The organism is Microbulbifer sp. MLAF003 (genome assembly GCF_030012965.1).
GTDB lineage: Bacteria > Pseudomonadota > Gammaproteobacteria > Pseudomonadales > Cellvibrionaceae > Microbulbifer > Microbulbifer variabilis.
In genome coordinates this window covers 4,260,172-4,315,000 of record NZ_CP120232.1, presented here as the reverse complement: position 1 = coordinate 4,315,000, position 54,829 = coordinate 4,260,172, and the positions used below count along the sequence as shown (strand labels likewise).

Annotated in this window: 61 protein-coding genes, 5 tRNA genes, 2 rRNA genes and 1 pseudogene (2 of these 69 running past the window's edge); 60 read left to right on the top strand and 9 right to left on the bottom strand. The window is 52.0% G+C overall.

Features of this window, described 5'->3' with window-relative positions; translation table 11 throughout:
* Together P3339_RS20695 and rrf are read left to right on the top strand one after the other, a co-directional pair.
* A 23S ribosomal RNA gene (locus tag P3339_RS20695) occupies positions 1 to 1,211 on the top strand; it begins 1,667 nt to the left of the window's first position.
* Between the two features lie 203 nt (positions 1,212 to 1,414).
* A 5S ribosomal RNA gene (gene rrf, locus P3339_RS20690) occupies positions 1,415 to 1,530 on the top strand.
* Between the two features lie 937 nt (positions 1,531 to 2,467).
* Here the strand turns inward: rrf and P3339_RS20685 are convergent.
* Positions 2,468 to 3,424: a hypothetical protein gene (locus P3339_RS20685; protein WP_282951752.1), complete on the bottom strand. Its 957-nt coding sequence runs from the start codon at positions 3,422 to 3,424 to the stop codon at positions 2,468 to 2,470.
* A gap of 189 nt (positions 3,425 to 3,613) precedes the next feature.
* Between P3339_RS20685 and P3339_RS20680 the strand changes: the two genes are divergently transcribed.
* The 27 genes from P3339_RS20680 (at position 3,614) to tuf (P3339_RS20550) (ending at position 29,743) form a co-directional block, all read left to right on the top strand.
* A complete protein-coding gene (locus tag P3339_RS20680; RefSeq protein WP_282951751.1) occupies positions 3,614 to 3,853 on the top strand; it encodes a hypothetical protein in 240 nt (79 codons plus the stop codon).
* A 41-nt stretch (positions 3,854 to 3,894) separates the two neighbouring features.
* Positions 3,895 to 4,557: an alpha/beta fold hydrolase gene (locus P3339_RS20675; protein WP_282951750.1), complete on the top strand. Its 663-nt coding sequence runs from the start codon at positions 3,895 to 3,897 to the stop codon at positions 4,555 to 4,557.
* On the top strand, positions 4,542 to 4,739 hold the full coding sequence (locus tag P3339_RS20670; protein ID WP_282951749.1) for a hypothetical protein: 198 nt from the start codon (positions 4,542 to 4,544) through the stop codon (positions 4,737 to 4,739). The genes P3339_RS20675 and P3339_RS20670 overlap by 16 nt, the downstream gene beginning before the upstream one ends.
* Positions 4,685 to 5,779 carry an ATP-binding cassette domain-containing protein gene (locus P3339_RS20665; protein WP_282951748.1) on the top strand — a complete coding sequence of 365 codons (1,095 nt, stop codon included), beginning with the start codon at positions 4,685 to 4,687 and terminating at the stop codon, positions 5,777 to 5,779. The genes P3339_RS20670 and P3339_RS20665 overlap by 55 nt, the downstream gene beginning before the upstream one ends.
* Positions 5,776 to 6,969: an ABC transporter permease gene (locus tag P3339_RS20660; protein ID WP_282951747.1), complete on the top strand. Its 1,194-nt coding sequence runs from the start codon at positions 5,776 to 5,778 to the stop codon at positions 6,967 to 6,969. The genes P3339_RS20665 and P3339_RS20660 overlap by 4 nt, the downstream gene beginning before the upstream one ends.
* A gap of 25 nt (positions 6,970 to 6,994) precedes the next feature.
* Complete coding sequence (alr, locus tag P3339_RS20655; RefSeq protein WP_282951746.1) at positions 6,995 to 8,107, top strand: alanine racemase; 1,113 nt, start codon at positions 6,995 to 6,997, stop codon at positions 8,105 to 8,107.
* A gap of 5 nt (positions 8,108 to 8,112) precedes the next feature.
* On the top strand, positions 8,113 to 9,114 hold the full coding sequence (gene birA / locus P3339_RS20650) for a bifunctional biotin--[acetyl-CoA-carboxylase] ligase/biotin operon repressor BirA (RefSeq protein ID WP_245556634.1): 1,002 nt from the start codon (positions 8,113 to 8,115) through the stop codon (positions 9,112 to 9,114).
* On the top strand, positions 9,111 to 9,860 hold the full coding sequence (locus P3339_RS20645) for a type III pantothenate kinase (RefSeq protein ID WP_282951745.1): 750 nt from the start codon (positions 9,111 to 9,113) through the stop codon (positions 9,858 to 9,860). The genes birA and P3339_RS20645 overlap by 4 nt, the downstream gene beginning before the upstream one ends.
* Before the next feature lie 14 nt (positions 9,861 to 9,874).
* The gene (locus tag P3339_RS20640) at positions 9,875 to 10,564 is read left to right on the top strand and encodes an SPOR domain-containing protein (RefSeq protein ID WP_020411100.1); all 690 of its coding nucleotides are present in this window, start codon (positions 9,875 to 9,877) and stop codon (positions 10,562 to 10,564) included.
* A 194-nt stretch (positions 10,565 to 10,758) separates the two neighbouring features.
* Positions 10,759 to 10,834, top strand: a tRNA-Thr gene (locus P3339_RS20635).
* Positions 10,835 to 10,944: 110 nt separating this feature from the next.
* Positions 10,945 to 11,027, top strand: a tRNA-Tyr gene (locus P3339_RS20630).
* A gap of 60 nt (positions 11,028 to 11,087) precedes the next feature.
* Positions 11,088 to 11,161: transfer RNA gene (locus P3339_RS20625), tRNA-Gly, on the top strand.
* Between the two features lie 69 nt (positions 11,162 to 11,230).
* Positions 11,231 to 11,305: transfer RNA gene (locus P3339_RS20620), tRNA-Thr, on the top strand.
* A gap of 129 nt (positions 11,306 to 11,434) precedes the next feature.
* Entirely contained in the window at positions 11,435 to 12,628 is a 1,194-nt protein-coding gene (tuf, locus tag P3339_RS20615) for an elongation factor Tu (protein ID WP_020411101.1), read from the top strand.
* Positions 12,629 to 12,729: 101 nt separating this feature from the next.
* Positions 12,730 to 12,805, top strand: a tRNA-Trp gene (locus P3339_RS20610).
* 117 nt (positions 12,806 to 12,922) lie between these two features.
* A complete protein-coding gene (gene secE / locus P3339_RS20605; protein WP_020411128.1) occupies positions 12,923 to 13,291 on the top strand; it encodes a preprotein translocase subunit SecE in 369 nt (122 codons plus the stop codon).
* A gap of 10 nt (positions 13,292 to 13,301) precedes the next feature.
* Complete coding sequence (nusG, locus tag P3339_RS20600; protein ID WP_026304859.1) at positions 13,302 to 13,835, top strand: transcription termination/antitermination protein NusG; 534 nt, start codon at positions 13,302 to 13,304, stop codon at positions 13,833 to 13,835.
* A gap of 158 nt (positions 13,836 to 13,993) precedes the next feature.
* The gene (rplK, locus tag P3339_RS20595; RefSeq protein ID WP_020411126.1) at positions 13,994 to 14,425 is read left to right on the top strand and encodes a 50S ribosomal protein L11; all 432 of its coding nucleotides are present in this window, start codon (positions 13,994 to 13,996) and stop codon (positions 14,423 to 14,425) included.
* Positions 14,426 to 15,121: a 50S ribosomal protein L1 gene (rplA, locus tag P3339_RS20590; protein ID WP_020411125.1), complete on the top strand. Its 696-nt coding sequence runs from the start codon at positions 14,426 to 14,428 to the stop codon at positions 15,119 to 15,121.
* 279 nt (positions 15,122 to 15,400) lie between these two features.
* The gene (gene rplJ, locus P3339_RS20585) at positions 15,401 to 15,895 is read left to right on the top strand and encodes a 50S ribosomal protein L10 (protein WP_020411124.1); all 495 of its coding nucleotides are present in this window, start codon (positions 15,401 to 15,403) and stop codon (positions 15,893 to 15,895) included.
* Positions 15,896 to 15,972: 77 nt separating this feature from the next.
* Positions 15,973 to 16,341: a 50S ribosomal protein L7/L12 gene (rplL, locus tag P3339_RS20580; RefSeq protein ID WP_020411123.1), complete on the top strand. Its 369-nt coding sequence runs from the start codon at positions 15,973 to 15,975 to the stop codon at positions 16,339 to 16,341.
* Between the two features lie 297 nt (positions 16,342 to 16,638).
* Positions 16,639 to 20,712 carry a DNA-directed RNA polymerase subunit beta gene (gene rpoB / locus P3339_RS20575; RefSeq protein WP_282951744.1) on the top strand — a complete coding sequence of 1,358 codons (4,074 nt, stop codon included), beginning with the start codon at positions 16,639 to 16,641 and terminating at the stop codon, positions 20,710 to 20,712.
* Between the two features lie 131 nt (positions 20,713 to 20,843).
* The gene (rpoC, locus tag P3339_RS20570) at positions 20,844 to 25,073 is read left to right on the top strand and encodes a DNA-directed RNA polymerase subunit beta' (protein WP_020411121.1); all 4,230 of its coding nucleotides are present in this window, start codon (positions 20,844 to 20,846) and stop codon (positions 25,071 to 25,073) included.
* 249 nt (positions 25,074 to 25,322) lie between these two features.
* Positions 25,323 to 25,697 carry a 30S ribosomal protein S12 gene (rpsL, locus tag P3339_RS20565; protein WP_020411120.1) on the top strand — a complete coding sequence of 125 codons (375 nt, stop codon included), beginning with the start codon at positions 25,323 to 25,325 and terminating at the stop codon, positions 25,695 to 25,697.
* A 110-nt stretch (positions 25,698 to 25,807) separates the two neighbouring features.
* Positions 25,808 to 26,278, top strand: a complete 471-nt coding sequence (rpsG, locus tag P3339_RS20560; protein WP_020411119.1) for a 30S ribosomal protein S7 — start codon at positions 25,808 to 25,810, stop codon at positions 26,276 to 26,278.
* 90 nt (positions 26,279 to 26,368) lie between these two features.
* Positions 26,369 to 28,474, top strand: coding sequence for an elongation factor G (gene fusA, locus P3339_RS20555; RefSeq protein ID WP_020411118.1), 2,106 nt, complete (start codon positions 26,369 to 26,371; stop codon positions 28,472 to 28,474).
* Between the two features lie 75 nt (positions 28,475 to 28,549).
* Entirely contained in the window at positions 28,550 to 29,743 is a 1,194-nt protein-coding gene (tuf, locus tag P3339_RS20550) for an elongation factor Tu (protein WP_020411101.1), read from the top strand.
* Positions 29,744 to 29,890: 147 nt separating this feature from the next.
* Here tuf (P3339_RS20550) and P3339_RS20545 read toward each other — a convergent pair.
* Positions 29,891 to 30,366: pseudogene (locus P3339_RS20545) on the bottom strand (aminoacyl-tRNA deacylase).
* Between the two features lie 175 nt (positions 30,367 to 30,541).
* Here P3339_RS20545 and rpsJ point away from each other — a divergent pair.
* From rpsJ to P3339_RS20395, 30 genes are all read left to right on the top strand, one after another.
* On the top strand, positions 30,542 to 30,853 hold the full coding sequence (gene rpsJ, locus P3339_RS20540) for a 30S ribosomal protein S10 (protein WP_010133849.1): 312 nt from the start codon (positions 30,542 to 30,544) through the stop codon (positions 30,851 to 30,853).
* 110 nt (positions 30,854 to 30,963) lie between these two features.
* Positions 30,964 to 31,599, top strand: a complete 636-nt coding sequence (gene rplC / locus P3339_RS20535) for a 50S ribosomal protein L3 (protein ID WP_020411384.1) — start codon at positions 30,964 to 30,966, stop codon at positions 31,597 to 31,599.
* 18 nt (positions 31,600 to 31,617) lie between these two features.
* Entirely contained in the window at positions 31,618 to 32,232 is a 615-nt protein-coding gene (gene rplD, locus P3339_RS20530) for a 50S ribosomal protein L4 (protein WP_020411385.1), read from the top strand.
* Complete coding sequence (rplW, locus tag P3339_RS20525) at positions 32,229 to 32,525, top strand: 50S ribosomal protein L23 (RefSeq protein WP_020411386.1); 297 nt, start codon at positions 32,229 to 32,231, stop codon at positions 32,523 to 32,525. Before rplD ends, rplW begins: the two co-directional genes overlap by 4 nt.
* Before the next feature lie 14 nt (positions 32,526 to 32,539).
* On the top strand, positions 32,540 to 33,364 hold the full coding sequence (gene rplB, locus P3339_RS20520) for a 50S ribosomal protein L2 (RefSeq protein ID WP_020411387.1): 825 nt from the start codon (positions 32,540 to 32,542) through the stop codon (positions 33,362 to 33,364).
* Between the two features lie 37 nt (positions 33,365 to 33,401).
* Positions 33,402 to 33,680 carry a 30S ribosomal protein S19 gene (gene rpsS, locus P3339_RS20515; protein ID WP_020411388.1) on the top strand — a complete coding sequence of 93 codons (279 nt, stop codon included), beginning with the start codon at positions 33,402 to 33,404 and terminating at the stop codon, positions 33,678 to 33,680.
* A 15-nt stretch (positions 33,681 to 33,695) separates the two neighbouring features.
* Positions 33,696 to 34,028 carry a 50S ribosomal protein L22 gene (gene rplV, locus P3339_RS20510; protein ID WP_020411389.1) on the top strand — a complete coding sequence of 111 codons (333 nt, stop codon included), beginning with the start codon at positions 33,696 to 33,698 and terminating at the stop codon, positions 34,026 to 34,028.
* Between the two features lie 19 nt (positions 34,029 to 34,047).
* Positions 34,048 to 34,728 carry a 30S ribosomal protein S3 gene (gene rpsC, locus P3339_RS20505; RefSeq protein ID WP_020411390.1) on the top strand — a complete coding sequence of 227 codons (681 nt, stop codon included), beginning with the start codon at positions 34,048 to 34,050 and terminating at the stop codon, positions 34,726 to 34,728.
* Positions 34,729 to 34,739: 11 nt separating this feature from the next.
* Positions 34,740 to 35,153: a 50S ribosomal protein L16 gene (rplP, locus tag P3339_RS20500; RefSeq protein WP_020411391.1), complete on the top strand. Its 414-nt coding sequence runs from the start codon at positions 34,740 to 34,742 to the stop codon at positions 35,151 to 35,153.
* Entirely contained in the window at positions 35,153 to 35,344 is a 192-nt protein-coding gene (rpmC, locus tag P3339_RS20495) for a 50S ribosomal protein L29 (protein WP_020411392.1), read from the top strand. The genes rplP and rpmC overlap by 1 nt, the downstream gene beginning before the upstream one ends.
* Positions 35,345 to 35,346: 2 nt before the next feature.
* Entirely contained in the window at positions 35,347 to 35,610 is a 264-nt protein-coding gene (rpsQ, locus tag P3339_RS20490; protein ID WP_020411393.1) for a 30S ribosomal protein S17, read from the top strand.
* 46 nt (positions 35,611 to 35,656) lie between these two features.
* Positions 35,657 to 36,025: a 50S ribosomal protein L14 gene (gene rplN, locus P3339_RS20485; RefSeq protein ID WP_020411394.1), complete on the top strand. Its 369-nt coding sequence runs from the start codon at positions 35,657 to 35,659 to the stop codon at positions 36,023 to 36,025.
* 20 nt (positions 36,026 to 36,045) lie between these two features.
* Positions 36,046 to 36,357: a 50S ribosomal protein L24 gene (gene rplX, locus P3339_RS20480; protein ID WP_020411395.1), complete on the top strand. Its 312-nt coding sequence runs from the start codon at positions 36,046 to 36,048 to the stop codon at positions 36,355 to 36,357.
* Between the two features lie 31 nt (positions 36,358 to 36,388).
* Complete coding sequence (rplE, locus tag P3339_RS20475) at positions 36,389 to 36,928, top strand: 50S ribosomal protein L5 (RefSeq protein ID WP_020411396.1); 540 nt, start codon at positions 36,389 to 36,391, stop codon at positions 36,926 to 36,928.
* A 9-nt stretch (positions 36,929 to 36,937) separates the two neighbouring features.
* The gene (gene rpsN / locus P3339_RS20470; protein ID WP_020411397.1) at positions 36,938 to 37,243 is read left to right on the top strand and encodes a 30S ribosomal protein S14; all 306 of its coding nucleotides are present in this window, start codon (positions 36,938 to 36,940) and stop codon (positions 37,241 to 37,243) included.
* Between the two features lie 40 nt (positions 37,244 to 37,283).
* Positions 37,284 to 37,676: a 30S ribosomal protein S8 gene (gene rpsH, locus P3339_RS20465; protein WP_020411398.1), complete on the top strand. Its 393-nt coding sequence runs from the start codon at positions 37,284 to 37,286 to the stop codon at positions 37,674 to 37,676.
* Positions 37,677 to 37,689: 13 nt separating this feature from the next.
* The gene (rplF, locus tag P3339_RS20460) at positions 37,690 to 38,223 is read left to right on the top strand and encodes a 50S ribosomal protein L6 (RefSeq protein WP_020411399.1); all 534 of its coding nucleotides are present in this window, start codon (positions 37,690 to 37,692) and stop codon (positions 38,221 to 38,223) included.
* A gap of 13 nt (positions 38,224 to 38,236) precedes the next feature.
* The gene (gene rplR, locus P3339_RS20455; RefSeq protein ID WP_282951742.1) at positions 38,237 to 38,587 is read left to right on the top strand and encodes a 50S ribosomal protein L18; all 351 of its coding nucleotides are present in this window, start codon (positions 38,237 to 38,239) and stop codon (positions 38,585 to 38,587) included.
* Between the two features lie 10 nt (positions 38,588 to 38,597).
* Positions 38,598 to 39,104 carry a 30S ribosomal protein S5 gene (rpsE, locus tag P3339_RS20450; protein ID WP_020411401.1) on the top strand — a complete coding sequence of 169 codons (507 nt, stop codon included), beginning with the start codon at positions 38,598 to 38,600 and terminating at the stop codon, positions 39,102 to 39,104.
* A 38-nt stretch (positions 39,105 to 39,142) separates the two neighbouring features.
* Positions 39,143 to 39,328 (top strand): 50S ribosomal protein L30, encoded by a 186-nt coding sequence (gene rpmD / locus P3339_RS20445; RefSeq protein ID WP_020411402.1) that lies wholly within the window; start codon positions 39,143 to 39,145, stop codon positions 39,326 to 39,328.
* A 1-nt stretch (position 39,329) separates the two neighbouring features.
* The gene (gene rplO, locus P3339_RS20440; protein WP_020411403.1) at positions 39,330 to 39,764 is read left to right on the top strand and encodes a 50S ribosomal protein L15; all 435 of its coding nucleotides are present in this window, start codon (positions 39,330 to 39,332) and stop codon (positions 39,762 to 39,764) included.
* A gap of 11 nt (positions 39,765 to 39,775) precedes the next feature.
* Positions 39,776 to 41,122, top strand: coding sequence for a preprotein translocase subunit SecY (gene secY / locus P3339_RS20435; RefSeq protein ID WP_020411404.1), 1,347 nt, complete (start codon positions 39,776 to 39,778; stop codon positions 41,120 to 41,122).
* Between the two features lie 41 nt (positions 41,123 to 41,163).
* The gene (rpmJ, locus tag P3339_RS20430) at positions 41,164 to 41,280 is read left to right on the top strand and encodes a 50S ribosomal protein L36 (protein WP_010133825.1); all 117 of its coding nucleotides are present in this window, start codon (positions 41,164 to 41,166) and stop codon (positions 41,278 to 41,280) included.
* A gap of 341 nt (positions 41,281 to 41,621) precedes the next feature.
* Positions 41,622 to 41,978, top strand: coding sequence for a 30S ribosomal protein S13 (gene rpsM / locus P3339_RS20425; RefSeq protein ID WP_020411405.1), 357 nt, complete (start codon positions 41,622 to 41,624; stop codon positions 41,976 to 41,978).
* Positions 41,979 to 42,065: 87 nt separating this feature from the next.
* A complete protein-coding gene (rpsK, locus tag P3339_RS20420) occupies positions 42,066 to 42,455 on the top strand; it encodes a 30S ribosomal protein S11 (RefSeq protein ID WP_020411406.1) in 390 nt (129 codons plus the stop codon).
* 15 nt (positions 42,456 to 42,470) lie between these two features.
* Positions 42,471 to 43,091: a 30S ribosomal protein S4 gene (rpsD, locus tag P3339_RS20415; RefSeq protein ID WP_020411407.1), complete on the top strand. Its 621-nt coding sequence runs from the start codon at positions 42,471 to 42,473 to the stop codon at positions 43,089 to 43,091.
* A gap of 44 nt (positions 43,092 to 43,135) precedes the next feature.
* Positions 43,136 to 44,233, top strand: a complete 1,098-nt coding sequence (locus P3339_RS20410) for a DNA-directed RNA polymerase subunit alpha (protein ID WP_502867310.1) — start codon at positions 43,136 to 43,138, stop codon at positions 44,231 to 44,233.
* A 29-nt stretch (positions 44,234 to 44,262) separates the two neighbouring features.
* Complete coding sequence (rplQ, locus tag P3339_RS20405) at positions 44,263 to 44,649, top strand: 50S ribosomal protein L17 (RefSeq protein WP_020411409.1); 387 nt, start codon at positions 44,263 to 44,265, stop codon at positions 44,647 to 44,649.
* A gap of 74 nt (positions 44,650 to 44,723) precedes the next feature.
* Entirely contained in the window at positions 44,724 to 44,978 is a 255-nt protein-coding gene (locus P3339_RS20400) for a YeaC family protein (RefSeq protein ID WP_020411410.1), read from the top strand.
* A 165-nt stretch (positions 44,979 to 45,143) separates the two neighbouring features.
* Positions 45,144 to 45,779: a hypothetical protein gene (locus tag P3339_RS20395; protein ID WP_020411411.1), complete on the top strand. Its 636-nt coding sequence runs from the start codon at positions 45,144 to 45,146 to the stop codon at positions 45,777 to 45,779.
* A gap of 57 nt (positions 45,780 to 45,836) precedes the next feature.
* Here P3339_RS20395 and P3339_RS20390 read toward each other — a convergent pair whose 3' ends face one another.
* The 7 genes from P3339_RS20390 to uvrA all read right to left on the bottom strand — a co-directional run bounded on the left by P3339_RS20390 (position 45,837) and on the right by uvrA (position 54,227).
* Complete coding sequence (locus P3339_RS20390; RefSeq protein WP_020411412.1) at positions 45,837 to 47,291, bottom strand: pectin acetylesterase-family hydrolase; 1,455 nt, start codon at positions 47,289 to 47,291, stop codon at positions 45,837 to 45,839.
* 408 nt (positions 47,292 to 47,699) lie between these two features.
* On the bottom strand, positions 47,700 to 48,677 hold the full coding sequence (locus P3339_RS20385; protein ID WP_282951741.1) for a 5-oxoprolinase subunit C family protein: 978 nt from the start codon (positions 48,675 to 48,677) through the stop codon (positions 47,700 to 47,702).
* Positions 48,674 to 49,438 carry a 5-oxoprolinase subunit PxpB gene (gene pxpB / locus P3339_RS20380; RefSeq protein WP_282951740.1) on the bottom strand — a complete coding sequence of 255 codons (765 nt, stop codon included), beginning with the start codon at positions 49,436 to 49,438 and terminating at the stop codon, positions 48,674 to 48,676. Before pxpB ends, P3339_RS20385 begins: the two co-directional genes overlap by 4 nt.
* Entirely contained in the window at positions 49,435 to 50,184 is a 750-nt protein-coding gene (gene pxpA, locus P3339_RS20375; protein ID WP_020411415.1) for a 5-oxoprolinase subunit PxpA, read from the bottom strand. Before pxpA ends, pxpB begins: the two co-directional genes overlap by 4 nt.
* 331 nt (positions 50,185 to 50,515) lie before the next feature.
* Positions 50,516 to 50,848, bottom strand: coding sequence for a hypothetical protein (locus P3339_RS20370; RefSeq protein ID WP_282951739.1), 333 nt, complete (start codon positions 50,846 to 50,848; stop codon positions 50,516 to 50,518).
* Between the two features lie 141 nt (positions 50,849 to 50,989).
* Entirely contained in the window at positions 50,990 to 51,274 is a 285-nt protein-coding gene (locus P3339_RS20365; RefSeq protein WP_282951738.1) for a hypothetical protein, read from the bottom strand.
* Positions 51,275 to 51,401: 127 nt separating this feature from the next.
* Entirely contained in the window at positions 51,402 to 54,227 is a 2,826-nt protein-coding gene (uvrA, locus tag P3339_RS20360; RefSeq protein WP_282951737.1) for an excinuclease ABC subunit UvrA, read from the bottom strand.
* 159 nt (positions 54,228 to 54,386) lie between these two features.
* Between uvrA and P3339_RS20355 the strand changes: the two genes are divergently transcribed.
* Positions 54,387 to 54,829, top strand: partial view of a mannose-1-phosphate guanylyltransferase/mannose-6-phosphate isomerase gene (locus tag P3339_RS20355; protein WP_353056942.1) — the 5' end (the start) only. It continues 964 nt past the right edge of the window; only the first 443 of its 1,407 coding nucleotides appear in the window; it begins with the start codon at positions 54,387 to 54,389; its stop codon lies beyond the right edge, outside the window.

The following is a 54,829-nucleotide window of genomic DNA, read 5'->3' as shown; positions in this document are numbered from 1 at the left end:
TTCGGGAGAAGGTACGCCGGTTTTGGTGATGGGACTTGCTCCCTAAGCTGAGGCCGGTCGAAGTGACCAGGTGGCTGCGACTGTTTATTAAAAACATAGCACTCTGCAAACACGTAAGTGGACGTATAGGGTGTGACGCCTGCCCGGTGCCGGAAGGTTAATTGATGGGGTTAGCTTCGGCGAAGCTCTTGATCGAAGCCCCGGTAAACGGCGGCCGTAACTATAACGGTCCTAAGGTAGCGAAATTCCTTGTCGGGTAAGTTCCGACCTGCACGAATGGCGTAACGATGGCCACGCTGTCTCCACCAGAGACTCAGTGAAATTGAAATCGCTGTTAAGATGCAGTGTACCCGCGGCTAGACGGAAAGACCCCGTGAACCTTTACTACAGCTTTGCACTGAACTTTGAGCCTATTTGTGTAGGATAGGTGGGAGGCTTTGAAGCAGCGACGCTAGTTGTTGTGGAGCCGTCCTTGAAATACCACCCTGGTATGTTTGAGGTTCTAACTCTGGTCCGTTATCCGGATCGAGGACAGTGTATGGTGGGTAGTTTGACTGGGGCGGTCTCCTCCCAAAGAGTAACGGAGGAGTACGAAGGTGCACTCAGCATGGTCGGAAATCATGCAATGAGCATAATGGTATAAGTGCGCTTGACTGCGAGACAGACATGTCGAGCAGGTACGAAAGTAGGTCATAGTGATCCGGCGATTCTGTATGGAAGGGTCGTCGCTCAACGGATAAAAGGTACTCCGGGGATAACAGGCTGATACCGCCCAAGAGTTCACATCGACGGCGGTGTTTGGCACCTCGATGTCGGCTCATCACATCCTGGGGCTGAAGCCGGTCCCAAGGGTATGGCTGTTCGCCATTTAAAGTGGTACGCGAGCTGGGTTTAGAACGTCGTGAGACAGTTCGGTCCCTATCTGCCGTGGGCGTTGGAGATTTGAGAAGAGTTGCTCCTAGTACGAGAGGACCGGAGTGAACGAACCTCTGGTGTTCCGGTTGTCACGCCAGTGGCATTGCCGGGTAGCTATGTTCGGACGGGATAACCGCTGAAAGCATCTAAGCGGGAAGCCTCCTTCAAGATAAGATCTCCCTGGGAACTTGATTCCCCTAAAGGGCCGTGGAAGACTACCACGTTGATAGGCTGGGTGTGGAAGCGTTGTGAGGCGTTGAGCTAACCAGTACTAATTGCCCGTGCGGCTTGACCATACAACAGAGATGGTTACTAACGACTAGCTAAGCTAGCGGATTGTGAGTTAGAGACATACGATCGCTTGCGGTGTATTACTACAGATTGTTTTACCGACTTATTTGGGGTTATCGCCGGTCAACAACATGACCGAGGCAAACAGCGATAACGCGGCAGGCCAAGCACATTGCTTATAAGACCAGCGCCAACCCAAGCCAGTTTGCCTGACGACAATAGAGTTGTGGAACCACCTGATCCCTTGCCGAACTCAGAAGTGAAACGCAACATCGCCGATGGTAGTGTGGGGCTTCCCCATGTGAGAGTAGGTCATCGTCAGGCTTCTAATCCGAAAGGGCCACCCAATGGGTGGCCCTTTTTTTATGTGTGAAAAAAATATCCGTGAAGAGCCGTAAAGAAGAAAAGCAAAAACTTGGAAGTTAAAAATAAAAAAAGGCAAAGATGAAACGAAGAAAAATTAAAAAAGAAAAGCTAAAAATAAAAACTAAGAAAATAATGTGACAAAGAAACCCTGAAAAGTAATGAATAACCCAGTCAGGTTTTTGCCCTCAAAATCCAGTTGAAAAATTTAATCAGGAAAAACCCCGGTAAAAAGTCGAACACGTTTACGCGACTGTAAATAAAGAGTTCTCCTCGCGACTTTCTCTCCTGGAAAAAATTGAGCGCCCAGCTATTTTTTACTGCAATCTTCCCTGGAAGGGCATTCCCAAATAATTTACCGCAGTACTACTAGTAGTCTTCCCGGAAAAAATCTTCCCAATAAAGAAATTATCTCCGCTGTAAAAAAGGGCCTGACAGGGATAAAAGTGACACAAAAATACCAATGAAAAAGCCGGTGATTTTTTGTGCGCTCGCGCAATGTCACACAACTGTAAGGCTGGCAGCGGATATACCACAGTTATACACAAGTCTATCCAGCCATTCTGTTAATAACGGCCGACCTGTGGAAATCACCCTAGAATCAGTGGTGTTTTTTTACCCATTAAAAGGCCCCTATGGAAACAGAGGCCTGAAAGTGGATATCCCGGAGTTATGCACAGGTCTATCCATGGATTCTGTTAGTAACCGTCTCTTCATCCGCTTGTCATCAGTTATAAACAACTACCTGTTTAGACAGAGATGTCAGTTTTATTAAAGGTGGCACGGAAGTCTTTGTGATCGAAAGTTTGGGTTGGGTGGAATAAGAGGGAAATAAAAAAGCCCCTCTGAGTGGGGCTTTTTTATTTAGGTTGTGCTGAAGTATGCAGAAGATAGTTTGCTATGGTTCATAGGCATTTTCTGGGACCAGATCGTAATTCATTTCTTTTAGGCTCAGCTCATCAAGAGGAACCAGCTGTGCGGGAAGAGAAAAGCTACGTAGTGGCTTACCCTGGGCCCAGTCCAGGATAGTAATTGTTTCTGTTTCTTCTTGGAGCTGGTGTAGTAGGCCCTTTAGTGCGATCGCATTAGCTGAAGATAAGAAGTGATACTCATGCTCTCCCTCCAGCTGAACGAAACGGGACTCCTTGTCAGCTTCTTCAATACGAAGCCATGCTGTGCCTTTATCCACATCCTCTTCACCGAGAACCATAGGCCCAAGTGGGTCTTCATAGATCGAGGTTAAGTTGTTAACTATTGGAGGGCGTAATGTGCCAACCCAAACCCAACCAGAGAGACTTATACGACTTAACTGCCATTCACACAGCCAGACTGTCTGATCATCATCGATGCGAAACTCACGATACTCTCGCTGCCCAAGATAGCTGTCAAAACTAACTTCCTCGTTGGGGTTATCCCGACGGAAGCTGTGTAGCTGCTGGGTCATCTCATAATTGACTTCCCAGTGTTTTCTTAAACGCCACTGCATAGGGTATTGACCCCACTCGACGATATATTCTTCCCGCTCGCGGATAGTTTCTACAACCCGCCAGAAGGCGCCATCAATCAAAATGCAGGTATCGCCAATTTTACAGCCTGGAGCGATGATGCTGCATTCCGGTGACGCCTCTGAAGCGCTGACAATATGTTCAGCGCGCCCTTCGATTACATCGTACCAGGGGAATCCATGGCGCAAGGGCGGAGGGAATGCGAGTGGTGGTCGACCACCGAGTAGGCGACGAAAAAGTACCGACTTCTCAATTTCCAGGTCAGAGAGAGTATAACCTTCCTGTTGGGTGATCTGGCCCCAGGCAAAGGCGGCTCGGATTAGGTGTTTTTCACGGTCTGAAAAGCTCATGGGTGCAGTCATGGGCAAACTAAAACGGAAACCTTACCACTGTGGGGAGGAGGGTGCTAATGCAATTCATTGACATGGGATGGTAAAGGACAGGTTTACTTGAGCTTAGATACACTGGGGTACTCGACAAATAGATTAGGAGAAGCTGTCGTGGTATGGATGCGGAGGTTATATTTCGGTTGTTTAGTAATGGGGTTTTTTATCGCCCATGGTGCTATGGCAGCCGAAGGAGATGGTGGGGCTGACGATTGCTATCTTGATGGATGGCAATACTCATTGCAGTGTTCTCGGATTACAGTTGGGAAAGGGGACACACAAGTTAAACTGGCCGTAATGGTTTCTCCCGCGCTGGATGAAAGCGGAGAAGAGCCTCTCTATCTACTCGCGGGGGGCCTGGACAGGCGGCGAGTGATCTTGCAATCCTGCTGAACAAGTTTCGTAAAATAAACCAAACGCGTGCAATCGTATTGGTGGATCGCCGCGGTGCAGGATTATCCCGCCCATTTAGCTGCGGTATTGATCGCAATACGCCAAACGAATTGGAGGTGATCTCAAAATCACTGGCAGATTGCTACCTGCAACAAACAACATTTGCCAATTCACTCAGTAGCCGCCAGACCATTGAAGACCTTGAACTGGTGCGGAAACATTTCGGCCACGAGAAGATTTCCCTGTGGGGTGGTTCCTGGGGAACACGGACAGCTTTACTTTATCAGCAGTGGTATCCGGACAGTTTAACTGCCTTGGTACTAGATGCGGTAGCACCTATAGATACAAAGGTGTTTTTAGGGGCTTCGGCTGCTGAGCATGCCTTGCAAACTTTAGTGAGAGACTGTCAATCCGATTTAGCCTGCTCCCGGTTTGGTGATTGGCAGGGAGTATTGGAACAATTGCTGATTAACTGGGATGACTCCGCTGCGAAAAAATTTCCGGACCCAGTTACGGGGAGAGTATCCGAGCAACCCATGTCACTTTGGGCCTTGCAAAGCATGATCCGGGCGGCTTTGTACTCTCCCGAAGCGTCGGCGCAACTGCCATTTGCAATCACTGAAGCAGGCTCAGGTAATTACTTGCCATTGGCCGGTATAGCGGGATTTTTTCAGATACAACAACGGGAATGTCCCTGGGCCTGACTTTCTCTGTTGCCTGCTCAGAGGAGTTACATCGAATCAGCGAGGAAGAAGTTGCTGCGGATATTGCTGGTGCTTTTATTGGCAGGGCTTTTCTTGAGTTTTTTCTCGTGGTTGTGATGTATGGCCTGTGCCTAAAAGGCCTTATAGCAAACCTGAACCCCGTCACCATCCAGTATTGTTAATATCGGGTGAAGCGGATCCGATCACGCCGCCAATCTATGCACAAAAGGATCTTGATTATCTCTCCAATAAGCAGCACCTGATAGTAATGGGGGGAGGGCATATTAATTCCATTCGAGGTTGTATTCCTGATTTGATTGATAAATTTCTTACTTCACCTGAAGTGAAGCTGGATCAAGCTTGTGTGAAGGATATTCACAGACCGCCGTTCATGATTGGAGCTTATGGGCCAGAGTTGGATCGGAGAGGCGGTTCTGATTCAAAAGGAATGGAACAGGGGGGAGCGGCAGTGATTAGAGTTAATTCGGTTAGTAAGCAGTTTTCGGGAACCCCTGTACTGAAGAACCTGAACTTTTCTATTGCTGATGGGCAGATAACAGCCTTACTGGGTGCCAATGGTGCGGGCAAAACGACATGTCTTCGCATTATTACCGGTTTACTAAAAGCAGATAGTGGGCATGCTTATGTTGGTGGCCTCGAGGTTTCAAAGTATCCGAAGGAAATACGTCGGCAGTTAGGCGTGGTTGGAGACCGGGAAGGACTTTATGAACGTCTTACCGTAGCGGAGTATTTGTCCTTTTTCGCCAGTGCCCAAGGGTTGGCTGGAGATAAATTAGAATTTGCATTGCAATCTGTGCGAGAAGAGTTAGAGCTATCCAGCCTTTGGAATCGCCGAACAAAAGGGTTTTCTCAAGGGGAGAGAATGAAGGTGTCTCTCGCTCGGGCGCTAGTACATCGGCCCTCCCATCTGATTTTGGATGAGCCCACCCGTGGTTTAGATGTGCTTGCTGCCAGGTTACTGCGTAGAACTCTTTTAAACTTGAGGTCAGAGGGAACAGCAATTTTATTTTCGAGCCATATTATGGCTGAGGTTGTAGAGCTATCCGATACTGTTTTGATCATGGCAAATGGCACTATTGTCGATAGTGGAACCCCAGGCGAACTCAATACACGTTCAGGTAGTAACAACCTTGAGGATAGTTTCGTGAAGCTTGCTTATGGTCAAAGGGCAGGGAAGAGTCAGCAGGGAGAGGTAGCATGAGTATTGTCGATAATGTTTTATCACAGCAATTCCAAGCACTGGTTCTAAAGGAGCTTCTTGAAGTTTGGCGTGATCGGCGGGCTTTAATGATTGCATTGGGTTTTACCCTTTTATTTCCAGCAATAATGATTGGAAGTGGTGCCCTATCTTTTAAGGTAGTGTCCGAAACCAATTTAAATATTGCCATTGTAGGTAGTGACTATGCCCCTTTATTAGAGAATCAATTACATGGAACTGGTTTCCGGATTGATCAGTTGAGGGAGGGGATTCCACGTGAACTTCTTGAGGATAAATATGATGCTGTCCTACAAATAGGCAAAGAATTTGAGACAGACTATCGCAATCTCCTGTCTCCCAAAGTCTATTTGTATGTTGATGGTTCAAGTAAATCTGGTGGGCGGGGTATTCAGCTTATACAGGAGCGCCTGGGTACCCTACAGAAAACAATTATGCAGCAGCGTTTATCAGCACGTGGTATTGCGCCTCAGGTTCTTACTCCCTGGCAGTTACAAATAAGGGACGTTAGCACTCCGTCCAGCCGGGGGTTAGCTATTTTAGGAATTATGGTGCCAGTGCTATTGATTATGGCGTTGATGGTATGCAGCGCAGCTCCATCTATCGACACCTCTGCGGGAGAGCGGGAGCGCATGAGTATCGAAACCTTATTGCAGCAACCCTTGAATGGTTGGCAGATTATTGTGGCGAAAGTGCTCGCCGTAACCAGTATCGGTTGGTTTGGGTCACTTCTTTCGCTCGCAGTTTTAACGCTATCATTTACTCTTTTACCACTGGCAGAAATTGGAGTGCAGTTTTCTGCAGGAATAACCGAGTTGGTGGCTATGAGTTTTTTGTTATTGCCACTGGCATTGCTGGTTGCTGTTCTCCAGATTCTTTTAGCCCTGCGCTCCCAGTCCTTTAAAGATGCACAAATCCAGCTGAGCATTTTGCAGGGATTACCTGTCGCATTGCTGATGATAGTAAATCTATCTGACATTAAATTGGACTCACCCGCTTGGCAACTGACCCCCTTAATCGGGCAGCAACAATGGCTCAGCCTGTTAATGGCAGGTGAGGCGATACCTGTACCCTTGGCTCTTGCTGGCTCCTTGGTCACCCTATCTTTGGTTGGGCTGTGTATATTAGTAGGTGCACGTGCTTTGAGTCGTGAGAGCCTGCTTGGGGCTACCTAGCTGATGAATTGAGAGTTGTATTGGCATGAATGACTTCCGCGAGGGGCTGCTGAGTATTAATTTGCAGTCAATTGCTGATAACTATCTAGATCTGACCGAGAAGTTGGCTGGTGGCGCCCGCTGTGGCGCTGTGGTCAAGGCGGATGCCTATGGCCTAGGTATGACCCAGGTAGCGCCGACCCTCTACCGGCAAGGCTGCCGGGACTTCTTTGTTGCAACCCAAGCGGAAGGGGAGCGTCTTCGTAGAGAGCTGGGGGACGAGGTCCGCATCGTTATTCTAACCGGGGTGCGAAATGGGGCAGAATTAGAGTGTGCCCACGCAGGGTTGATGCCAACACTGTTTACCCTGGAGCAATTGCGCAATTGGGTCGAAATATGTGCTCGCGCGGAATTAGTGGCTCCCTGTGCGGTAAAAGTAGATTCGGGTATGACGCGCCTGGGTCTCAGCGAGGAGGAGTTTGAACTACTACTGGGGGACCGGCAATTACTTGACTCCGCGGATATACGCATCCTTCTCAGCCATCTGGCTTGTGCGGATGAGCCGCTCCATCCACAAAATAGCTTTCAATTGCGCAGTTTTAAAGAAGCTGGTGAGAGGCTGCGTTCACTGTGTCCCGAGGTGCAGCTGAGCCTCGCTAATTCCTCAGGCATTTTCCTCGGTGAGGATTATCACTTTGATATTGCCCGCCCCGGATCTGCTCTCTACGGGATTAACCCGGTTCCCGGTACTCCCAATCCAATGAGGCCCACAGTAGCACTCAGTCTACCGATAGTGCAAAAGCGTTTTGTCAGTCGCGAACAGTCTGTTGGTTATGGAGCGACCCAACAGGCTGCAGCAGGAAGCTGGCTGGCAGTGGCTCGGGGTGGCTATGCAGACGGTATAATCCGGGCTCAGGGTGGCCGGGGTCGCGGCTGGGCCTGCGGTCGCCATCTACCGATAATCGGTCGTATATCTATGGATTCCACGACTTTCGATATCTCTGCGTTATCCGACCAAGACCGGGAATCTCTGCAGTCCATAGATGTTCTCAATAAAGAGCTAACGGTGGATGAGGTGGCAGAATACGCTGGCACTATTGGTTATGAGGTGTTGACCAGCCTCGGACATCGTTATTTTCGTCGCTATATAAAAAGTTGATCGCCTTGCAAGACACTATCGCAAAAAGCTCACTGGAACAGTTACGCCCGGTATTGGAATTACTGGCTGATGGTAATCTGCATTCTGGGGAATCTCTCGGTGCAGCCCTTGGAGTAAGCCGCGCTGCAGTGTGGAAGCAATTAAAGAAACTTGAGCATTACGGATTGGCGCTCGAATCGGTTAAAGGGAGGGGTTACCGTTTGCCTGGAGGGTTGGAGTTGCTCTCTTCGGACAAGATTTACGAGGGGCTTGGGGATAATTCCAATGCTCTTTTACGCGAGCTGATTTTATTTGACGAGGTGGGCTCGACGAATACGCAGCTCTTAACTCGCATGGAGCAGGGTAGTGGGCATGCTATTGCCATGCTTGCAGAAAGACAGAGTGCTGGTCGAGGGCGTCGCGGTCGAGGCTGGATCAGCCCTTATGGGGTTGGGGTGAGTTTGTCTGTCGGCTGGGAGTTCAGCGGCGGAGTGCAAAGCCTGGAGGGACTGAGCCTCGCGGTAGGGGTGGCGTTGGCGCGGGCATTAGAACGTTTTTCGGTACCGGATATCCGCTTGAAATGGCCCAATGATATCTGGTGCCGTGGCCGGAAGCTTGCAGGGGTTTTGCTTGAGCTCAAGGGGGATCTGACCGATCGCTGTGCTGTGGTTATCGGCATAGGGCTGAATAGTGGCCTGCGCATTGAAACCGCCACTGAAATTGATCAGCCTTGGGCGGATTTGCAGCAGATTTGCCCGGGGATACCGCGTAACCATTTAGTGGCTGCGATATTGGATGAGCTGTTACCGTTATTGCACGAATATCCACAAAGAGGATTTAGTGCTTACCGGGATGCCTGGACCAAGCTGGATCAATTTGCCGGTCAGCCGGTCACACTGCAGGCCGGTTCTCAGGTTTGGGCCGGTATCGCCGCCGGGGTAGATGACAAAGGTGCCTTAATTTTAGATATGGATGGAGAGCTGAAACACTTTCATGGAGGGGAAATCTCTTTGCGGGGGCAGGTTTGATTCTGGAACTGGATATTGGTAATACCCGTGGCAAATGGCGCCTGTTAAACGAAGGGCAGGTAGATATGCGCGGGCATTTTGGTACCTCCGACTTGCGTGAAGGTCGTATGCCGGACGGCTGGGATAAGCTGGGCCTGGAGTTGCAGCCCAAGCGGGTTCGCGTGGTAAATGTTGCGGGCCCCGTAGTCGCTGAGTCGTTGTCAGAGCATGTAAGATCCTTGTTTTCTCTGGATGTGGAGTTCTCACAGGTACTCGAAGAATGTGCCGGAGTTACCTGTGGCTATGACAACCACCAGGTATTAGGTACTGATCGATGGCTGGCGATGCTTGCCGCATATGGCCGGGACCAGAGTGCAGCACTAATTGTGGACTGTGGCAGCGCGGTTACCCTAGATTTGATAGACAATAACGGAGGTCACCTTGGTGGGTATATCGTACCCGGTATAGGTTTAATGCAGCGCTCTCTGCGGCTGGATACTCATGCGGCCAGGAGTGCGCAGGCGTTTACATTGACGACATCGTTAAGTGCTGGGCGCAATACCGATGAGGCCATTAATCGCGGACTATTTCTAATGGTGCTTGGGGCAATCGATCGGGCACTTGATCAACTGCGAAATTATACTGGTGGGGAGCCGTTACTGTGGCTTACCGGTGGAGATGGGGCGCTACTGTCCTCTCTCTATCAAAGTGAGCATCACTTGGTGCCGGAGTTGGTACTGGATGGCTTGGCGTTGAGTAATCCCTAAATATAAAGACTGTTATGCGTTGGATCGCTCTCTTCTTACTGATACTTAATCTGGGGGTGTTTGCCTGGTTTATGGCGGCATCCCCAGCTAATGATGGCACCGTCAGTGTTGTCAGCCCAGGTCGGGGCACTGAAATCCAGGAAATTGTCTTGGTTAGTGAAATATCGCCAGAACAGCTGCCCCCAGTGGAAGAGGAGACGGCCCCGTTAGCCACTGAGGTCTCTGGAGAGCAATTGTGTACCTTGATCGGGCCTTTTCCCGAAGAATATCTGGGGAAGGATATAGTGGAGCGTCTCTCCGCCCTCCAGGTTTCTGCCAGTCTTCGCGAAATTCAAATGCAAGGGCAGATGCGTTACTGGGTTTTTTTACCGCCGCTGAACTCTCGTAGAGAGGCATTCAACCGTTTGCGTGAACTGCAGGCCCAGGGTATCGATAGCTATGTAATCCCCAAGGGTGCTCTTGCCGACGGTATATCATTTGGTATTTTCAGTGAACGCGAACGCGCAGAAGGTCTTGCTGAAGAACTGGCGGAAAAGGGAATTGGGGCGCAGTTCCGTGAAGAGCCTCAGACTCATATGGAGCGTTGGATTATATTGGCGCCTGGGCAGGCTGAACGTTTGGCTGGAGAATTCTGGCAACATCTGCAGGAAGAGCACCCCAAGCTGGATCGGCGCAGAAATCTTTGTTCAGAAGTGGCGAGCTGAAAGGCTCTCGACTATAGGTCTTAATCCTCACGGCTTGATATTTAGCGGCTGAATTTTTCTCTATGAGGCAAATGGCGACACAAAAAATTCCGATTTATCTGTAAAAAGGGTGTTGCTTGTCAGGATAACTTCCCCTAGAATCCCGCCTCCATTGACGAGGCTGACCAATCAACTTCGCCAATGAATGGGATAGTGCTGGCGTAGCTCAGTTGGTAGAGCAGCTGACTTGTAATCAGCCGGTCGGGGGTTCGACTCCTCTCGCCAGCTCCATTTTATCCCAGCATTGTTCAACATTAAATTTCGCAGGTAAGTCTGTGAAATTTAAAGAAAAAAATGTTGACAGTGCAGCGGAAGGTGTAGAGAATGCACCCCGCATTGAGGCAGGGGTTCCCGAGTGGCCAAAGGGATCAGACTGTAAATCTGACGCGAAAGCTTCGGTGGTTCGAATCCACCCCCTGCACCATTTTTTACACCGTAAGGTGTTGCCAGCGAAACGGATTGTTTCGTTTGGAGGCTCCCGCAAGCGGGCATAGTTCAATGGTAGAACCTCAGCCTTCCAAGCTGATGATGCGGGTTCGATTCCCGCTGCCCGCTCCAGTTATGGGTTCAGCTGGAATATCCTCCGGATTGGCAAGCCTTGTGGTCGCCTGGTTTGGCGAGATATTTGCTCATGTAGCTCAGGGGTAGAGCACACCCTTGGTAAGGGTGAGGTCGGCGGTTCAAATCCGCCCATGAGCTCCATTTTTAATAGCCGCGAGGGTGAGAGCTCTTGCGGTTGTTTGTGTCCGGGGTCGGGGTTTTCCGGGTCGGATGCGCATGTTCTGGACATGGGTGGGATCGTTAACGGTTCACCTATATTAGGAGGCTGCAATGGCAAAAGAAAAGTTTGAACGTTCCAAGCCCCACGTGAACGTGGGCACCATCGGTCACGTTGACCACGGTAAAACCACCCTGACCGCTGCTCTGACCCGCGTATGTGCGGAAGTATGGGGCGGTGACGCTGTAGCTTTCGACGGTATCGACAATGCACCGGAAGAGCGTGAGCGCGGTATCACCATCGCTACCTCTCACGTTGAGTACGAGTCCCCGACTCGCCACTACGCGCACGTAGACTGCCCGGGACACGCCGACTACGTTAAGAACATGATCACCGGTGCTGCTCAGATGGACGGCGCTATCCTGGTATGTTCCGCAGCTGACGGCCCCATGCCGCAGACTCGTGAGCACATCCTGCTCTCCCGTCAGGTAGGTGTACCTTACATCGTTGTGTTCCTGAACAAAGCGGACATGGTAGACGACGAAGAGCTGCTCGAGCTGGTAGAGATGGAAGTTCGCGAACTTCTGGATCAGTACGAGTTCCCGGGTGACGACACTCCGATCATCGTTGGTTCTGCTCTGATGGCCCTGAACGGCGAAGACGACAACGAAATGGGTACCACCGCTGTTAAGAAGCTGGTTGAAACCCTGGACGAGTACATTCCTGAGCCGGAGCGCGCTGTAGACCTGCCGTTCCTGATGCCGATCGAAGACGTATTCTCTATCTCCGGCCGTGGTACCGTGGTAACCGGTCGTGTAGAGCGCGGTGTAATCCACACTGGCGACGAGATCGAGATCGTTGGTATCAAAGAGACCACCACTACCACCTGTACTGGTGTTGAGATGTTCCGCAAGCTGCTCGACGAAGGTCGTGCAGGTGAGAACATCGGCGCGCTGCTGCGCGGCACCAAGCGTGACGAAGTGGAGCGTGGTCAGGTACTGGCTAAGCCTGGTTCTATCACTCCGCACACCAAGTTCGAAGCGGAAGTGTACGTACTGTCCAAGGACGAAGGTGGTCGTCACACCCCGTTCTTTAAAGGCTACCGTCCTCAGTTCTACTTCCGTACTACCGACGTAACTGGTGCGGTAGAGCTGCCGGAAGGTACTGAAATGGTAATGCCGGGCGACAACATTCAAATGGTTGTTACCCTGATCGCTCCGATCGCCATGGAAGACGGCCTGCGCTTCGCTATTCGCGAAGGTGGTCGTACCGTAGGTGCGGGCGTTGTTGCTAAGATCATCGAGTAATCTTTGATCTTCGTGCCGCCGAGGTTCCTTGGCGGTGCACCAGATGAGAGGGCAGGCTATAGTCCTCTCCATCTTCGAGTGTTAAAGCACTCGTGATGTACAGGCCAGTAGTTCAATTGGTAGAGCACCGGTCTCCAAAACCGGCTGTTGGGGGTTCGAGTCCCTCCTGGCCTGCCATTTTCAATCACTCCGCTTAGGATAAGCTTAGGGGTGTCGCGAAACCCTGCTTATGAGTGGGGCTTTTGTGTTTTTGAGCACTAGGGGCTTATCTGTAGTGCGCTAAGGGCTTCATATATGAATGCTAAAGCAGAAGCGAAAACCTTTCGTCTTGACGGCCTAAAGTGGCTGCTGATAGTGCTGTTGGTTGGCGGTGCTGTCGCGGGCAACTCTTATTATGCCGAATTCCCCTTGATCTACCGCGTGTTGGCAGTTACTGCCATCTGCTTGGTCGCTCTGGTTGTGGCAGTAAATACCGCCAAAGGCAATGCTCTCTGGCAACTGTTGCGCGAGGCGCAAACCGAGGTCAGGCGCGTGGTTTGGCCGACCCGCCAAGAGGCAACCCAGACCACAGTGATTGTGGTGGTTTTTGTATTGATTATGGCGTTAATTCTCTGGGCGCTGGACTCCGCATTAGGTTGGGCGGCATCCAAACTCATCGGCTAAAGGTTGATACATGTCAAAGCATTGGTATGTGGTCCAGGCTTACTCGGGATATGAGAAGCGTGTTGCCAGCTCCCTAAAAGAGCGAATTGAGCTGCACGAAATGGATCACCTGTTTGGTGAAGTGCTGGTTCCCACCGAAGAAGTGGTGGAGATGCGAGCAGGACAGAAGCGTAAAAGTGAGCGTAAGTTCTTCCCCGGCTATGTTCTGGTGGAAATGGAACTGAATGATGATACCTGGCACCTGGTAAAAGAAACTCCACGTGTGCTCGGTTTTATCGGTGGTAAGGCGGATAGGCCGGCGCCTATTACCGATCGAGAGGCGCAGGCTATCCTGAATCGCATTGATGATTCTGTCGATAAGCCGAAGCCCAAAACACTGTTTGAGCCTGGCGAAATGGTTCGGGTTATCGACGGTCCGTTTAATGATTTCAATGGTGTGGTTGAAGAAGTTAACTACGAGAAGAGCCGCTTGCGCGTAGCAGTGTTGATTTTCGGACGCTCCACCCCGGTTGAGCTGGAATTTAGCCAGGTAGAAAAGACCTGATTCCAGTATATTTTTTTGCCCTCTTTCGCCGCGAGGTGGAAGGGGGTTTTCGCGTCCCCGAAAAATAAGTTTTATTTTTGGGGTTTTGGGGAGCCGGTTCCTTTGATCATAGTGGTTAGTTGGAATGGGCGTTACCACCCATCTAGAGGAGAGCTGTAATGGCTAAGAAAGTAGAAGCTTATATCAAGCTGCAAGTTAAGGCCGGTCAGGCCAATCCAAGTCCACCCGTAGGTCCTGCACTGGGTCAGCACGGCGTGAACATCATGGAATTCTGTAAGGCGTTCAATGCCCAGACCCAGAGCCTCGAGCCAGGTCTGCCAGTGCCGGTTGTGATCTCTGTTTACAGTGATCGCTCCTTCACCTTCATTATGAAATCTCCGCCTGCCGCGGTACTGCTGCGCAAGGCTGCCAAGATCAAGAGCGGTTCCGGTCGTCCTAATACCGACAAGGTGGGCAAGGTTACCCGTGCTCAGCTGGAAGAGATCGTGGAAATGAAGAAAGCCGACCTGACTGCATCCGATATGGACGCGGCCGTGCGCACCATCGCCGGTTCCGCACGCAGTGCCGGTATCGAAGTGGAGGGTCTCTAAGTGGCTAAATTGAGCAAGCGTCAGCGCGCTATCGCTGAGAAAGTGGAAGCTGGCAAGGCTTATGGCATTGAAGAAGCTGTTGCCCTGCTGAAAGAGCTGTCCAACGTTAAGTTTGCAGAGACTGTAGACGCCTCTGTAAACCTGGGCATCGACCCGCGTAAATCCGACCAGGCTGTTCGTGGTGCGACCACTCTGCCGCACGGTACCGGTAAAGAAGTTCGCGTAGCTGTTTTCACCCAGGGTGCAAATGCTGACGCCGCTAAGGAAGCGGGCGCTGACCTGATCGGTATGGATGAGCTGGCTGCCGATGTTAAAGCCGGCAAGATGGACTTCGACGTAGTAATCGCTTCTCCGGATGCGATGCGCGTAGTTGGCCAGCTGGGTCAAATCCTCGGCCCGCGTGGCCTGATGCCGAACCCGAAGACTGGCACTGTAACTCCAGACGTTGCCACTGCTGTTAAGAATGCCAAAGCTGGTCAGGTGCGTTTCCGCGCTGACAAAGGCGGCATCATCCACGGCGGTATCGGCAAGGTAGCTTTCGATGCAAATGCACTGAAAGAAAACCTGGAAGCCCTGGTTGCCGACCTGAAGAAAGCCAAGCCGGCTTCCGCTAAGGGCGTGTACCTGAAGAAGATCACCTTGAGCACCACTATGGGCCCGGGCCTGGTTATCGACCAGTCTTCTCTGACCATCTAATTATGGCAGTGCAGCCCTCTGGGGCTGTATGCCGAAATGAACTTTGGGGTCCACTTGATGCTTCGGCAGAAATGTGGGCCGTCAAAGACCGTAGGTGCCCGGTGCGTTGAGGTTTAACGTGTCTGGCTTAATCCAAACCTCGGCCAGGTTGGTCGCTAAGAGGTTTGAGCCTACGCAGACGGTGTCGCCCAAACCAGTATTTTTTGCTGGATTTGAGCTTTATGCACCGGAACGGATCGGACGGTTAAGTCCGATTTTTTCAAATCCAGGAGTGACACTATGGCTATTGGACTCGAAGACAAGAAAGCGATTGTCGCAGATGTCCAGCAAGCTGCTGAGGGTGCTCTGTCTGCGGTAGTTGCGGATTCCCGCGGCGTAACCGTGAATGACATGACTGCCCTGCGCAAAGAGGCTCGCGAGAACGGCGTTTGGTTAAAAGTCGTCCGCAATACTCTGGCGCGTCGCGCTCTGGCAGGAACCGATTACGAATGTCTGACCGACAAATTCGTAGGTCCCAGCATCATTGCATTTTCCAACGAACACCCGGGTGCCGGTGCGCGCATCCTGAGCCAGTTCGCCAAGGGCAATGACAAGCTGGAACTGAAAGGTGCTGCCTTCGAAGGCGCGATCACCGACGTCGCACTGTTGGCAAGCCTGCCGACATACGACGAGGCGATCGCCAAGCTGATGAGCGTGTTGAAAGAAGCATCTGCTGGCAAGCTGGTTCGCACTATTGCGGCCGTTCGCGACCAAAAAGAGCAGGAAGCTGCATAATTTTTTCGCAAGAGCGAATCGCAGCTTCAAAACGAAATACGAGCAGCTACTGCTCAAACCAATTCAGGTAATGACTCATGTCTCTGACTAAAGAAGATATCATCAACGCTGTTGCTGAAATGTCCGTTAAGGACGTTGTTGAGCTGATCGAAGCGATGGAAGAGAAGTTCGGTGTAACTGCTGCTGCAGCAGTTGTAGCCGGTCCGGCTGGCGGCGAGGCTGCTGCTGAAGAGAAGGACTCTTTCGACGTGATCCTGACCTCTGCAGGCGACAAGAAAGTGAACGTGATTAAAGCTGTTCGCGGCATCACTGGCCTGGGCCTGAAAGAAGCCAAGGCATTGGTTGACGGCGCTCCGAGCCCGCTGAAAGAAGGCGCAACCAAAGACGAAGCTGAAGCCGCTAAGAAAGAGCTGGAAGAAGCTGGCGCAACTGTAGAACTGAAGTAATTCAGTTGTTGCGATTCCCGCTAGCAGTCGCGTAAAGCGGCAGGTAGCGGTAAGGCTGGTGGACTTTGTCCGCCGGCCTTTTTGCCGTTTGCGGTACTGAGGTTTTTAGTGGTGCCGGCGGAAGGAAAAACCGTGGCAAACCTCATTTAACCATAGCGCAGCCATGCTGCCTAAAAGCAAGCGGAGAGGTTTCTGATCAGTACAGCCCAAACTGTGTTGCTCAGAGGCTTCTCGCCCGGAGGAACTCCCGAATGGAGTTCCACGAAGTCTTGTCACTGATCAAGCTGGGGAATTTGAATGGCTTACTCATATACTGAGAAAAAACGTATCCGCAAGGATTTTGGCAAACTGCCTAAGGTCATGGATGTGCCCTTCCTGCTTGCGATACAGCTGGATTCATATCGCAATTTTACACAGGCCGACAAGCGCCCAGATGACCGCCTGGATGTTGGCCTGCAGGCGGCGTTTAAATCTGTATTTCCAATTGTCAGCTATTCCGGCAATGCCGCCCTGGAGTACGTGAGCTATACGCTGGGTAAGCCGGCTTTTGATGTAAAAGAGTGCACCCTGCGCGGTGTCACTTACGCGTGCCCACTGCGCGTGCGAGTACGCCTGATTATTTACGATAAAGAGTCTGCGAATAAGTCCATCAAGGACATCAAAGAGCAGGAAGTGTACATGGGCGAAATCCCGCTCATGACCGACAACGGTACTTTTGTAATCAATGGTACTGAGCGGGTAATCGTATCCCAGTTACACCGTTCCCCGGGTGTATTTTTCGATCACGACAAAGGCAAGACTCACTCCTCCGGTAAGCTGTTGTACGCCGCACGAGTTATCCCTTACCGTGGATCCTGGTTGGATTTCGAGTTCGACCCGAAAGATCTGGTATTCGTACGTATCGACCGTCGCCGCAAACTGCCAGCGACGATTCTGTTGCGTGCACTGGGTTATAGCTCCCAGGAAATGCTGGAGATGTTCTTCGAGACCAGCAGGTTTGAGCTGCACGAGGATCACGTCAGCCTGGAACTGATCCCTTCTCGCTTGCGTGGTGACGTTGCCTCCTTTGATATCAAAGATGACCAGGGCAAGGTGATTGTGGAAGAGGGGCGTCGTATCACTCCGCGCCACATTCGCCAGCTGGAAAAGGCCGGTGTTGAGAAACTGGAAGCACCCCTGGAGTACCTGTTTGGCCGCACCTTGGCCCACGATATTGTCGATGAATCCACTGGCGAAATTGCGGTCGAGTGTAATACCGAGATCACTGCAGAAGTGATCGCGCAGTTGCGTGTGCTGAATATCAAGCAGTTCGATACTCTGTACACCAATGATCTGGACCGGGGACCGTTTATCTCCGATACCTTGCGTGCAGAGCCCTCCCGCACTCAGCTGGAAGCGCTGGTGGAGATCTACCGCATGATGCGCCCGGGCGAGCCACCTACCAAGGAATCTGCGGAGTCCCTGTTCGAGAACCTGTTCTTTACCGACGAGCGCTATGACCTGTCTGCGGTTGGCCGCATGAAGTTCAACCGCCGCCTGGGCCGTGAAGATGAAACAGGCCAGGGCACTCTGAGCAAAGAAGATATCGTTGATGTGCTGAAAATGTTGATCGATATCCGCAACGGCCAGGGTATGGTGGACGATATTGACCACCTGGGTAACCGTCGCGTGCGTTCCGTAGGTGAGATGGCTGAAAACCAGTTCCGCGTTGGCCTGGTGCGTGTTGAGCGCGCGGTCAAAGAGCGCCTGTCCATGGCAGAGTCTGAAGGCCTGATGCCGCAAGACCTGATCAACGCCAAGCCGGTAGCAGCTGCCGTTAAAGAGTTCTTCGGTTCCTCACAGCTGTCTCAGTTTATGGACCAGAACAACCCGCTGTCGGAAGTTACCCACAAGCGCCGTGTTTCCGCACTGGGCCCGGGCGGCCTGACGCGCGAGCGCGCCGGCTTTGAGGTACGAGACGTACACCCTACGCACTACGGCCGCGTATGTCCTATTGAAACACCGGAAGGACCGAACATCGGTCTGATTAACTCCCTGGCGACTTACGCCCGTGCCAACCACTATGGCTTCCTTGAGAGTGCCTACCGCAAAGTGGTTGATGGCAAGGTTACCGACGAAATCGAGTACCTGTCTGCGATTAACGAGGCCAACTACGTAATTGCCCAGGCGTCTGCTGCTGTTGATGATGAAGGCAATTTCACCGATGACCTGGTGAGCGTGCGTCACCAAAATGAATTCGCCCTGAAAGCGCCGGGTGAAATTCAGTATATGGATGTATCCGCTAAGCAGGTGGTTTCTGTAGCTGCGGCAATGATTCCTTTCCTTGAGCACGATGACGCCAACCGTGCATTGATGGGATCGAACATGCAACGCCAGGCGGTTCCAACCCTGCGTGCTGAAAAGCCGTTGGTGGGTACCGGTATGGAACGCACTGTGGCGCGTGACTCCGGTGTGTGTGTGGTAGCCAAGCGCGGCGGTGTGATTGAACGTGTAGATTCCAGCCGCGTTGTAGTGCGAGTGGCTGATGCTGAGGTTGAAGCCGGTGATGCAGGTGTGGATATCTACAACCTGACCAAGTACATCCGCTCCAACCAGAATACCTGTATTAACCAACGCCCGATCGTAAGCACCGGTGATCGCGTTGAGCGCGGTGACATTCTTGCCGATGGCCCGTCTGTTGATCTGGGTGAGCTGGCACTGGGCCAGAATATGCGCATCGCATTTATGCCCTGGAATGGTTACAACTTTGAGGACTCCATCCTTATCAGTGAGCGTGTTGTACAGGAAGACCGCTTCACCACCATCCATATTCAGGAGCTGACCTGTATTGCCCGTGATACCAAGTTGGGTAGTGAGGAAATCACCGCGGATATTCCTAACGTGGGTGAGTCTGCGCTGAATAAACTGGATGAATCCGGCATCGTGTATATCGGTGCGGAAGTGGGCCCCGGCGATATTCTGGTGGGCAAGGTAACTCCGAAAGGTGAAGCACAGCTGACTCCGGAAGAGAAGCTGCTGCGCGCAATCTTCGGTGAGAAAGCCTCCGACGTTAAGGACACCTCCCTGCGTGCGCCTAGCGGCACCCGCGGTACCGTGATCGATGTACAGGTGTTTACCCGCGACGGTCTGCAAAAAGACCAGCGTTCCATCGATATCGAGAAAGCCCAGTTGGATGAGGTTCGCAAGGACCTGAACGAAGAATACCGCATCGTTGAAGCCGCTACTTTTGAGCGCTTGCAGAACGCATTGCAAGGCCAGAAAGCCGCTGGTGGTAAAGGTATCAGCAAAGGTCAGGAACTGACTGCTGAAGTGCTGGGTGCGCTGCCACGCGAAGACTGGTTCAAGCTGCGTATGGAAGAAGAAGGCTTGAATGATCAGCTGGAAAAGGCGGAAGCTCAGTTGAAAGAGCGCCGTAAGCTGCTGGACGAAGCCTTCGAAGACAAGAAGAAGAAACTGGAGTCCGGCGATGACCTGGCTCCAGGCGTATTGAAAATCGTTAAGGTCTACCTGGCGATCAAGCGCCGCATCCAGCCGGGCGACAAGATGGCCGGTCGCCATGGTAACAAGGGTGTGATCTCCGTAATCAAGCCCGTTGAGGATATGCCGTACGACCAAAACGGTGAGCCGGTAGACATCGTTCTGAATCCACTGGGGGTTCCCTCGCGGATGAACGTCGGGCAGGTTCTGGAAATGCACTTGGGCATGGCTGCTAAAGGCCTCGGCGTCAAAGTCGACAAGATGATTAAGGAGCAGCAGGAAATTGCCAAGGTACGCGGTTTCCTGGAAGAGGTTTACAACTCCACCGGTGGTCGCCGTGAGGAGCTGGAAACCCTGTCCGATGAGGAAGTCATGGGAATGGCGCACAACCTGCGTCGCGGTGTGCCTATGGCAACTCCCGTATTCGACGGTGCCGATGAGAGCGAAATCAAGCAATTGCTCCGTCTTGCGGATATCCCAGATTCCGGACAGATTACTCTGCACGACGGCCGTACAGGCGATGCCTTTGAACGTCCTGTGACTGTGGGCTACATGTACATGCTCAAGCTGAACCACCTGGTGGACGACAAGATGCACGCGCGTTCCACTGGTTCCTACAGCCTGGTTACCCAGCAGCCACTCGGCGGTAAGGCCCAGTTCGGTGGTCAGCGTTTCGGGGAGATGGAGGTCTGGGCACTGGAAGCTTACGGTGCGGCTTACACCCTGCAGGAAATGCTCACAGTTAAATCCGATGACGTGGAAGGTCGTACCAAGATGTACAAAAACATCGTGGACTCTGACCACCGTATGGAGCCCGGCATGCCGGAATCCTTCAACGTACTGGTTAAGGAAATCCGCTCTCTCGGTATGAACTTCGAGCTCGAGCACGAGTAAGACCGATTTGTGCAGCAGCCTGTTAGCAGGCGAATTGAGACAAGTGCCGGCGCCCCTGAATGCAGTAGGGCACCGGCCCACCCGGCACAGCTTGTCTGCCGGGTTGACTATCCCCTAGTGGAGGAAAGGCCTTGAAAGATTTATTAAATCTGGTGAAGTCCCAGGAGCACCTGGAAGAGTTTGATGCGATCCGCATCGGTCTGGCCTCGCCGGACATGATTCGCTCCTGGTCCTACGGCGAAGTGAAGAAGCCGGAGACCATTAACTATCGTACCTTCAAGCCAGAGCGCGAAGGTTTGTTCTGTGCCAAGATCTTTGGTCCAGTGAAGGATTACGAGTGCTTGTGCGGTAAGTACAAGCGCATGAAGCATCGCGGCATTATCTGTGAGAAGTGTGGCGTTGAAGTTACCAAGGCCAAAGTGCGCCGTGAGCGTATGGGCCACATTGAGCTGGCTAGCCCGGTTGCGCATATCTGGTTCCTGAAATCCCTGCCGTCCCGTATCGGCCTGCTGCTGGATATGACCCTGCGTGATATCGAGCGTGTGCTGTATTTTGAATCCTACGTGGTAACCGAGCCCGGCATGACCACCCTGGAGCGCGGCCAGCTGCTAAATGACGAGCAGTACTTCGAGGCGATGGAAGAATTCGCCGATGAGTTCGAAGCAAAGATGGGTGCCGAAGCGATCCAGGAGTTGATGAGTGACATCGAATTGCCTGCTGAGATTCAGCGTCTGCGTGAAGAGATCCCGGCTACCAACTCCGAGACCAAGATCAAGAAACTGTCCAAGCGCCTGAAGCTGCTGGAAGCTTTCTACAAGTCCGGCAATAACCCCGAGTGGATGGTAATGCAGGCACTGCCTGTTCTGCCGCCGGATCTGCGCCCACTGGTACCGTTGGATGGTGGCCGCTTTGCGACCTCCGATCTGAACGACCTCTACCGCCGTGTGATTAACCGTAACAACCGCCTGAAGCGCCTGCTCGAGTTGAATGCGCCAGATATTATCGTGCGCAACGAAAAGCGTATGCTGCAGGAATCTGTGGATGCGCTGTTGGATAATGGTCGTCGCGGCCGTGCCATCACTGGCTCTAACAAGCGCCCGCTGAAGTCCCTGGCGGACATGATTAAAGGTAAGCAAGGTCGTTTCCGTCAGAACCTGCTGGGTAAGCGTGTTGACTATTCCGGTCGTTCCGTAATTGTGGTCGGTCCGACCCTGCGCCTGCATCAGTGTGGCCTGCCCAAGAAAATGGCGTTGGAGCTGTTCAAACCGTTTATTTTCGGCAAGCTCGAAGCCCGAGGCCTGGCCACCACCATCAAAGCTGCCAAGAAAATGGTAGAGCGCGAGGAAGCGGTCGTTTGGGATATTCTCGACGAAGTTATCCGCGAGCACCCGGTACTGCTTAACCGTGCCCCGACTCTTCACCGTCTGGGTATCCAGGCGTTTGAGCCGGTACTGATTGAAGGTAAAGCAATCCAGCTGCACCCGCTGGTTTGTGCCGCCTATAACGCCGACTTCGACGGCGACCAGATGGCAGTACACGTACCGCTGACTATTGAAGCGCAGCTGGAATCCCGCGCGCTGATGATGTCCACCAACAATATCCTGTCGCCCGCAAACGGTGAACCGATCATCGTACCTTCCCAGGACGTGGTGCTGGGTCTGTATTGGATGACCCGTGAGCGTGTAAATGATAGAGGCGAGGGCATGTTCTTCTCCGATATCAAGGAAGTGAGCCGCGCCTTCTACGCCAAGCAGGTTGGCTTGCAGGCGAAAGTCAAGGTGCGCATCCGCGAGAAGATTCTTGGTGAGGATGGGGAGAAGCACGAGAGTATCTCTGTACAGGACACCACTGTCGGCCGTGCGCTGCTTTGGAACATCGTACCGGAAGGCCTACCGTTCGAGCTGGTTAACCAGCCGATGAAAAAGAAATCCATTTCTCGTGTGCTTAACGAGTGCTACCGCAAGGTGGGCCTGAAGGCGACAGTTATTTTCGCTGACCAGCTGATGTACACCGGTTTCGATTTCTCTACAAAGTCCGGTTCCTCCATTGGTGTGAATGACTTTGAAATCCCAGCTGCCAAGGCCGACCTGATCGGCGCTGCTGAAGCTGAAGTAAAAGAGATTGAAAGCCAGTTTGCTTCTGGTCTGGTAACCCAGGGTGAGAAGTACAACAAGGTTATCGATGTTTGGTCCCGTACCAACGATAAGGTAACCCAGGCAATGATGGCGGGGATCAAGAAAGAGAAGGTGATCGATCGCGAGGGTAAAGAAGCCGAGCAGGATTCCTTCAACTCTGTATACATGTACGCCGACTCAGGCGCACGGGGTTCTGAGGCGCAGATTCGCCAGCTCGCTGGTATGCGTGGTCTGATGGCTCGTCCAGATGGTTCCATTATTGAGAACGCCATTACCGCGAACTTCCGTGAAGGTCTGACTGTACAGCAGTACTTCATCTCGACCCACGGTGCTCGTAAAGGTCTGGCGGATACCGCACTGAAAACCGCTAACTCCGGTTACCTGACTCGCCGCCTGGTGGATGTTGCTCAAGACGTGGTAATCACTGAAGTGGATTGTGGCACCGATGATGGTCTGACAATGGCGCCGGTAATTGAGGGTGGTGACGTAATCGAGTCTCTCGGTGACCGTATCCTCGGCCGTGTTGTAGCCCGTGATGTCCTCAAGCCTGGTAGCGATGAAATTGCCGTTCCCGCTGGCACTATGATCGACGAGAAGTGGGTAGAGCGCATCGAAGCCATGGGTATCGATGAGGTTCTGGTTCGCTCCCCGATCAGCTGTACCACCGCCCACGGTATTTGTGCCCAGTGTTACGGTCGTGACCTGGCCCGTGGCCACCGCGCCAACCCAGGTGAGTCTGTGGGTGTTGTTGCCGCACAGTCTATCGGTGAGCCGGGCACTCAGCTGACCATGCGTACCTTCCACATTGGTGGTGCTGCGAGCCGTGCTTCTGCAGCGGACAGTATTCAGGTGAAGCTGGGCGGTACCGTACGCCTGCACAATGTGAAGACAGTGAAAACCGAAGCTGGCACTCTGGTAGCGGTTTCCCGCTCCGGTGAGTTGGCTATTGCTGATGGTGCTGGCCGCGAGCGTGAGCGCTATAAGCTGCCTTACGGCGCTGTGATCAGCGTTTACGAAGGTGCTGAGGTAGACGGTGGCCAGATCGTGGCCAAGTGGGATCCGCACACCCACCCGATCATCACCGAGGTTGCCGGTTGGGTGAAGCTGTCCGGTATGGAAGACGGTCTCTCTATTCGCAAGCAGACCGATGATATTACCGGTCTGTCCTCTATTGAGGTAATCGATCCGGCCGAGCGTCCGGCAGCGGGTAAAGACCTGCGTCCTGCAGTAACCCTGGTTGATGAAAATGGCGAAGAGCTGACTCTGGCTAACAGTAATGCGCCGGCGCACTACGCATTGCCGCCGCGCGCCATCCTCAGTCTGGCTGAAGGCAAACAAGTGAACGTGGGTGACGTTATCGCGCGTATTCCGCAGGAATCCGGTGGTACCAAGGATATCACCGGTGGTCTGCCGCGCGTTGCCGACCTGTTCGAGGCCCGTAAGCCGAAAGAGCCGTCTATCCTGGCGGAAATCTCCGGTACTGTTTCCTTCGGTAAAGAGACCAAGGGCAAGGTTCGTCTGCAGATTACTCCGCGCGACGGCAAGCCTCTGGCCAACGGTAAGGATCACTATGAGGTTCTGATTCCGAAGCACCGTCAGCTGACTGTGTTCGAGGGTGAAACCGTAGAAAAGGGTGAGGTTATCTCTGATGGCCCGTCAAACCCGCATGACATCCTGCGCCTGAAAGGTGTGGAAGAGCTGGCACGCTACATCACCAATGAGATCCAGGAAGTTTACCGTCTCCAGGGTGTAGGCATTAACGATAAGCACATCGAGACGATTGTGCGTCAGATGCTGCGTAAAGTGGAGATCACCGAGATGGGTGACTCCGGCTTTATTAAGGGCGATCAGGTTGAATACCAACGCGTGATAGAAGAGAACGAACAGCTGCGTGCCGAAAACAAGCAGCCTGCGCAATTCGAGCGTCTGTTGCTGGGTATCACTAAAGCCTCTTTGGCCACCGAGTCCTTCCTGTCGGCGGCTTCGTTCCAGGAGACTACTCGCGTTCTAACTGAAGCGGCGGTAACCGGCAAGGAAGACAGCCTGCGCGGTCTGAAAGAGAACGTAGTAGTGGGTCGCCTGATTCCGGCAGGTACTGGTCTGGCCTACCACAGCGAGCGCAAGCGCAAGCGCAGCCTGCAGTTGGAAGAGAGCTTCAGTGAAGGTCCTTCCGCAGCAGAGGTGGAAGCGGCCTTGACCGAGGCCTTGAAGTCCTCTGGCGAATAAGGTGTATTCCCACTCTGCCTTGCCGGCGGAGTGGGGTATATCCAGGCATTTCGGTGCCGAGTGAGATTGGCGACTGTCTGTGATGTAAGCACTTACTTCCGTCGCCGATTGACTAGGCGGGTTGTCGCTTATAGAATGCGGCCCCCGCTGATGTGGGGTGTTTCGTCCGGCCTTCGAGTCGGCGCTACACACAGACGACAGGCCCTCACTGTAAGAGGTGGGGGCATTTTATTTTTGGAGTGATTTTTAATGGCAACGATCAACCAGTTGGTTCGTAAGCCGAGAAAACGCAAAGTCGAAAAAAGCGACGTTCCCGCTCTGCAGGCCAGCCCGCAGCGTCGTGGAGTTTGCACTCGCGTGTACACCACTACACCGAAGAAGCCGAACTCCGCACTGCGCAAAGTTTGCCGTGTGCGTCTCACCAACGGTTTCGAAGTAACTTCGTACATCGGTGGTGAAGGCCACAACCTGCAGGAGCACAGCGTGGTACTGATTCGCGGCGGTCGTGTAAAAGACCTGCCGGGTGTGCGTTACCACACTGTACGCGGTGCACTTGACTGTGCCGGCGTAAACGACCGCAAGCAGGGCCGTTCTAAGTACGGCGCCAAGCGTCCTAAAGGTTAATCTCCTTTAACGATTTGCGTTTCGGTTTCCAACCGGAGTAAGGCTGAGCTCGCCGGATTGTAAGGTTTTACGGCGGCGTCTCAGAATAACCCTGAAGAGAGGCAATACCCATGCCGAGAAGACGAGTAGTCGCCAAGCGCGAAGTACTACCCGATCCCAAGTTCGGGAACGTCACCCTGGCCAAGTTCATGAACCATGTCATGATCAGCGGCAAGAAGTCAGTAGCAGAGCGTATCGTATACGGTGCCCTGGAGACTGTTTCTGAAAAAATGAACAAAGACCCTATCGAAGTATTTGAGGAGTCTTTGGAAAACATCGCGCCTATGGTGGAAGTTAAATCCCGCCGTGTTGGTGGTGCGACCTATCAGGTGCCTGTAGAAGTGCGCCCCTCGCGCCGTATGGCTCTGGCAATGCGTTGGTTGGTGGAGTTCTCCCGCAAGCGCGGCGAGAAGTCCATGGCTCAGCGCCTGGCCAATGAAATGATCGATGCAGCTCAGAACAAGGGCGGTGCGGTCAAGAAGCGTGAAGATGTACACCGCATGGCGGAAGCCAACAAGGCGTTCTCTCACTACCGCTTCTAAGTCTGATGATTACCAACATCGGAAATTAATACCGAAAGGCAGCACGGAAATTTCCAGGCTGCCTTTTGCCGTTATATCGAGGATACAACTGTGGCACGTAAAACGCCTATCGCACGTTACCGCAACATCGGTATCTGTGCCCACGTAGACGCCGGTAAAACCACCACTACTGAGCGCGTACTTTTCTACACTGGTCTGTCCCACAAAATTGGTGAGGTGCACGAAGGCGCCGCAACCATGGACTGGATGGAGCAGGAGCAGGAGCGTGGTATTACCATCACTTCCGCTGCAACCACCTGTTTCTGGGCCGGCATGCAGCAGCAGTTCGACCAGCACCGCGTAAACATCATCGACACCCCGGGACACGTTGACTTCACCATTGAAGTAGAGCGCTCCCTGCGCGTACTCGACGGCGCGGTTGTTGTTCTGTGTGGTTCCTCTGGTGTTCAGCCTCAAACTGAAACCGTTTGGCGCCAGGCGAACAAATACGAAGTACCGCGCATGGTATTCGTCAACAAGATGGACCGCGCCGGTGCGAACTTCCGCAACGTTGTGAGCCAGCTGAAAGACCGTCTGAACGCAAACGCTGTACCGCTGCAAATGACCATCGGTGCTGAGGACGAGTTCAAGGGTGTTGTTGACCTGGTGAAGATGAAAGCCATCATCTGGAACGAAGCAGACCAGGGCATGACCTTTGAATACGCTGACATCCCCGCTGAGCTGCAGGACGAGTGCGACGAAATGCGCGAGTACCTGGTAGAAGCGGCGGCTGAAGCCAGCGAAGAGCTGATGGAGAAATACCTGGAAGAGGGTGAGCTGACCGAAGACGAGATCAAGGCAGCTATCCGCCAGCGTACTCTGGCCAACGAAATCGTTCCGGTTCTGGGCGGCTCCGCCTTCAAGAACAAGGGCGTACAAGCTGTACTGGACGCAGTTATCGAATACCTGCCGGCGCCGACTGAAGTTAAGGCGATCGAAGGTACTCTGGAAGACGGCGAAACCGTTGAGACCCGCGAAGCGGATGACGAGGCTCCGTTCGCCGCTCTGGCGTTCAAAATTGCTACCGATCCCTTCGTTGGCACCCTGACTTTCTTCCGTGTCTACTCCGGTAAGCTGGAGAGCGGTACTGCGGTATACAACTCCGTAAAAATGAAGAAAGAGCGCGTTGGCCGTATGGTGCAGATGCACTCCAACGACCGTCAGGAAATTAAAGAAGTATTGGCTGGCGACATCGCAGCTGCGATCGGTCTGAAGGATGTAACCACTGGTGACACCCTGTGTGCCGAGAGCAACAAGATTGTTCTGGAGCGTATGGAGTTCCCAGAGCCGGTAATTTCTGTTGCGGTTGAGCCCAAGTCCAAGCCGGACCAGGAAAAAATGGGTATTGCCCTCGGCAAGCTGGCCCAGGAAGACCCGTCTTTCCGTGTGAAGACCGACGAGGAAACCGGTCAGACCATCATCTCTGGTATGGGTGAGCTGCACCTGGACATCATCGTCGACCGTATGCGTCGCGAGTTCAACGTTGAAGCGAACATCGGTAAGCCTCAGGTTGCCTACCGTGAAGCGATCCGTAACACCTCTGAGATCGAAGGCAAGTTCGTTCGTCAGTCCGGTGGTCGTGGTCAGTTCGGTCACGTATGGGTGAAATTTGAGCCCGCTGAAGACGAGTCCCAGGAAGGTCTGGAATTTGTTAACGAAATCGTGGGCGGTGTTGTACCTAAGGAATACATCCCGGCGGTATCAAAAGGTATCGAAGAGCAGATGCAAAACGGTGTTCTGGCTGGCTACCCGCTGCTGGGCCTGAAGGCAACTCTGTACGACGGTTCCTACCACGATGTGGACTCCAGTGAAATGGCGTTTAAAATCGCCGGCTCCATGGCGACCAAGAAGCTGTCCTCTGTGGGCGGTGCAGTACTGCTTGAGCCGATGATGAAGGTGGAAGTGGTAACTCCGGAAGAGAACATGGGTGACGTGGTTGGTGATCTCAACCGTCGTCGTGGCCTCATCCAGGGTATGGAAGACAACCCCGCTGGTAAGGTTGTCAACGCGGAAGTACCTCTGGCAGAGATGTTCGGTTACGCAACCGACCTGCGTTCTGCTACTCAGGGCCGTGCTACCTACACCATGGAGTTCCTGAAGTACGCCGAAGCGCCGAAAAATGTTGCCGATGAGATCATCGCAAAGAACAAGGCCTAATTAACTTCTGCTCAAAAGGGTCTCAGTGAATGGCTGAGGCTTCTTTGGCAAACTTTTAGCTAGAGGACATCTAAGATGGCAAAAGAAAAGTTTGAACGTTCCAAGCCCCACGTGAACGTGGGCACCATCGGTCACGTTGACCACGGTAAAACCACCCTGACCGCTGCTCTGACCCGCGTATGTGCGGAAGTATGGGGCGGTGACGCTGTAGCTTTCGACGGTATCGACAATGCACCGGAAGAGCGTGAGCGCGGTATCACTATCGCTACCTCTCACGTTGAGTACGAGTCCCCGACTCGCCACTACGCGCACGTAGACTGCCCGGGACACGCCGACTACGTTAAGAACATGATCACCGGTGCTGCTCAGATGGACGGCGCTATCCTGGTATGTTCCGCAGCTGACGGCCCCATGCCGCAGACTCGTGAGCACATCCTGCTCTCCCGTCAGGTAGGTGTACCTTACATCGTTGTGTTCCTGAACAAAGCGGACATGGTAGACGACGAAGAGCTGCTCGAGCTGGTAGAGATGGAAGTTCGCGAACTTCTGGACCAGTACGAGTTCCCGGGTGACGACACTCCGATCATCGTTGGTTCTGCTCTGATGGCCCTGAACGGCGAAGACGACAACGAAATGGGTACCACCGCTGTTAAGAAGCTGGTTGAAACCCTGGACGAGTACATTCCTGAGCCGGAGCGCGCTGTAGACCTGCCGTTCCTGATGCCGATCGAAGACGTATTCTCTATCTCCGGCCGTGGTACCGTGGTAACCGGTCGTGTAGAGCGCGGTGTAATCCACACTGGCGACGAGATCGAGATCGTTGGTATCAAAGAGACCACCACTACCACCTGTACTGGTGTTGAGATGTTCCGCAAGCTGCTCGACGAAGGTCGTGCAGGTGAGAACATCGGCGCGCTGCTGCGCGGCACCAAGCGTGACGAAGTGGAGCGTGGTCAGGTACTGGCTAAGCCAGGTTCTATCACTCCGCACACCAAGTTCGAAGCGGAAGTGTACGTACTGTCCAAGGACGAAGGTGGTCGTCACACCCCGTTCTTTAAAGGCTACCGTCCTCAGTTCTACTTCCGTACTACCGACGTAACTGGTGCGGTAGAGCTGCCGGAAGGTACTGAAATGGTAATGCCGGGCGACAACATTCAAATGGTTGTTACCCTGATCGCTCCGATCGCCATGGAAGACGGCCTGCGCTTCGCTATTCGCGAAGGTGGTCGTACCGTAGGTGCGGGCGTTGTTGCTAAGATCATCGAGTAATCGTTACTCGTGATCTGAAAAAGCCGCGGCGGAAACGCTGCGGCTTTTTTTATGCCCGAAATAGAGATTTGGAGTTAAGGGTTGGCGACATAATTGAAAGCACCCTTAATTACGGTTGGCCAGCGGCCTGGTTGGTCGGGTGGTAATTTACGGCCAATCCTTGCTCAGGTCGGCTGTGTGGCTGCTGATAAAGAGCTTGGTGAATTGTGGTCCGTCCATTTCCACAAGTTCTTCGTGGTCACCGGCCTCGAAATAAATGGTCTCCTGGTGGCTGAGGCTGCTGTCCAGCAGGGTGGTGATGCCATAAGCCTGGCCAATTGGGGGAGGGCGCCCAATTCACAATCCGGGAAGATTGAACCGAGTTCATTCTCCGCAACCATTTCCAGGCCGTTACGACCGGTTTCCATATGTACGGCACGCATATCCAGGCTGCTACTGGCGGGTATCACCACCATTACATAGCCGTCATTGTCCTGCAGCATAATCGCCTTGGCTACCTGGTCCTCTCTGACATGGGCTGCGTGTGCGCTTTCGCGGCTGGTTCGTGTGTGTGGGTGTTGAACCAGGTGGTAGTCGACCGACTGGTCATTGAGGTATTGACTCAATTTTGCGGCAATAGTCATTTCTGTACCCTCGTTCCACTTTAGGTACTTCATTGTAGTTTGCGCAGATTGAAATTTGCGCAGGCTGTACAGTTGACAGCCTCCCGCGCTCCCCGTAGAATTCGCGCTCCTTTTCGCCCGCCCTCGGGGCTGCGGAAGAGGACGTTCTTTAGTTCATAAGTTGGAGTTTGATTCCATGCAGGGTCAACGTATCCGTATTCGCCTGAAGGCCTTCGATCACAAGCTGATCGACGCGTCCACTCAGGAGATCGTAGAGACGGCTAAGCGCACTGGCGCACAAGTTCGCGGTCCTATCCCGCTGCCGACTCGCAAAGAGAAGTACACCGTACTGATTTCTCCGCACGTTAATAAAGACGCTCGCGACCAGTACGAAATCCGTACTCACAAGCGTTTGCTGGACATCGTTGAGCCTACCGAGAAAACCGTCGACGCGCTGATGAAGCTCGATCTGGCGGCCGGTGTTGAGGTCCAAATTAGTCTCGGCTAACACTTTTACTAACTACCGAATCCCGGGCGAAAAAGGTCCGGGTAGTGTAACGCTCTGAAACTGGGCGGCCGCAGTGGGTTAAAGCCCCGTGCACTGAGAGGTTAATAAAGATGACTATAGGTATTGTCGGCCGCAAGAGCGGCATGACTCGCATCTTCACTGAAGATGGCGTATCCATTCCGGTAACCGTTGTTGAGGTTGCTCCGAATCGCGTCACCCAGGTGAAAACTCAGGAAACTGATGGCTATACCGCTGTTCAAGTAGCAGTGGGTAACCGCAAAGCTTCCCGTGTCTCCAAGCCCGAAGCGGGCCACTTCGCCAAAGCCAATGTAGAGGCTGGCACTAATCTTTTCGAACTGCGCACTGATGGTTCTGAAGAGACTTTCGAAATCGGTTCTGAAATCACTGTCTCCAGCTTCGAAGCTGGCCAGATGATCGACGTAACCGGCACTTCCAAAGGTAAAGGCTTCCAGGGCGGCGTTAAGCGTTGGAATTTCCGCACCCAGGACGCAACCCACGGTAACTCCCTGTCTCACCGCGCACCCGGTTCTATCGGTCAATGTCAGACTCCTGGCCGCGTATGGAAAGGCAAGAAGATGGCTGGCCATATGGGTGCTGAGCGCGTAACCGTGCAAAACCTGGAAGTGGTTCGTGTCGATGCCGAACGCAACCTGCTGTTGGTTAAAGGCGCTGTTCCCGGTGCACCCGGTGGCAATGTTATCGTTCGTCCGGCAGTTAAAGCCTAAGTCTGAGGGGAAATAGATATGGAACTGAATATCGCTACTCCCGAAGGCGCTAAAGGCACAGTAGCTGTCTCTGAAGTGACTTTCGGGCGTGAGTTCAACCAAGATCTGGTGCACCAGGCAGTAGTGGCCTATATGGCCGGCGCTCGCCAGGGTACCAAGGCGCAGAAGAATCGTTCCGACGTTTCTGGTGGTGGCAAGAAGCCATGGCGCCAAAAAGGTACTGGCCGTGCACGTGCCGGTACTATCCGCAGCCCGCTGTGGCGTTCCGGTGGCGTAACTTTCGCCGCTGATCCGCGCGATCACAGCGTTAAGCTGAACAAGAAAATGTACCGCGCTGCACTGCGTTGCATTCTGTCTGAGCTGGCTCGTCAGGAGCGCCTGGTAGTGGTTGAATCCTTCGACGTGGATGCACCCAAGACCAAGCAGCTGGTAAGCAAACTGGCTCAATTTGACCTGTCCGACGCGCTGATCGTGACTGAAGAGGTTAGCGAAAACCTCTACCTGGCCGCTCGCAACTTGCACAAGATCGACGTCCGCGATGTACAGGCGATCGATCCCGTAAGCCTGATTCGCTTTGATAAGGTCGTGGTTACCGTTTCTGCGCTCAAGAAAATTGAAGAGGTGCTGGGATGAACCAAGAGCGACTCTACAAAGTACTGCTGGGCCCGGTAATTTCCGAAAAAGCTGCTGTGCTGGCCGATAGTGCCAACCAGGTGGTTTTCAAGGTTTCCACCGATGCTGAGAAAGCAGAAATCAAGGCTGCGGTAGAGAAACTGTTTAACGTTTCCGTTGAGCAGGTTCGCACCGTGAACGTAAAAGGTAAAACCAAGCGCACTCGCCACGGCATGGGCCGTCGCAGCGACTGGAAAAAAGCCTACGTTCGCCTGGCTGAAGGCAGCGACATCAACTTTGAAGCTGCTGAGTAAAGGGGACTGTTACAATGGCAATTGTAAAAACAAAACCGACCTCCGCCGGCCGTCGTCACCTGGTTAAGGTTGTTAACCCCGACCTGCACAAAGGTGCTCCTTACGCTCCTCTGCTGGAGAGTAAAAGCAAAAGCGGTGGCCGTAACAACAATGGTCGTATTACCACTCGCCACATCGGCGGTGGTCACAAGCAGCACTACCGCGTTATCGACTTCAAGCGCAACAAAGACGGTATTCCGGCTAAAGTTGAGCGCCTGGAGTACGATCCCAATCGCAGCGCGCACATCGCTCTGGTGTGTTATGCAGATGGTGAGCGTCGTTACATCATTGCACCGAAAGGCCTGAAGGCTGGTGCCACCATTCAGTCCGGCGATGCCGCACCGATTGCTGTGGGTAACACTCTGCCTCTGCGCAACGTTCCGGTAGGTTCTGTAATTCACGGCATTGAGCTGAAGCCTGGTAAAGGCGCTCAGTTAGCCCGCTCTGCAGGTGCCTCTGTGCAGCTGGTAGCTCGTGAAGGCCAGTACGCGACTATTCGTCTGCGTTCCGGCGAAATGCGTAAGGTTCTCGCTGAGTGCCGCGCAACCCTGGGTGAAGTGAGCAACTCCGAGCACAGCCTGCGCAAGCTGGGTAAAGCCGGTGCTGCACGCTGGCGTGGTGTTCGTCCTACCGTTCGCGGTGTGGCGATGAACCCGGTAGATCACCCGCACGGTGGTGGTGAAGGTCGTACCTCCGGTGGCCGTCACCCTGTTACTCCGTGGGGCGTTCCGACCAAGGGTAAGAAAACGCGCAAGAACAAGCGCACCGATAAGATGATAGTACGTCGTCGCGGCAAGTAAGCCGCGCGATGTCTGAGCAGCTAGAGAGGAATCGACAGTGCCACGCTCATTAAAGAAAGGTCCCTTTATTGATCTGCATTTGATCAAGAAGGTGGAGGCGGCGATTGAAGCAAACGATCGTCGACCGATTAAAACCTGGTCCCGCCGTTCCATGATTATGCCGGAAATGGTTGGACTGACGATTGCCGTACACAACGGTCGTCAACACGTGCCCGTTTTGGTTAACGAAGAAATGGTTGGCCACAAACTGGGCGAGTTCGCTGCTACCCGCACTTACCGCGGTCATGCTGCGGACAAGAAAGCGAAGAAGCGCTAAGCCGAGGTTAAAAAGATGGAAGTAGCAGCAAAATTACGCGGCGCACGTCTATCGGCGCAAAAGGCGCGACTGGTAGCTGATCAGGTTCGCGGCAAAGGCGTTGAAGAAGCCCTGGATATTCTTGCATTTAGCAATAAAAAGGGTGCGGCGATTGTCAAGAAAGTACTGGAATCGGCCATTGCCAACGCTGAGCACAACGAAGGTGCTGACGTTGACGAGCTGAAAGTTTCCACAATTTTTGTGGACGAAGGTATGACCATGAAGCGCATTAAACCGCGTGCGAAAGGTCGTGCAGATCGCATTCTTAAGCGTACTTGTCACATCACTGTGAAAGTGGCCGAGAAATAAGAGAGCAGGCGAGAAAACCATGGGACAAAAAGTACATCCTACCGGCATTCGTCTGGGTATCGTTAAAAAGCATACCTCTGTTTGGTATGCCGGCAGCGACGAGTACGCAGACAAGCTGTACACGGATCTGAAAGTTCGCGAATACATTCGCAAAAAACTGGCCCACGCTTCCGTGAGCCGTATCGAGATCGAACGTCCGGCAAACACTGCACGTGTGACTATTCACACTGCACGCCCCGGTATCGTAATCGGTAAAAAAGGTGAAGACGTAGAACGTCTGCGCAACGAAGTAAGCGCGCAGATGGGCGTACCTGTGCACATCGATATCGAAGAAGTGCGCAAGCCTGATATGGACGCGGCTCTGGTTGGCCAGAACGTTGCCCAGCAGCTGGAACGCCGTGTTATGTTCCGTCGCGCTATGAAGCGTGCGGTACAGAACGCTATGCGTCAGGGTGCCGAAGGTATCAAGATTCAGGTGAGTGGTCGTCTCGGTGGTGCGGAAATCGCACGTACCGAATGGTACCGCGAAGGTCGTGTGCCCCTGCACACCCTGCGCGCTAACATCGACTACGCCACTGCTGAAGCGATGACAACCTACGGCATCATCGGTATCAAGGTGTGGATCTTTAAAGGCGAAGTTATCGGTGACGAAGTTCCCGATGAGAAGCCGGCTAAGACCCGCAAGAAAGCTGCTAAATAAGGGGTACGCAGATGCTGCAACCAAAGCGTACAAAATTCCGCAAGGTACAGAAGGGTCGCAACCGCGGTCTTTCTCAGCGCGGCTCTAAAGTGAGCTTTGGCGAGTTTGGTCTTAAGGCTATCGGTCGCGGTCGCATTACTGCGCGCCAGATCGAAGCAGCTCGTCGCGCAATGACTCGTCACGTTAAGCGTGGCGGTAAAATCTGGATTCGCGTGTTTCCGGACAAGCCAATTACCAACAAGCCCCTCGAAGTTCGTATGGGTAAAGGTAAAGGTGGCGTTGAATACTGGGTGGCTCAGATCCAGCCGGGCAAAGTTCTCTATGAAATGGAGGGCGTGTCCGAAGAGCTGGCTCGTGAGGCTTTCGCACTTGCTGCGGCCAAGCTGCCTGTAAAGACAACTTTCGTTAAGCGTTCGGTGATGTAATGAAGACTGCAGATCTACGCGAAAAGTCAGTTGAAGAGCTGAACCAGGAACTGCTGAACCAGCTCGAAGCTCAATTTAAGCTTCGTATGCAAAAATCCACCGGTCAGCTGGCACAGACTCATCTGCTGAAGCAGACTCGTCGCGACATTGCTCGCATTAAGACTGTGTTGACCGAGAAGGCAGGTAACTAATCATGGCTGAAGCAAAACTGAAGCGTACTCTGACCGGTAAGGTCGTGAGTGACAAGATGGATAAAACCATCACCGTTTTGATCGAGCGCCGTGTTAAGCACCCGATCTACGGCAAAATTGTGAGCAAGTCCACAAAGCTTAAGGCTCATGACGAGAACAATGATTGCAGCATCGGTGATGTTGTAACCATCGAGGAATCTCGTCCGCTGTCCAAGAGCAAATCCTGGGCCTTGCAGAAAATTGTAGAGCGTGCGGCGAAGGTATAACCCCTAGCGCATTGACTGCCGAATTGAAAGGTTTCGGAGAGAGACAATGATTCAAGCGGAATCCTACTTAGAAGTAGCTGACAACAGTGGGGCTCGCCGCGTCATGTGCATCAAGGTGCTGGGCGGCTCCCATCGTCGTTATGCCGGCGTGGGCGACATTATTAAGGTAACCGTTAAGGAAGCCATTCCCCGCGGTAAAGTAAAGAAAGGTCAGGTAATGAACGCTGTTGTGGTTCGCACCAAAAAAGGTGTACGCCGTAACGACGGATCCCTGATTAAGTTTGACGATAACGCAGCGGTACTGCTGAACCAGCAATTGGCGCCGGTTGGCACCCGTATTTTTGGTCCGGTAACTCGCGAACTGCGCGGTGAGAAGTTCATGAAGATCATCTCGCTCGCCCCCGAAGTTATCTAAGCCTCGAGCGGAGAAGAGTTATGCGCAAGATCAAGCGTGACGATGAAGTGATCGTTATCGCCGGTCGCGACAAAGGCAAGCGTGGTTCAGTACGTAAAGTACTGAACGACGGTCGCCTGATTGTTTCCGGCATACAGATGATCAAGAAACACCAAAAGCCAAATCCCCAGCTGGGCGTTGCTGGCGGCATCGTTGAAAAAGAAGCTGCGATCCAAGCTTCCAACGTAGCCATCTTCAACCCCAACACCCAGAAGGCTGACCGGGTGGGCTTTAAAGTACTGGAAGACGGCACTAAGATTCGCGTCTTCAAATCCAGCGGCGAAGCCATCTAAGGCTCTTGACGCAAAAGCAGGTTGGTAGATCATGGCAAAGCTTAAAGAGCTCTACACTAAGGACCTCGTGGCCAAGCTAAAAGAAGAGCTTGGTCTCGAGAATGTGATGGCAGTGCCGCGCATCACCAAGATCACCATCAACATGGGTGTTGGTGAAGCGATTGGTGATAAAAAGGTGCTGGAGCACGCTGTTAATGATATGACAGCAATTACTGGTCAAAAGCCCATCGTTACTAAAGCGCGCAAATCTATTGCGGGCTTTAAGATTCGTGACGGTTGGCCGATCGGCTGCAAGGTAACTCTGCGCGGTGAGCGCATGTATGAGTTCCTGGAGCGTTTGGTTGACATCGCGATTCCGCGTATCCGTGACTTCCGTGGCATTAGCCCGAAGCAGTTTGACGGCCGCGGTAACTTCTCTATGGGCGTGACCGAGCAAATCATCTTCCCGGAAATTGACTACGACAAAGTAGACAAGCTCCGCGGTCTGGATATTTGTATTACCACTACAGCTGCAAACGACGATCAAGGTCGCGCGCTGCTGAAAGCGTTCAACTTCCCTTTCAAGGGTTAAGAGGATTCCATGGCGAAGAAATCCATGATTGCGCGCGAAAACAAGCGCGCTCGAACCGCAGCTAAGTACGCCGAAAAGCGTCAAGAGCTGAAGGCGATCATCGCCAGTTCCACTGCTTCCGAAGAGGAGCAGTGGGAGGCTCAACTCAAGCTGCAGAAAATGCCGCGCGATGCAAGCCCGGTACGTCAGCAACGCCGCTGTCGTATTACTGGTCGCCCCCACGCTGTATACCGCAAGTTCGGCCTGTGCCGTAACAAGCTTCGTGAAGCTGCGATGCGTGGTGATGTTCCTGGCCTCGTGAAGTCCAGCTGGTAATTACCAGCTGGTTTAAGGCAGATTTGAGGAGTCTCATAAGATGAGTATGCAAGATCCGTTGGCAGATATGCTGACTCGCATCCGCAATGCCCTGGCGCGCGGAAAGGCGGAAGTCACCCTGCCATCATCAAAATTGAAAGTGGCTGTAGCCAAAGTCCTGAAAGACGAAGGTTACGTTACTGACTTGAATGTAAGCGAGGGCGCTAAGCCTGAACTGACTATCGCTCTGAAATACTTCCAGGGCAAGCCGGTTATCGCTGAACTGGACCGCGTTTCCCGTCCGGGTCTGCGCTCTTACACTGGTAAGAAAACTCTGCCTACCGTACGTGGTGGTCTGGGTATCGCGATCGTTTCCACCTCTAAAGGTGTAATGACCGATCGCGCTGCTCGCCAGGCCGGTATCGGTGGCGAAGTGCTCTGCACCGTATTCTAAGCGGGGGGTCATAATGTCTCGAGTAGCAAATAGTCCGGTAGTTATCCCCGCAGGTGTTACCGTTGACCTGAAAGGTCAGAACATCGCTGTTAAGGGCGGTAGCGGTAACTTGGATATGGTTATTCACGGTGAAGTAGAAGTGAGCCAGGCAGACAGCCAGCTGACTTTTGCCGCGCGCAATAGCTCCAAGCAAGCCAGGGCCTTGGCGGGTACTACCCGTGCACTGGTTAATAACATGGTGATAGGCGTAAGCGCTGGCTTCGAGAAGAAGCTGCAGTTGCTGGGTGTTGGTTATCGTGCGAAAGCCGCCGGTAAAACGGTTAACCTGACCCTGGGCTTCTCCCATCCGATCGATTATCAGTTGCCGGAAGGTGTGACTGCGGAAACTCCCTCCCAGACTGAAATCGTACTGAAGAGCAGCAATAAGCAGCTGCTGGGCCAAGTGGCCGCTGAGATCCGTGCGTTCCGTCCGCCGGAGCCCTACAAAGGTAAGGGTGTCCGTTATGCCGATGAGCGCGTGTATCGCAAAGAGGCCAAGAAGAAGTAAATAGGGCATAGATATGAACGTTAAGAAAGCATCTCGCTTGCGTCGTGCACGTCGTGCCCGCGCCAAGATCAGTGAGCTGGGCGCCGTTCGCCTTACCGTGAACCGCACTCCACGTCACATTTACGCACAGATCCTGTCTGCCGAAGGCAATACGGTATTGGCTTCCGCCTCTACCCTGGACAAGGACCTGCGCGCTGGTAAAACCGGTAACGTCAACGCTGCTACCGCGGTTGGCAAGCTGATCGCTGAGCGTGCAAAAGCCGCCGGCGTTGAAGCAGTTGCCTTTGATCGCAGTGGCTTTAAGTACCACGGCCGTGTTAAGGCTCTGGCTGACGCTGCCCGCGAAGCCGGTCTGAAATTCTAAGGGTTGAGTTATGGCTAGAGAGAAAGACAAAAGCAACGACGAAGGCCTGCAGGAGAAGCTGGTCCAGGTCAACCGCGTTGCCAAGACTGTTAAAGGTGGTCGTATCTTCGCCTTTACCGCACTGACTGTCGTTGGTGACGGCAATGGCCGTGTCGGTTTCGGTCGCGGTAAGGCGCGTGAAGTGCCTGTAGCGATTCAGAAGGCGATGGAAGCTGCGCGCCGCAACATGGTCCAGGTAGAACTGAATGGCGATACCATCCAGTACGCTACCAATGGTCGCCATGGTGGTTCCAAGGTTTACATGCAGCCCGCTTCCCAGGGTACCGGTGTAATTGCCGGTGGTGCTATGCGCTCCGTACTGGAAATGGCTGGTGTACACAACGTATTGGCCAAGTGCTACGGTTCCACCAATCCGGTGAACGTAGTGCGCGCAACCTTCAAAGCTCTGGAGCAAATGCAGAGCCCTGAAGATGTTGCTGCCAAGCGCGGTAAATCAGTCGAAGAGATTCTGGGCTAATCACAGTCCAGATTTAAGGTTATTGGTGGGTTAAGACCATGGCTAAGAAGACCATTAAAGTCACCCAGACCAAAAGTATCAACGGACGCCTGAAAAGCCATCAGGCGTGCGTTGCGGGTCTGGGCCTGCGCCGCATCGGCCACACAGTGGAAGTGGAAGATACTCCTTCCGTGCGCGGCATGATCAACAAAGTAAACTACCTGGTTAAGGTTGAGGGGGAATAACATGCGTTTGAATGACTTATCTCCCGCACAAGGCCACAAGCACAGCGCAAAGCGCGTTGGTCGCGGAATAGGTAGTGGGTTGGGTAAGACCGGTGGCCGTGGCCACAAAGGTCAAAAAGCACGTTCCGGCGGTAGTGTTCGTCCAGGCTTCGAAGGCGGTCAGATGCCTTTGCAGAAGCGTCTGCCTAAGTACGGTTTCACCGCTCGTGTTTCTCGCTTCACCGCGGAAGTACGTCTGGCTGAGCTGGCCAAGGTAGAAAGTGACGTAATCGATTTGGCAGCGCTGAAGAATGCCGATATTATCGGCAGCCATATTAAACGCGCCAAAGTGTTCCTCTCAGGTGAACTGACTAAAGCAGTTACCGTAAAGGGTCTGGGAGTGACCAAAGGTGCAAAGGCGGCTATCGAAGCTGCTGGCGGTAAAATAGAAGACTAATCGAGGCGCCAATGGCACGACCAGGATCCGGTGGAAATCCCCTGGGCAACAGCAAGGGATTGGGCGAGCTTTGGGCTCGCCTTCGTTTTCTGTTTCTAGCGATTCTTGTTTATCGACTGGGGACGCATATTCCGGTGCCCGGTATTGATCCGGAAAAGCTGTCAAACCTGTTTAACCAGAACCAGGGGACCATCCTTGGCCTGTTTAACATGTTCTCTGGCGGCGCCCTGGAAAGGATGAGTATTCTGGCGCTGGGCATCATGCCCTACATCTCCGCGTCCATCATCATGCAGTTGATGAGCGCGGTGACTCCCTCTCTGGAAGCGTTGAAGAAGGAAGGGGAGGCCGGAAGGCGCAAGATCAACCAATATACTCGCTACCTCACGGTAGTGCTGGCCCTGATTCAGGGTATTGGTATGACTTTCGGGCTTGCTGGACAGAATCTGGCTTACTCATCTGAGCCTGCGTTTGGTTTTTACTTTGTGGCGGTAACGTCACTGGTGACCGGTGCCGTATTTATGATGTGGCTCGGTGAGCAGATCACCGAGCGCGGTGTTGGCAATGGCATTTCCATGCTGATTTTCGCCGGTATCGTCGCCGGTTTGCCCGGTGCCATCGGTCAGGCGTTTGAACAGGCACGGCAGGGTGAGCTGCATATCCTTATGCTGCTGATCATCGGCGTAATTGCTCTTGCGGTGGTGTTCTTTGTGGTAGTGATGGAGCGCGGTCAGCGTCGAATCACAATTAACCACGCCCGACGCCAGGCTGGTCGCTATTCTGCCGCACCGGCTGCGCAGGCGAGCCACCTGCCCCTGAAGGTGAATATGGCCGGTGTTATTCCGGTGATCTTCGCCAGTAGTATCCTGCTGTTCCCGGCTACGCTGGCGCAGTGGTTTGGTCAGGGCGGGGAAGGTGTTGGTGCTCAGATTCTGCAGTGGATGGCATTGCAGCTGGGGCCAGGGCAGCCGCTGAACATTATTTTGTTCGCACTGCTGATCGGTTTCTTCTGTTTCTTCTACACGGCGTTGATGTTCAACCCGAATGAAGTAGCAGATAACCTGAAAAAGTCCGGTGCTTATGTGCCAGGTATTCGCCCTGGTGAGCAGACAGCCCGCTATATCGATAGCGTGTTGACCCGACTCACCCTGGTAGGTGCCGTGTATATCGCGCTGGTATCCCTGCTGCCGCAGTTCCTGGTAGTTGGGTTTAACGTTCCCTTCTATCTGGGGGGTACCTCACTACTGATCGTTGTAGTCGTAGTGATGGACTTTATGGCGCAGGTACAGTCGCATCTGCTGTCACACCAGTACGAAGGCTTGATGAAAAAAGCGAACCTGCAAAGCTACGGTCGTCGCTAGTGCGTCACCTGCTCGCAGTTTGATTGAATTGAGGTAAGGTCATGAAAGTACGCGCTTCTGTAAAAAAGATCTGCCGTAACTGCAAAATCGTACGTCGCAAAGGCGTTCTGCGGGTAATCTGCAGCGCTGAGCCACGTCACAAGCAGCGTCAAGGCTAAAAAGGGGCCAGCCCCTTCGGGGTGCGTCCATTGGGCGCCCCTGTAAAAGCTGGAAGAATTCGCTGATCGCTACAGCCCCGTATCGATTGGCAACACCTCAAAATTTTTGGGGTGGGGAGGAGGTGGTAAAGCCTTTTTCCAATTGGGGGCGTTGACTGTCGTCCGCAGCCGTTTCGGGAGGCCGAAACGGTCGTGGGCTATTGCAAATTAGTGTCTGAAAAGCTATTCTTGCGCGCCTTTTTGGTGGCGCCGCCGGTTTTTTAGTCGCTGTCAGCGCCGAAATCAAAGTAGAGCCACATACTTATTTATAGCAGTGGCTCCAATACGTGGAGTACGCCTCTATGGCACGTATTGCTGGTGTCAATGTACCAGACCACAAGCACGCCGTGATCTCCCTGACCCACATTTACGGGGTAGGTCTCACTAAGTCAAAGTCTATTTTGGCAGCGGTTGGTATCGCTGAATCCACCAAAATCCGCGACCTGTCTGAAGAGCAGATCGAAACCATCCGCGGTGAAGTTGCAAAACTCACTGTAGAGGGCGACCTGCGCCGTGAAGTATCCATGAACATCAAACGTTTGATGGACCTTGGATGCTACCGCGGTTTGCGTCACCGCCGCAGCCTTCCGCTGCGTGGTCAGCGCACCAAAACCAATGCTCGCACCCGTAAGGGTCCGCGCAAGCCGATTCGCAAGTAAGCCTGATTAAGGCGCGATATCGCGGTTTAACAAGCCCCTTCCCGGTAGTGAACCGAGGGGATTTGATACAGGATTTAGGATACTGGTATGGCTAAGCCAAAAACTACTGTTCGCAAAAAGGTCAAAAAGACCGTTGTTGACGGTATTGCCCACATCCACGCATCGTTTAACAATACGATCGTGACGATCACTGATCGCCAGGGTAATACCCTCAGCTGGGCCACCGCAGGTGGATCCGGCTTCCGTGGCTCAAGAAAGAGCACCCCGTTTGCAGCCCAGGTTGCCGCTGAGCGCGCAGGTACTGCAGCTCAGGAGTACGGCCTGAAAAACCTCGACGTAGAAGTAAAGGGCCCTGGCCCCGGTCGCGAATCCGCTGTTCGCGCACTGAACAACTGCGGCTACAAGATCACCAACATCACCGACGTGACGCCAATCCCGCATAACGGTTGTCGTCCGCCCAAGAAACGTCGCGTGTAAGAGGGGGCTGATAAAATGGCACGTTATATTGGACCAAAATGTAAACTGTCCCGTCGTGAAGGGACTGACCTGCAGCTGAAGAGCGGCGTTCGTCCGCATGACTCTAAGTGTCGCGCAGAATCCAAGCCCGGCCAGCATGGTGCTGGCCGTGGTCGTCTGTCCGATTACGGTATTCAGCTGCGCGAGAAGCAAAAGGTTCGCCGTATCTATGGCGTACTGGAAAAGCAGTTCCGTAACTACTATAAGGAAGCGGCGCGCCTGAAAGGTGCAACTGGTGAGAACCTGCTGCAACTTCTGGAAAAACGCCTGGACAACGTGGTTTACCGCATGGGCTTCGGCTCAACGCGCTCTGAAGCGCGTCAGCTGGTTTCCCACAAGGCGATTCTGGTAAACGGCACAACTGTTAACATTCCTTCTTACCAAATTAAGGAAGGTGATGTAGTTGCTGTACGTGAAAAAGCTAAGAAGCAGCTGCGTATCCAGAATTCCGTTTCCCTCGCTGCCCAGCGTGGCGATGTCGAGTGGGTAGACGTAAACGCGAGCAAACTGGAAGGCACTTTCAAGCGCACTCCAGATCGTGTCGATCTGCCGGCAGAGATCAACGAAAACCTTATCGTGGAACTGTACTCCAAGTAACAATTAGTCCACTTTAAGGAATGCAACTGTAAACAGGTATGGCTATGCAGACTGCTGTCAACGAGTTTTTGACACCGCGTCGTATTGACGTCACCGAGTACAATCCGAATCACGCCAAGGTGATTTTGGAGCCCCTGGAGCGTGGCTTTGGCCACACTCTTGGCAATGCGCTGCGTCGCATCCTGCTGTCCTCCATGCCGGGCTGCGCCGTCACCGAAGTCGAAATCGACGGTGTCGAGCACGAGTACAGCGCGATTGAGGGTGTGCAGGAAGATGTTATTGAAATCCTGCTCAACCTGAAAGAAATCGCGGTTGTTATGCACGGCAAGGATCAGGCGGTATTGAGCCTGAGCAAGAAGGGCCCAGGTGCAGTGACTGCTGGAGATATCCAGGTAGATCACGATATCGAGATTGTGAATCCTGAGCACGTGATCGCCAATATCACTGGTGATGTGGAACTCAACCTGCGTCTCACCGTAGCGCGCGGTCGTGGCTATCAGCCAGCGGACGCTCGTCGTGACGAGGAAGAGGAAAGCCGTGCGATTGGCCGTCTGCAGCTGGATGCTTCATACAGCCCGGTACGTCGTGTTTCCTACAGTGTGGAAAGCGCGCGTGTAGAGCAGCGCACTGACCTGGACAAGCTGGTTCTGGACCTGGAGACCAATGGTACCCTGGACCCGGAAGAGGCAATTCGCCGCGCCGCTACGATTCTGCAGCAGCAGCTTGCAGTTTTTGTAGACCTGGAAGGTGAAAAGGATGCGCAACCGAAAGCTGAAGAGCCCGAAGTTGACCCGGTACTGCTGCGCCCAGTAGACGACCTGGAGCTGACCGTACGTTCGGCCAACTGTCTGAAAGCAGAAAACATTTACTACATCGGTGATCTGATCCAGCGCACCGAAGTTGAGCTGCTGAAGACGCCGAACCTTGGTAAGAAGTCTCTGACAGAAATCAAGGACGTACTCGCTTCCCGTGGTTTATCCCTGGGTATGCGCCTGGAAAACTGGCCGCCGGCCAGTCTGAAAGGCGACAGCAAGTTAAGCCCCTGTAAGCATTTGGTAGTCGCGGCGGTGCCGCGACTAGTAGAAAGAACCCGAGCGGTGCCACAGCTTAGCGCGACACCGCTCCAGAACGACCTGCTGTGACAGCAACTTAGGTCGTAAGGAATTGAGTCATGCGTCATCGCTATAGTGGCCGTAAATTCAGCCGCACGAGCGCTCACCGCAAGGCCATGTTCAAGAACATGAGCGCCTCTCTGGTGGAGCACGAACTGATCAAAACCACACTGGCCAAAGCCAAAGAACTGCGCCGCGTTGCCGAGCCGCTGATCACTCTGGCTAAGAAAGACAGTGTTGCCAACCGCCGTCTGGCTTTCGCTCGTATCCGTGACAAGGATGCTGTGCGCAAGTTGTTCGACGAGTTGGGTCCTCGTTACGAAGCCCGTCCTGGTGGATATATTCGTATCCTGAAGTGTGGGTTCCGCGCTGGTGACAAAGCACCAATGGCTTATGTTGAGCTGGTAGATCGTCCTCAGGTTGAAGACGAAGCTGCGGAAGCGTAAGCTTGCCAACTAGCCATAGTGCTACGGAAGGCCGGTCATAGACCGGCCTTTTTTATGCGTTTAGAAGGGTTTGTATGTCTTTTGAACAATTACTGAGTAACTTGAACCCCCACATTGTAGCGAGCCTGAGGCGTGCTATTGAGTTGGGTAAATGGCCTAATGGTGTTGTTATTACCCCAGAGCAGCGTAGGCTTTGTGGAGAGGCTGTAGCCAACTGGGAGGCACGGAACCTGCCTAAGGAGCAGCAGGTAGGCTATGTAACTCCGAAGGCCTCAGAAGAACCTTGTGCGGGCAAAAAGGATGATGAGCAGCCATTGAACTGGGTTTAATATCGCACAGATTGAGATCATGGTTTTTGTTTTCAGCAGGCTTTAGAGATATTGGCGCAAATATCTACATCTGGGACGCCCTTTCCATTCATCACTTCAGCTTTCTCTGCTTATATAGTTACCGACATAGAAATATAAAGTTTCCAATTTGCTCGGTAACTGATTATGAAAAAACTGATATTGCTTGCCGGCGCAGTAACTCTAGCAGTTGTTGGCATTGATCACTACGATATTGACGTGCAGGCCGGTGTTGCCAAAGTTCGGCAATTTATAACTCCTTTAACCGAAAATAGTGAATTAGCGAAGGATATTGCTGAGCGTATACCGTGGTCACAGCTGGAAAATGCGGAAGTGGAGGAGTTATTGGACCACCCCCGTGTGAAAGCTTACCTGGACCAGGAAAAGGCGAAGAAGGCTTTGCAGAACTATTTTGCAAATCTTGGAAACCTATCCAGTGAGGAGGCCTGGGATACGATAGAACAAGTGGAAAGTGAAAAGCGAGTTACCGGTTACGAGGCGCTGTCCTTAAAGCTCGCCTGGCTGGAAAAAAATAGTATCAACGAAGCTGAGTTCAAGCAGCGCGCGGAAGAGCTGTTTAATATCTACCGTGAGCAGGCCCAATCAGTTATTAGTCACTATGATCCCCATACAGAGGTGCCTGGCTTCTCAACATATAAAGATCTTGAAAGGTCTATTGTTGAAGAAGTGCAGCAAATGACCTCCTTCCCAGATGGAATGAGCAAACATGAGTACCTTCGTAAACGCCTGCAAGAAGCACGGGAAACTGTTTACGGCTCCTAATTAGATCGCAGTGCCGCTAGTAATAAACTAACAGCACTGCTTTCTTTCAGGCTTTACCTACATGAACAGGCCGATCAGGTCGTAAAACCAATTACTATTGTTTTCAAAGTCTGAAACTTTATCCGTTTCGTAGGCGCGAATCATACCCCCACCGTTATGGTTCACAATGTTGTTGAGAAAATCTTTTAACTCCAGTCCATGTTCTGCAATCTCACCATAGTGCAAGTCGATAATGGTAGTGCAATGGCTCTCGTTAAGATTACGGAACATCGGGAAGTAGTAGCCCCAATTACTGGTTTGGTCCAAGAGAGGGATTAGATTCTCATGGGTGTCCTTTTGCCAGCGTTGGCGCAGTTTATTTAAGCGAGAGTTGGCATCTGGATCATTGTAAATATCTTCGTAGAAGCGCTCATAGGAGTATGAAGAAAAATTACCGTCAGCCAGGAAGTGTGTGATACCAAGGCGATCTGTGGGAAATTTATTTGATAATGCACTGTATATCGAAGCCAGCTGATTGCTATCAAACCCTGGAGTAAAGGATTTTATCGCATTAATTGGGTTCTCTTCATTTGGGTCCCCGTCAGTTGTGTAAGTGGTCCAGGAGTGAAGAACTTCGTTATGTAACGGTAACGATGGGTACTCGGTGCTGTTATCACTATCTAAAGGTGCTTTATAAAGTGGGCCAGAGTCATCAATTAAATAACCATAGTCGACATCCATATCCTCGCGAAGTTTTGTATAATTTAACAGAGCCCCTACACTTCCAGCGCTGCATCCAGCAGTCAGCATTTGTTTAGGCTTCTGTAAATTATTTTTTACCCACGAAGTGACAGCCTGGACATTACGTAATCCATTATGGTGCCAAATTAAATCTGGATTTTGACCGCTGGAATCTTCATAAATCTCTGTTTTATCGCCAACATAAATATCACCGGTACAATAGGGAACATATACTAAATTCCACTCACCAGTCTTGTATTGGTTATAGGGATGGTGGGTGTAGATTAAGGGAGATACGCCGGCAGTCGTCAGGTTATCTAGATTACTGAAATCTAATAAATTTATGTTGCTGAGATAGTCGTCAGGAATGCCATTGGGGTTACGTGCCCCGCGAATGCCCGCCTGCCCTGAACAGCTCTCATAATCCCAGCATGCACCGCCACCCTCAAAATAGAAAACGGTGTTGCTAGTATCGGGCACTCGGTATACGAAGAATTTATAGGGGGAGCCGTTGCCGCACATGGCGCCTGTGTTGGCAGGAACGTCGATTTTTTGCCAGGTGTTGAAATCGCTGGGATCGAAGTCATCGTTAAAGCTGGGATCATCTATTGTTAATGGATACATCCCTTGGGCCTGCTCGGTAGTTACAGGAGCATTAGCACTGGGTGGATTAAATAAATGTTTTAAAGTTGTCCAAAAATTGTAATCTCCGGGCTCTGCTTGAGCATAGGAGGTGATTAGAAATGAGCTGGCAATCAGTGCCGTAATAAAACCACGGAGAATTCTTATCATTATTAATCCCCTTGAGGTAGTTGATATATTCTCTCTGGACCAGGTCGAATTGGGGGCGCTAAGTATAGAGGTCGGTTGTGGCCTCTACTCCTGCAAGTCAATTAGAACACTCGTCCAAATCGCTGCTTCGGTAAAACCCAAAGAGGTTAGTTAATATTGATCTTCTGGTCTAGCAGGAGCCGTATAAAAACTTATTGGTCATTAAGGACTGCTTGGTCCAGGCGGATTTATTGAAGATATTTTATTAATGTTTGAAATTTTTTGATTTTGGGTAAGATGTGTTTCTATTGAAACCGGTGATGCTAGAAGTGACAAGCTTTGGTTTTCAAAATAAAGAGGTATGTAAGGAGTGAGAATATTGTTTGCTCTATGCTCTTAGTTCGGAATTCTAAATAAGAAAAAATACTTTCAGAGAGTAAGTAAATCCCTGGTTTCTGTAGCAATCTCCCTTTGTAGTTTTTCCAAACTTTTCTGCTTTTCGCGTAGAATTATTCTCGCGTTTTCCAAGGTAATTACCTGAAAACTAATTTTATCTAACGCGTTTAGTTGACCCAATCTGTGGAGGTCTGCCCGGATGACATGGGCCAGCCGGGGATAACCACCGATAGTTTGTCCCTCTATAAAAGAAATGATGGGTTCACCATTCTCGGGAATTTGGATGCTCCCCGGATATAGACCGGACGAGATCATTTTCCCTGAAGTTTCAGTAAGAGCTTCACGACTAGGATTAATTGAGGGAGATAGGCGTATCCCCATACGGTTACTCTGAGCGGATACCTGAAAAGAGGTCCCGCTGAACTTTTCCATGATTTCCTGGCTAAAACTACCAGCTTCCGGGCCATGTACCACCCTTATTAGGGGGCGTAATTTATAATTGGGTTGAAGTTCACGTTTTAGTTTTGCAGGCCTAGCTGTCCAAGTATCTACGAAGCCAATTCTATCACCATTTTCAATGGCTCTATCATGATGTCCGCCAAAACCACTGATTAAATGGGTTGCAGTACTGCCTAAAATCATAGGGGTCGATATCTTTGCAGAAATACCTATATAAGCACGCATACCGCTGATAAGTTTAGAAAAATTCAGAATATCTCCACGTTTTACCTGGATAACCTTGTAATACTCAATGGCCCTGTTATTTAAAGATGTTTTGAATTGCGCTCCGGTAATGGCTATTGAGACATCACAAGTGAACTCAATAAGGGGACCGGTCAAGGTAATTTCCAGCACAGGGTTATTTAATGGGTTGCCCAGTAACATGTTTGCGAGTTTCATAGAGAGAGGATCTGCGGCCCCCCCAATGGGAATGCCATAGTGCATTAGGCCGGGACGGCCATAGTCCTGGATGCTAGTTTGTAACCCTGCCCGCATAAAGTGCATGCTCATGGATAGCTTTCCTTAGAGTATTTACACTGTACTTGCGGTGCTATGTCATTAAATTCTGACTCACTGATAGAGTAGAATTCGATGGTATCCAAGGGCTGGGCAATAAAGGGGGATGTACTGTAAGGCTGGAAGAGTTTGATAGGCGTTTGCCCAATAATTTGCCAACCACCTGGTGTGGCCTGTGGGTAGATCCCAGTCTGGCCGCCACCGATACCAACGGCACCTGCGGGAATGTGTAAGCGCGGCGCTTCTTTTCGCGGGCAATGTAGCTTGGGGTCCAGTCCACCCAAATATAAAAAACCGGGAGAAAAACCCAGCATATGCACTAAATAAACGGAAGTGCTATGTAGCTCAATAATTTCTTCAGGTGTTAGGCCTGTGTATTCGCTCACAGTAAGCATGTCTGGGGCAAAAGAATTTTCATAGCATACTGGAATGCGGATTACGCAGGGTTCTCTTTCCAGGAAGTGGGAGTTCGTGGCCTTTAAGAATTTTTTAGTCAGAGTTTTCACTTCCCGTGAAAGCGATTCGTCAAGATATAAAAGTGGATCAAAAGTAATGGTCAGGCACTGGTAAGCGGGAATCAGATCGATAACTTTTAGGTCGTCCTGCTTGAGAATGTACTGTCGCAATCCAATTATATATCGACTAAGGAGTTCACTGGGTTCAGCTGAAAAGCGAATATCCAGCGCGCAATCCCCATTTGCAATGATGTCAAACTCGAGTTTTAGGAAACGCGGCTTTTCTTGGGTAGATATCACGAGCCGATACTCAGCCCATGATGGTGTAGATGGTTGATCAGCCTCTGTGCAATATTAACCGCCTGGGGGTTGTCCCCATGTAAACATATTGTATCGACAGAAAATTTAAGGGGTGTGCCATGATAACTTGCAAATTTCTTTCCCTTAGCTAGCGCAACAGCCCGCTCAAGGCATAAATCTACGTTACTCAGTACGGAACCTGGCAGGGAGCGAGGCGCCAGTTTATCTGGAGTTAAATATTGCCGATCCATAAAGCCCTCTCGATAAAATATGCGGCCTTTCTCCTTGGCTATAACTTCCATTGCGCCATTGGCTAAGCCGATAATTTTCAGAGAGGGATATTCTTCATTGAGTAAGGAGGTAATTTTTCGTGCTAGCACTATATCTGCTTCTGCATCGTTATATAGAGCTCCGTGCAGTTTAATATGATCGAGATGCGCTCCTACTTCCTGAGTAAGGCCTTGCAATAGTTCAAGTTGCTCGTATAAAGAGTCGAGCAACTGATTGATGGAAATTTTTATTGATTTGCGCCCAAAATTTTCCCTATCAGGGTAGCTGGGGTGTGCGCCAACTTGTAACTGGTGTTTTCTTGCATTGATAACGGAGAGGCGCATTATCTCTAGGCTTCCCGCGTGCGCGCCACAGGCGATATTACAGCGGGAGATAAAGGGCATAAGTTGAGCATCCTTTTCACAGCTGGCTAGATCAACACCTTCACCTAGATCGCAGTTGATATCAATATGCACAATGCTTGCCTCTGAAGTCTTGATTGGCGCCGCTTAAACAAATAGGTGCTGTTTTTTTATTTTTTATTATGGGGGCAATGTTTTACTTCAGAGGAAATTTGAACTCCCTTTGATTCGTAACAATCACCCAAGGGTGAGCAAAAGCATGCTTCAACTTCAATATGGTTTCGAAGCATGTCGAGCTTTTCCCAGAGCGGGTCACTTGCCACTGTTCTTTGCAACGTTAAGAATTTTATAGATGCCTGAGCAGGAATGATGGCTTGTTCCAATATCACCGTGTTCAAACCGCTCTGGTTGGCAAGAATACTATCACCTTCTTTTTTAAGTTCACTTATAGCTTCATATAATTTCTTTTTTCCTTGGCGCAGCAGCCGTCTAGAAAAGTATCTAAGTCAGGGTAGGTTTTATTTTGGTATGTGAACTCTAGGTTCTTTAGGATGGCAGGCCCTGCGCCGGCATTATGCAATGCGAAAATTATAGTTGCTTTTTGAGTTGATCCGTCAAAGTTGCCTTGGTCAAATTTAACGACTGGCATCGTCATTACTCTGACCTGTTTATTAGCTGCTTTAGCTTGAAGATAAGTGGCGTAAAAAGAGGCTATAGAAATAAAGATGGCGCTTAGTGCAATTATTAAGTTGAGCCTTTCCTTATTAAGATATTTCATAATTATGTGCCTACAAGTCAGTCAGAACTGGAGTGCGCTCTGTTTGTTTTCTATAGTGGGAAATCGGCGCCATTTGCTAATAAATATGTTAGCTGTTTTGGTGGTTTTTTACTTTACAGCAAATAATGGCGTGTATAGGTGTTAATCTGTTGGGCAATGATCTACCTCTGCAGACATTTTTTGAGAATTTGATTGATAACACTTTTCAAGTGGAGAGCAAAAATAGGAAGACACAGTAATGTTCCATCTTTCTTTGTTGAGTTTTTCCCATAGCTCAGCGGTTTCCTCTCCACGAGAGACTGCAAGAAGCGTGTATTTGTCCTGTGCTGGAATTATAAATTCCCTTCTCTCTCCAGACCATATGGATCCATTCTTGGAGAGAGAATAGGAGGAATTAGATTTAGCCTCTCTAATTTTCTGTCGCACTATCCTGAATTCTTCTTTGCAGCAGGCCTGTAGAAGCTCAAAGTAATTAGGATAGCTATTGCCACTATAATGGTATTCAATGGATTTCAGGATGCCGGTTTTTAGACTGGCACCCTATCTTACTTAACTAACTAAGCATCGGTTTCAGAAAACGTCCGGTATGGGAAACTTTTATTTCAGCAACTTCCTCAGGTGTCCCAGCAGCGATGATCTGCCCACCGCCTGAACCGCCCTCGGGGCCCAGGTCTACAATCCAGTCTGCAGTTTTGATAACGTCTAAATTGTGTTCTATTACAACTATCGTATTACCATGGTCGCGCAGGCGGTGCAGAACATCCAATAACAGTTGGATATCGGCAAAGTGTAGGCCGGTTGTGGGCTCGTCGAGGATATATAAGGTTTGCCCTGTATCTCGCTTGGAGAGTTCGCGGGATAGTTTCACTCGCTGGGCTTCACCGCCGGAGAGCGTGGTGGCTGCCTGGCCGAGCTTGATATAGGAGAGGCCTACATCCATTAGGGTTTGTAATTTTTTGGCGATTACCGGCACGGGATCAAAAAACTCCCGAGCATCTTCTACTGTCATCTCCAGCACTTCGTGGATATTCTTGCCTTTGTAGTGTACTTCCAAGGTTTCACGGTTATAGCGTTTACCATGGCAGGTATCACAGGGTACATAGATATCTGGTAAGAAGTGCATTTCCACCTTGATCACGCCGTCACCCTGACAGGCCTCGCAGCGCCCGCCCTTAACATTAAAGCTGAAACGTCCAGGCTTATAGCCGCGTGAACGAGCTTCTTGGGTGCCGGCAAACAGATCGCGAATTGGAGTGAAGATGCCGGTGTAGGTAGCCGGATTGGACCTTGGGGTACGCCCGATGGGGCTTTGGTCTATATCCACGCACTTGTCGAAGTTTTCCAGCCCATGGACAGCCTTGTAAGGGGAGGCCTTTAGGGTGGTGGCCTTGTTGAGGGCAGTGGCAGCAAGCGGATACAAGGTGGCGTTAATTAACGTGGACTTGCCGGAGCCTGAAACACCCGTGATACAGGTAAATAGCCCAACGGGAATCTCTAAGTCAACATTCTGCAAGTTGTTACCGCTGGCTCCTTCGAGTCGCAGAACATAATCGGGGGCAGGGATGTAACGCTCTTCTGGTACGGCAATTTTCTTTTTACCTGACAGGTATTGGCCGGTTAGGGATTTCTTGCACCTGGCAATCTTATCAGCGGTGCCAGCCGCGACCACTTCGCCACCATGAACGCCGGCACCGGGGCCGATATCGACAATAAAATCGGCACTGCGAATGGCGTCTTCGTCGTGCTCAACAACGATTACGGTATTACCAATATCACGGAGGTGGGTAAGTGTATTCAGTAAGCGCTCATTATCCCTCTGGTGTAGACCGATGGAGGGCTCGTCGAGGATATACATTACGCCGACAAGGCCGGCACCGATCTGACTGGCGAGGCGGATCCGTTGTGCCTCACCGCCGGATAGGGTTTCTGCACTGCGGTTCAGAGTCAGGTAGTTCAGACCTACATCTACAAGGAAGCGAAAGCGGTCTCGCAGCTCTTTAAGAATCTTATCGGCGATCTCTTTCTGTGCGCCTTTGAAGGTCAGTTCGTGGTCGAAATAATCAAAGGCGTCGCCAACGGGTAACTCGGTAATCTGCGCCAGTGTACGGTTATCCACAAATACATGTCGAGCCTCACGGCGCAAACGGGTGCCGTGACACTCAGGGCACTTTTGTGTGCTCAAGTATTTAGCCAGCTCTTCGCGTACAGACTGGGATTCTGTATCCCTATAGCGGCGCTGGAAGTTGGGGATAATCCCCTCGAAGGTATGCTGGCGCACGGTGACATCACCGCGATCATTGACATAGCTGAAATCGATTTCCTCATCGCCACTACCCTGCAGGATAATTCTGCGATGGGTTTTACGAAGCTTTTTCCAGGGTTTGTCGAGGTCGAATCCGTAATGTTCGGCGAGGGAGTCGAGCATATGGTAGTAATAGATATTGCGTCGGTCCCAGCCGCGAATGGCGCCCTCGGAGATACTGCTTTCCTGGTCGAGAATCACCTTGTCTTCATCGAAGAACTGCTTGACTCCCAGGCCGTCACAGCTGGGACAAGCACCGGCAGGATTGTTAAAGGAGAACAGGCGTGGCTCCAGCTCATCCAGTGAGTAGTCACATACTGGACAGGCATGGCGGGCTGAAAAGAGGCGGTCTTCCTGGTCACCATCCATAAAGCTGATGGAAGCGATACCATCAGTGAGATTTAAAGCGGTCTCGAAGGATTCAGCCAGGCGCAATTGCAGGTCTTCACGTACCTTAAAGCGATCTACCACCACCTCAATGGTGTGCTTGCGGCGCTTATCCAGCTTGGGGGTATCGTCCAGGTCGCAGATAAGCCCATCGATACGTGCACGTACAAATCCGTCTCGACGCAGCTGCTCGAACACATGTTGATGCTCGCCTTTGCGATCGCGAACCACAGGTGCCAATAACATGATCTTGCTGCCCTCTGGCAGGGCTAATACCTGGTCCACCATCTGGCTAACAGTTTGGGCCTGGAGTGGCTCATTGTGCTCCGGGCAGCGAGGCTCACCTACCCGGGCAAATAATAGCCTTAGATAGTCGTAAATTTCAGTGATGGTACCCACTGTAGAGCGCGGATTGTGGGAGGTGGACTTCTGCTCAATGGAGATGGCAGGAGACAGGCCCTCTACGGTATCCACGTCGGGCTTTTCCATCATCGATAGGAACTGACGCGCATAAGTGGAGAGAGACTCAACATAACGGCGCTGGCCCTCTGCGTAGAGAGTATCAAATGCCAGGGAGGATTTACCGGAACCAGACAGTCCGGTTATCACGATCAGCTTGTCGCGGGGAATGTCGAGATCGATATTCTTCAGGTTGTGGGTGCGCGCACCCCTTACATAAATCGTGTCCACGCTCTACCTATCTACTGATAATACTGGGCCGGACTTCGAACTTGTTACGCTCAGGGCGATCACAACTGCGGTGCCGGAAAAACAGCCAAGTATAAACTCGCTACCCGATGTGCCAAAATCGTCTGCCGCAAATATCCAACAGCCAAGCAGATTGAATTGATGATTCCCGTAATTCTCTGTGGCGGCACAGGTTCTCGTCTGTGGCCGCTCTCCCGTGAAGCCTACCCAAAGCAATTTTTACCTTTAATTGGTAGCGAGACCATGTTGCAGGCTACGGTGCGGCGCTTGGAGGGAATACAGCAGCTGCAGGCCCCCATTTTGGTGTGCAATGAGGAGCACCGCTTTGCAGCTGCAGAGCAATTACAGGAGATCGGCCATGGAACTCAGTCTATCCTGCTGGAGCCCTGTGCGCGCAATACGGCGCCGGCTATCGCTCTTGCGGCTTTAGCGGCTCTGGAGGGTGGTGATGACCCGTTGCTATTAGTATTGCCGGCGGATCATGCTGTGGCTGATGTCACGACTTTCCAAGAGGCTGTGCAATCGGCAAGTGCCTTGGCGGAGCAAGGGCACCTGGTAACATTTGGAATTGTGCCAACACGTGC

Bases quoted from the DNA above. Each gene is read 5' to 3' on its own strand.
- rplE (WP_020411396.1), top strand. From the start codon at position 36,389: ATGGCAAAGCTTAAAGAGCTCTACACTAAGGACCTCGTGGCCAAGCTA.
- P3339_RS20370 (WP_282951739.1), bottom strand. From the start codon at position 50,848: ATGAAATATCTTAATAAGGAAAGGCTCAACTTAATAATTGCACTAAGC.
- secE (WP_020411128.1), top strand. From the start codon at position 12,923: ATGAATGCTAAAGCAGAAGCGAAAACCTTTCGTCTTGACGGCCTAAAG.
- P3339_RS20400 (WP_020411410.1), top strand. From the start codon at position 44,724: ATGTCTTTTGAACAATTACTGAGTAACTTGAACCCCCACATTGTAGCG.
- rpsH (WP_020411398.1), top strand. From the start codon at position 37,284: ATGAGTATGCAAGATCCGTTGGCAGATATGCTGACTCGCATCCGCAAT.
- rplR (WP_282951742.1), top strand. From the start codon at position 38,237: ATGAACGTTAAGAAAGCATCTCGCTTGCGTCGTGCACGTCGTGCCCGC.
- alr (WP_282951746.1), top strand. From the start codon at position 6,995: ATGAATGACTTCCGCGAGGGGCTGCTGAGTATTAATTTGCAGTCAATT.
- P3339_RS20390 (WP_020411412.1), bottom strand. From the start codon at position 47,291: ATGATAAGAATTCTCCGTGGTTTTATTACGGCACTGATTGCCAGCTCA.
- rpmD (WP_020411402.1), top strand. From the start codon at position 39,143: ATGGCTAAGAAGACCATTAAAGTCACCCAGACCAAAAGTATCAACGGA.
- rpoB (WP_282951744.1), top strand. From the start codon at position 16,639: ATGGCTTACTCATATACTGAGAAAAAACGTATCCGCAAGGATTTTGGC.
- P3339_RS20660 (WP_282951747.1), top strand. From the start codon at position 5,776: ATGAGTATTGTCGATAATGTTTTATCACAGCAATTCCAAGCACTGGTT.
- rplC (WP_020411384.1), top strand. From the start codon at position 30,964: ATGACTATAGGTATTGTCGGCCGCAAGAGCGGCATGACTCGCATCTTC.
- rpsN (WP_020411397.1), top strand. From the start codon at position 36,938: ATGGCGAAGAAATCCATGATTGCGCGCGAAAACAAGCGCGCTCGAACC.
- P3339_RS20680 (WP_282951751.1), top strand. From the start codon at position 3,614: ATGGGGTTTTTTATCGCCCATGGTGCTATGGCAGCCGAAGGAGATGGT.
- tuf (WP_020411101.1), top strand. From the start codon at position 28,550: ATGGCAAAAGAAAAGTTTGAACGTTCCAAGCCCCACGTGAACGTGGGC.
- rplJ (WP_020411124.1), top strand. From the start codon at position 15,401: ATGGCTATTGGACTCGAAGACAAGAAAGCGATTGTCGCAGATGTCCAG.
- secY (WP_020411404.1), top strand. From the start codon at position 39,776: ATGGCACGACCAGGATCCGGTGGAAATCCCCTGGGCAACAGCAAGGGA.
- rplL (WP_020411123.1), top strand. From the start codon at position 15,973: ATGTCTCTGACTAAAGAAGATATCATCAACGCTGTTGCTGAAATGTCC.
- nusG (WP_026304859.1), top strand. From the start codon at position 13,302: ATGTCAAAGCATTGGTATGTGGTCCAGGCTTACTCGGGATATGAGAAG.
- rplQ (WP_020411409.1), top strand. From the start codon at position 44,263: ATGCGTCATCGCTATAGTGGCCGTAAATTCAGCCGCACGAGCGCTCAC.
- rpsJ (WP_010133849.1), top strand. From the start codon at position 30,542: ATGCAGGGTCAACGTATCCGTATTCGCCTGAAGGCCTTCGATCACAAG.
- P3339_RS20410 (WP_502867310.1), top strand. From the start codon at position 43,136: ATGCAGACTGCTGTCAACGAGTTTTTGACACCGCGTCGTATTGACGTC.
- rpsQ (WP_020411393.1), top strand. From the start codon at position 35,347: ATGGCTGAAGCAAAACTGAAGCGTACTCTGACCGGTAAGGTCGTGAGT.
- rplP (WP_020411391.1), top strand. From the start codon at position 34,740: ATGCTGCAACCAAAGCGTACAAAATTCCGCAAGGTACAGAAGGGTCGC.
- rplF (WP_020411399.1), top strand. From the start codon at position 37,690: ATGTCTCGAGTAGCAAATAGTCCGGTAGTTATCCCCGCAGGTGTTACC.
- rplV (WP_020411389.1), top strand. From the start codon at position 33,696: ATGGAAGTAGCAGCAAAATTACGCGGCGCACGTCTATCGGCGCAAAAG.
- rplD (WP_020411385.1), top strand. From the start codon at position 31,618: ATGGAACTGAATATCGCTACTCCCGAAGGCGCTAAAGGCACAGTAGCT.
- rpsD (WP_020411407.1), top strand. From the start codon at position 42,471: ATGGCACGTTATATTGGACCAAAATGTAAACTGTCCCGTCGTGAAGGG.
- rpsE (WP_020411401.1), top strand. From the start codon at position 38,598: ATGGCTAGAGAGAAAGACAAAAGCAACGACGAAGGCCTGCAGGAGAAG.
- P3339_RS20670 (WP_282951749.1), top strand. From the start codon at position 4,542: ATGTCCCTGGGCCTGACTTTCTCTGTTGCCTGCTCAGAGGAGTTACAT.
- rplO (WP_020411403.1), top strand. From the start codon at position 39,330: ATGCGTTTGAATGACTTATCTCCCGCACAAGGCCACAAGCACAGCGCA.
- rplW (WP_020411386.1), top strand. From the start codon at position 32,229: ATGAACCAAGAGCGACTCTACAAAGTACTGCTGGGCCCGGTAATTTCC.
- rpsC (WP_020411390.1), top strand. From the start codon at position 34,048: ATGGGACAAAAAGTACATCCTACCGGCATTCGTCTGGGTATCGTTAAA.
- tuf (WP_020411101.1), top strand. From the start codon at position 11,435: ATGGCAAAAGAAAAGTTTGAACGTTCCAAGCCCCACGTGAACGTGGGC.
- P3339_RS20385 (WP_282951741.1), bottom strand. From the start codon at position 48,677: ATGAGCATGCACTTTATGCGGGCAGGGTTACAAACTAGCATCCAGGAC.
- rpsK (WP_020411406.1), top strand. From the start codon at position 42,066: ATGGCTAAGCCAAAAACTACTGTTCGCAAAAAGGTCAAAAAGACCGTT.
- rpsG (WP_020411119.1), top strand. From the start codon at position 25,808: ATGCCGAGAAGACGAGTAGTCGCCAAGCGCGAAGTACTACCCGATCCC.
- rpsM (WP_020411405.1), top strand. From the start codon at position 41,622: ATGGCACGTATTGCTGGTGTCAATGTACCAGACCACAAGCACGCCGTG.
- rpmC (WP_020411392.1), top strand. From the start codon at position 35,153: ATGAAGACTGCAGATCTACGCGAAAAGTCAGTTGAAGAGCTGAACCAG.
- rplB (WP_020411387.1), top strand. From the start codon at position 32,540: ATGGCAATTGTAAAAACAAAACCGACCTCCGCCGGCCGTCGTCACCTG.
- P3339_RS20685 (WP_282951752.1), bottom strand. From the start codon at position 3,424: ATGAGCTTTTCAGACCGTGAAAAACACCTAATCCGAGCCGCCTTTGCC.
- rplN (WP_020411394.1), top strand. From the start codon at position 35,657: ATGATTCAAGCGGAATCCTACTTAGAAGTAGCTGACAACAGTGGGGCT.
- rplK (WP_020411126.1), top strand. From the start codon at position 13,994: ATGGCTAAGAAAGTAGAAGCTTATATCAAGCTGCAAGTTAAGGCCGGT.
- P3339_RS20395 (WP_020411411.1), top strand. From the start codon at position 45,144: ATGAAAAAACTGATATTGCTTGCCGGCGCAGTAACTCTAGCAGTTGTT.
- rpmJ (WP_010133825.1), top strand. From the start codon at position 41,164: ATGAAAGTACGCGCTTCTGTAAAAAAGATCTGCCGTAACTGCAAAATC.
- P3339_RS20640 (WP_020411100.1), top strand. From the start codon at position 9,875: ATGCGTTGGATCGCTCTCTTCTTACTGATACTTAATCTGGGGGTGTTT.
- rpsL (WP_020411120.1), top strand. From the start codon at position 25,323: ATGGCAACGATCAACCAGTTGGTTCGTAAGCCGAGAAAACGCAAAGTC.
- rplX (WP_020411395.1), top strand. From the start codon at position 36,046: ATGCGCAAGATCAAGCGTGACGATGAAGTGATCGTTATCGCCGGTCGC.